The 57,671-nt window shown below is 66.0% G+C and carries 52 protein-coding genes (2 of these 52 only partly in view); 10 read left to right on the top strand and 42 right to left on the bottom strand.

The window, feature by feature from the left end; translation table 11 throughout:
* From BX604_RS27210 to BX604_RS27225, 4 genes are all read left to right on the top strand, one after another.
* Positions 1–424: the final stretch of a hybrid-cluster NAD(P)-dependent oxidoreductase gene (locus tag BX604_RS27210; RefSeq protein ID WP_098553868.1), read on the top strand. Its footprint begins 707 nt before the window's first position; the window shows 424 of its 1,131 coding nt (coding positions 708–1,131); the start codon falls outside the window, past its left edge; the stop codon is at positions 422–424.
* Between the two features lie 123 nt (positions 425–547).
* A complete protein-coding gene (locus BX604_RS27215) occupies positions 548–1,777 on the top strand; it encodes a M24 family metallopeptidase (protein ID WP_098553869.1) in 1,230 nt (409 codons plus the stop codon).
* Positions 1,778–1,828: 51 nt separating this feature from the next.
* Positions 1,829–3,031 (top strand): formaldehyde dehydrogenase, glutathione-independent, encoded by a 1,203-nt coding sequence (gene fdhA, locus BX604_RS27220; protein ID WP_098553870.1) that lies wholly within the window; start codon positions 1,829–1,831, stop codon positions 3,029–3,031.
* Between the two features lie 128 nt (positions 3,032–3,159).
* Complete coding sequence (locus tag BX604_RS27225) at positions 3,160–3,750, top strand: dimethylsulfoniopropionate lyase (protein WP_098553871.1); 591 nt, start codon at positions 3,160–3,162, stop codon at positions 3,748–3,750.
* Between the two features lie 103 nt (positions 3,751–3,853).
* Here the strand turns inward: BX604_RS27225 and BX604_RS27230 are convergent, their stop codons facing one another.
* A complete protein-coding gene (locus BX604_RS27230; protein WP_179894896.1) occupies positions 3,854–5,032 on the bottom strand; it encodes an AraC family transcriptional regulator in 1,179 nt (392 codons plus the stop codon).
* Positions 5,032–6,666 (bottom strand): AMP-binding protein, encoded by a 1,635-nt coding sequence (locus BX604_RS27235; protein WP_098553872.1) that lies wholly within the window; start codon positions 6,664–6,666, stop codon positions 5,032–5,034. Before BX604_RS27235 ends, BX604_RS27230 begins: the two co-directional genes overlap by 1 nt.
* Before the next feature lie 546 nt (positions 6,667–7,212).
* On the opposite strand from BX604_RS27235, the gene BX604_RS27240 reads away from it, so the two are divergent.
* The gene (locus BX604_RS27240; RefSeq protein ID WP_098553873.1) at positions 7,213–7,668 is read left to right on the top strand and encodes a carboxymuconolactone decarboxylase family protein; all 456 of its coding nucleotides are present in this window, start codon (positions 7,213–7,215) and stop codon (positions 7,666–7,668) included.
* A 130-nt stretch (positions 7,669–7,798) separates the two neighbouring features.
* Complete coding sequence (locus BX604_RS27245; RefSeq protein WP_098553874.1) at positions 7,799–8,899, top strand: AraC family transcriptional regulator; 1,101 nt, start codon at positions 7,799–7,801, stop codon at positions 8,897–8,899.
* 25 nt (positions 8,900–8,924) lie between these two features.
* Here BX604_RS27245 and BX604_RS27250 read toward each other — a convergent pair whose 3' ends face one another.
* The gene (locus BX604_RS27250) at positions 8,925–10,418 is read right to left on the bottom strand and encodes a HAMP domain-containing sensor histidine kinase (protein ID WP_098554078.1); all 1,494 of its coding nucleotides are present in this window, start codon (positions 10,416–10,418) and stop codon (positions 8,925–8,927) included.
* Positions 10,418–11,137, bottom strand: coding sequence for a response regulator transcription factor (locus BX604_RS27255; RefSeq protein ID WP_098553875.1), 720 nt, complete (start codon positions 11,135–11,137; stop codon positions 10,418–10,420). Before BX604_RS27255 ends, BX604_RS27250 begins: the two co-directional genes overlap by 1 nt.
* A 515-nt stretch (positions 11,138–11,652) precedes the next feature.
* On the opposite strand from BX604_RS27255, the gene BX604_RS27260 reads away from it, so the two are divergent.
* Positions 11,653–12,495, top strand: coding sequence for a helix-turn-helix domain-containing protein (locus BX604_RS27260; protein ID WP_098553876.1), 843 nt, complete (start codon positions 11,653–11,655; stop codon positions 12,493–12,495).
* A 12-nt stretch (positions 12,496–12,507) separates the two neighbouring features.
* Here BX604_RS27260 and BX604_RS27265 read toward each other — a convergent pair whose 3' ends face one another.
* From BX604_RS27265 to BX604_RS27380, 24 genes are all read right to left on the bottom strand, one after another.
* Entirely contained in the window at positions 12,508–14,313 is a 1,806-nt protein-coding gene (locus BX604_RS27265; protein WP_098553877.1) for an ATP-binding response regulator, read from the bottom strand.
* A complete protein-coding gene (locus BX604_RS27270) occupies positions 14,310–14,807 on the bottom strand; it encodes a molybdopterin-dependent oxidoreductase (RefSeq protein WP_098553878.1) in 498 nt (165 codons plus the stop codon). The genes BX604_RS27265 and BX604_RS27270 overlap by 4 nt, the downstream gene beginning before the upstream one ends.
* A gap of 227 nt (positions 14,808–15,034) precedes the next feature.
* Positions 15,035–15,793: a prepilin peptidase gene (locus BX604_RS27275; protein WP_179894897.1), complete on the bottom strand. Its 759-nt coding sequence runs from the start codon at positions 15,791–15,793 to the stop codon at positions 15,035–15,037.
* A gap of 25 nt (positions 15,794–15,818) precedes the next feature.
* Positions 15,819–16,178 carry a hypothetical protein gene (locus tag BX604_RS27280; RefSeq protein WP_143748133.1) on the bottom strand — a complete coding sequence of 120 codons (360 nt, stop codon included), beginning with the start codon at positions 16,176–16,178 and terminating at the stop codon, positions 15,819–15,821.
* 74 nt (positions 16,179–16,252) lie between these two features.
* Positions 16,253–17,056 carry a hypothetical protein gene (locus BX604_RS27285; RefSeq protein WP_143748134.1) on the bottom strand — a complete coding sequence of 268 codons (804 nt, stop codon included), beginning with the start codon at positions 17,054–17,056 and terminating at the stop codon, positions 16,253–16,255.
* A gap of 57 nt (positions 17,057–17,113) precedes the next feature.
* A complete protein-coding gene (locus tag BX604_RS27290) occupies positions 17,114–17,833 on the bottom strand; it encodes a lytic transglycosylase domain-containing protein (protein WP_244109080.1) in 720 nt (239 codons plus the stop codon).
* Positions 17,830–19,194 (bottom strand): OmpA family protein, encoded by a 1,365-nt coding sequence (locus BX604_RS27295; protein WP_179894898.1) that lies wholly within the window; start codon positions 19,192–19,194, stop codon positions 17,830–17,832. The genes BX604_RS27290 and BX604_RS27295 overlap by 4 nt, the downstream gene beginning before the upstream one ends.
* A 46-nt stretch (positions 19,195–19,240) precedes the next feature.
* A complete protein-coding gene (locus BX604_RS27300) occupies positions 19,241–19,885 on the bottom strand; it encodes a hypothetical protein (protein WP_143748135.1) in 645 nt (214 codons plus the stop codon).
* A 3-nt stretch (positions 19,886–19,888) separates the two neighbouring features.
* Entirely contained in the window at positions 19,889–20,605 is a 717-nt protein-coding gene (locus BX604_RS27305; protein ID WP_098553884.1) for a TadE/TadG family type IV pilus assembly protein, read from the bottom strand.
* On the bottom strand, positions 20,602–20,961 hold the full coding sequence (locus BX604_RS27310; protein ID WP_098553885.1) for a DUF192 domain-containing protein: 360 nt from the start codon (positions 20,959–20,961) through the stop codon (positions 20,602–20,604). Before BX604_RS27310 ends, BX604_RS27305 begins: the two co-directional genes overlap by 4 nt.
* A complete protein-coding gene (locus BX604_RS27315; protein ID WP_098553886.1) occupies positions 20,958–21,839 on the bottom strand; it encodes a type II secretion system F family protein in 882 nt (293 codons plus the stop codon). The genes BX604_RS27310 and BX604_RS27315 overlap by 4 nt, the downstream gene beginning before the upstream one ends.
* Positions 21,840–21,843: 4 nt before the next feature.
* Positions 21,844–22,692, bottom strand: a complete 849-nt coding sequence (locus tag BX604_RS27320) for a type II secretion system F family protein (protein WP_098553887.1) — start codon at positions 22,690–22,692, stop codon at positions 21,844–21,846.
* Positions 22,689–24,659, bottom strand: a complete 1,971-nt coding sequence (locus BX604_RS27325) for an ATPase, T2SS/T4P/T4SS family (protein WP_098553888.1) — start codon at positions 24,657–24,659, stop codon at positions 22,689–22,691. Before BX604_RS27325 ends, BX604_RS27320 begins: the two co-directional genes overlap by 4 nt.
* A gap of 32 nt (positions 24,660–24,691) precedes the next feature.
* Positions 24,692–26,386, bottom strand: coding sequence for a type II and III secretion system protein family protein (locus BX604_RS27330; protein WP_179894899.1), 1,695 nt, complete (start codon positions 26,384–26,386; stop codon positions 24,692–24,694).
* 61 nt (positions 26,387–26,447) lie between these two features.
* Positions 26,448–27,482 carry a Flp pilus assembly protein CpaB gene (gene cpaB / locus BX604_RS27335; protein WP_098553890.1) on the bottom strand — a complete coding sequence of 345 codons (1,035 nt, stop codon included), beginning with the start codon at positions 27,480–27,482 and terminating at the stop codon, positions 26,448–26,450.
* A gap of 24 nt (positions 27,483–27,506) precedes the next feature.
* Positions 27,507–27,695 (bottom strand): hypothetical protein, encoded by a 189-nt coding sequence (locus BX604_RS27340; RefSeq protein ID WP_098553891.1) that lies wholly within the window; start codon positions 27,693–27,695, stop codon positions 27,507–27,509.
* Positions 27,676–28,395, bottom strand: coding sequence for a hypothetical protein (locus tag BX604_RS27345; RefSeq protein WP_098553892.1), 720 nt, complete (start codon positions 28,393–28,395; stop codon positions 27,676–27,678). The genes BX604_RS27340 and BX604_RS27345 overlap by 20 nt, the downstream gene beginning before the upstream one ends.
* Positions 28,395–29,207 (bottom strand): hypothetical protein, encoded by an 813-nt coding sequence (locus BX604_RS27350; RefSeq protein ID WP_143748137.1) that lies wholly within the window; start codon positions 29,205–29,207, stop codon positions 28,395–28,397. The genes BX604_RS27345 and BX604_RS27350 overlap by 1 nt, the downstream gene beginning before the upstream one ends.
* Complete coding sequence (locus BX604_RS27355; RefSeq protein WP_098553894.1) at positions 29,204–30,694, bottom strand: Tad domain-containing protein; 1,491 nt, start codon at positions 30,692–30,694, stop codon at positions 29,204–29,206. The genes BX604_RS27350 and BX604_RS27355 overlap by 4 nt, the downstream gene beginning before the upstream one ends.
* Before the next feature lie 27 nt (positions 30,695–30,721).
* A complete protein-coding gene (locus BX604_RS27360; RefSeq protein ID WP_098553895.1) occupies positions 30,722–31,021 on the bottom strand; it encodes a pilus assembly protein in 300 nt (99 codons plus the stop codon).
* Between the two features lie 831 nt (positions 31,022–31,852).
* Positions 31,853–32,626: an ABC transporter substrate-binding protein gene (locus tag BX604_RS27365; RefSeq protein ID WP_098554080.1), complete on the bottom strand. Its 774-nt coding sequence runs from the start codon at positions 32,624–32,626 to the stop codon at positions 31,853–31,855.
* Between the two features lie 572 nt (positions 32,627–33,198).
* Positions 33,199–33,738, bottom strand: coding sequence for an HD domain-containing protein (locus BX604_RS27370; RefSeq protein WP_179894908.1), 540 nt, complete (start codon positions 33,736–33,738; stop codon positions 33,199–33,201).
* 136 nt (positions 33,739–33,874) lie between these two features.
* Positions 33,875–34,924 (bottom strand): patatin-like phospholipase family protein, encoded by a 1,050-nt coding sequence (locus BX604_RS27375; RefSeq protein ID WP_098553896.1) that lies wholly within the window; start codon positions 34,922–34,924, stop codon positions 33,875–33,877.
* Between the two features lie 92 nt (positions 34,925–35,016).
* Positions 35,017–38,472, bottom strand: a complete 3,456-nt coding sequence (locus tag BX604_RS27380; protein ID WP_098553897.1) for an adenylate/guanylate cyclase domain-containing protein — start codon at positions 38,470–38,472, stop codon at positions 35,017–35,019.
* A gap of 601 nt (positions 38,473–39,073) precedes the next feature.
* On the opposite strand from BX604_RS27380, the gene BX604_RS27385 reads away from it, so the two are divergent.
* A complete protein-coding gene (locus tag BX604_RS27385; RefSeq protein ID WP_098553898.1) occupies positions 39,074–39,820 on the top strand; it encodes an SIR2 family NAD-dependent protein deacylase in 747 nt (248 codons plus the stop codon).
* A gap of 217 nt (positions 39,821–40,037) precedes the next feature.
* Here the strand turns inward: BX604_RS27385 and BX604_RS27390 are convergent, their stop codons facing one another.
* Positions 40,038–42,032 carry a beta-glucosidase family protein gene (locus BX604_RS27390; RefSeq protein ID WP_257146437.1) on the bottom strand — a complete coding sequence of 665 codons (1,995 nt, stop codon included), beginning with the start codon at positions 42,030–42,032 and terminating at the stop codon, positions 40,038–40,040.
* A gap of 4 nt (positions 42,033–42,036) precedes the next feature.
* Between BX604_RS27390 and BX604_RS39780 the strand changes: the two genes are divergently transcribed.
* Positions 42,037–42,696, top strand: coding sequence for a hypothetical protein (locus tag BX604_RS39780; protein WP_257146438.1), 660 nt, complete (start codon positions 42,037–42,039; stop codon positions 42,694–42,696).
* A 290-nt stretch (positions 42,697–42,986) separates the two neighbouring features.
* Here BX604_RS39780 and BX604_RS27395 read toward each other — a convergent pair whose 3' ends face one another.
* The 8 genes from BX604_RS27395 to BX604_RS27430 form a co-directional block, all read right to left on the bottom strand.
* Positions 42,987–43,985: a LacI family DNA-binding transcriptional regulator gene (locus tag BX604_RS27395; RefSeq protein WP_098553900.1), complete on the bottom strand. Its 999-nt coding sequence runs from the start codon at positions 43,983–43,985 to the stop codon at positions 42,987–42,989.
* Between the two features lie 109 nt (positions 43,986–44,094).
* On the bottom strand, positions 44,095–44,901 hold the full coding sequence (gene hpaI / locus BX604_RS27400; RefSeq protein ID WP_098553901.1) for a 4-hydroxy-2-oxoheptanedioate aldolase: 807 nt from the start codon (positions 44,899–44,901) through the stop codon (positions 44,095–44,097).
* Between the two features lie 9 nt (positions 44,902–44,910).
* Positions 44,911–45,714, bottom strand: a complete 804-nt coding sequence (hpaH, locus tag BX604_RS27405; RefSeq protein WP_098553902.1) for a 2-oxo-hept-4-ene-1,7-dioate hydratase — start codon at positions 45,712–45,714, stop codon at positions 44,911–44,913.
* A gap of 20 nt (positions 45,715–45,734) precedes the next feature.
* Positions 45,735–46,136 (bottom strand): 5-carboxymethyl-2-hydroxymuconate Delta-isomerase, encoded by a 402-nt coding sequence (locus BX604_RS27410; protein WP_098553903.1) that lies wholly within the window; start codon positions 46,134–46,136, stop codon positions 45,735–45,737.
* 16 nt (positions 46,137–46,152) lie between these two features.
* Complete coding sequence (hpaD, locus tag BX604_RS27415; protein ID WP_098553904.1) at positions 46,153–47,016, bottom strand: 3,4-dihydroxyphenylacetate 2,3-dioxygenase; 864 nt, start codon at positions 47,014–47,016, stop codon at positions 46,153–46,155.
* Between the two features lie 48 nt (positions 47,017–47,064).
* The gene (hpaE, locus tag BX604_RS27420) at positions 47,065–48,522 is read right to left on the bottom strand and encodes a 5-carboxymethyl-2-hydroxymuconate semialdehyde dehydrogenase (RefSeq protein ID WP_098553905.1); all 1,458 of its coding nucleotides are present in this window, start codon (positions 48,520–48,522) and stop codon (positions 47,065–47,067) included.
* 16 nt (positions 48,523–48,538) lie between these two features.
* Complete coding sequence (locus BX604_RS27425; protein ID WP_098553906.1) at positions 48,539–49,297, bottom strand: fumarylacetoacetate hydrolase family protein; 759 nt, start codon at positions 49,295–49,297, stop codon at positions 48,539–48,541.
* A complete protein-coding gene (locus BX604_RS27430) occupies positions 49,294–50,061 on the bottom strand; it encodes a fumarylacetoacetate hydrolase family protein (protein WP_098553907.1) in 768 nt (255 codons plus the stop codon). The genes BX604_RS27425 and BX604_RS27430 overlap by 4 nt, the downstream gene beginning before the upstream one ends.
* 173 nt (positions 50,062–50,234) lie before the next feature.
* Between BX604_RS27430 and hpaR the strand changes: the two genes are divergently transcribed.
* Positions 50,235–50,636, top strand: coding sequence for a homoprotocatechuate degradation operon regulator HpaR (hpaR, locus tag BX604_RS27435; RefSeq protein ID WP_098554082.1), 402 nt, complete (start codon positions 50,235–50,237; stop codon positions 50,634–50,636).
* Between the two features lie 187 nt (positions 50,637–50,823).
* Here the strand turns inward: hpaR and pntB are convergent, their stop codons facing one another.
* The 5 genes from pntB to BX604_RS27460 form a co-directional block, all read right to left on the bottom strand.
* The gene (gene pntB, locus BX604_RS27440; RefSeq protein ID WP_098553908.1) at positions 50,824–52,236 is read right to left on the bottom strand and encodes a Re/Si-specific NAD(P)(+) transhydrogenase subunit beta; all 1,413 of its coding nucleotides are present in this window, start codon (positions 52,234–52,236) and stop codon (positions 50,824–50,826) included.
* Positions 52,237–52,249: 13 nt separating this feature from the next.
* Positions 52,250–53,845 carry a Re/Si-specific NAD(P)(+) transhydrogenase subunit alpha gene (locus tag BX604_RS27445; protein WP_098553909.1) on the bottom strand — a complete coding sequence of 532 codons (1,596 nt, stop codon included), beginning with the start codon at positions 53,843–53,845 and terminating at the stop codon, positions 52,250–52,252.
* A 525-nt stretch (positions 53,846–54,370) separates the two neighbouring features.
* On the bottom strand, positions 54,371–57,178 hold the full coding sequence (locus BX604_RS27450) for a GMC family oxidoreductase (protein ID WP_257146439.1): 2,808 nt from the start codon (positions 57,176–57,178) through the stop codon (positions 54,371–54,373).
* Positions 57,126–57,395, bottom strand: a complete 270-nt coding sequence (locus BX604_RS39140) for a hypothetical protein (RefSeq protein WP_098553911.1) — start codon at positions 57,393–57,395, stop codon at positions 57,126–57,128. Before BX604_RS39140 ends, BX604_RS27450 begins: the two co-directional genes overlap by 53 nt.
* A 74-nt stretch (positions 57,396–57,469) precedes the next feature.
* Positions 57,470–57,671 carry the 3' portion of a hypothetical protein gene (locus tag BX604_RS27460; RefSeq protein ID WP_098553912.1) on the bottom strand. 20 nt of this gene lie beyond the right edge of the window, so only the last 202 of its 222 coding nucleotides appear in the window; its start codon lies off the right edge, out of view; the stop codon is at positions 57,470–57,472.

Here is a 57,671-nt window from a genome sequence, read left to right on the forward strand (position 1 = left end):
GCGCGAAGCGTTCACCTGCGGCCCGGCCGGCTACATGAACGCGGTGCGCGACGTGTTGCGCACCGGCGGACACGACCCGGCGCGCTATCACCAGGAGAGCTTCGACATCAGCGCCGGCGTCGCGCCGGAACCTGCCGCACCCGCCGCCGAAGCGTCGTCGGAAACCTTCACGATCAAGCTGTCGCGCTCGTCGAAGACGTTCACGATGAACGCGACCGACACCGTGTTGTCCGCCGCGAGAAAGGCCGGCGTCGCGATCCCGTCGTCGTGCAGCCAGGGCATCTGCGGCACCTGCAAGACCAAGGTGCTCGAAGGCACGGTCGACATGCAGCACAACGGCGGAATTCGCGAGCGGGAAGTCCAGAAGGGTTTCCGGCTGCTGTGCTGCAGCCGCCCGACGTCTGACCTCGTGCTGGAACTGTAGTCATCCGTCGGCAATCGCGCGTGGCACGATATCAGGTCGTTTCGAAGGAGTCCCAATCACTGCTCGCGCTGACTTCGCAGTTTCCTGCAAACACATCACCAGAACAAATTTAGGAGAAACAGCATGGCGGGCGATCAGCTCCTCGACGCGAGCAGTGCCATTGACGTGAACGACAAGGAAGCCGTGTTGCGCGACGTACGCGCATACCGGCTTGCGCGGGTCAAGGAACAGCTGCTCGCGCACAAGGTTCCGGCGATCCTGCTCTACGACCCGGTCAATATCCGCTACGCGACCGATACGTCGAACATGCAGGTCTGGGCCGGACGCAACCCCGCGCGCTACGTGATGGTGTTCGCCAGCGGCCGCATCGTCGCGTGGGAGTTCCACAGCAGCGAGCACGTGTGGGACGGCCTCGATCTCGATGTGGAGCTGCGCGGCGCGCTCAGCTGGACCTACTTCAACGCCGGCCCCGATACGGAGCGCCGCGCGCAAACGTGGGGCGCCGAGATCGTCGACGTGTTCCGCAAGCATGCGCCGGGCGAGCGCTGCCTCGCCGTCGATCGCCTCGACCCGTTCGGCACGGCGTACCTGGAAAAGCACGGCCTCACGCTGACCGACGGCCAGGAATTGATGGAAACCGCCCGGCTCGTCAAGTCGTCCGGCGAACTCGTGTTGATCGGCGAATCGCTGCGCACCGCCGAGAAGGGCATCGAGCGGATGCGCCGCGAGCTGCGCCCGGGCCTGACCGAGAACGACATCTGGGCGAACCTGCATTACGAGAACATCCGCCATGGCGGCGAATGGATCGAGACGCGCCTGCTGGCCTCCGGCGACCGGACCAACCCGTGGATGCACGAGTGTTCGTCGCGGGTGCTGCAGGCGGGCGACCTGCTCGCGTTCGATACCGACATGGTCGGGCCGAACGGCTATTGCTCGGACATCTCCCGCACGTGGCTCGTCGGCGACGGCCGCCCGTCGGACGAGCAGCGCAGGCTGTATGCATACGCGTACGAACAGGTTCACTTCAACATGGATCTGCTGCGGCCCGGCATGACGTTCCGCGAGTTCTCCGAACAGGCGTGGAAGATCCCCGATCGATTCGTCAAGAACCGCTACTGCTGCCTGGCACACGGCATCGGCATGGTCGACGAGTATCCGGCGATCGCGCACCAGGTGGATTGGGCGAGTTCGGGTTACGACGGCCGGTTCGAAGTCGGCATGACCGTCTGCGTCGAAAGCTACATCGGCGCGGAAGGCGGCAGCCAGGGCGTCAAGCTCGAACAGCAGGTGGTGCTGACCGAGCACGGCTGCGTGTCGCTGACCGACTGCGGCTTCGAAACCGACTGGCTGTAAATCGTCGCGGAAAGCGCCGCTTTCCGCCGACTCATCACATCGGGAGACACTATGTCAGGCAATCGTGGCGTTGTTTATGTGGGACCGGGAAAGGTCGAGGTGCGCGGCATCGCCTTCCCTGAACTGGTCGATCCGTCCGGCCGGAAAGCGAATCACGGCGTGATTCTGCGCGTGGTCGCCACCAATATCTGCGGCTCGGACCAGCATATGGTGCGCGGCCGGACGACCGCACCATCGGGGCTCGTGCTCGGCCATGAAATTACCGGCGAAGTCGTCGAGGTCGGCGCCGACGTCACGACGCTGAAAAAGGGCGACCTGGTTTCCGTGCCGTTCAACGTCGCGTGCGGCCGCTGTCCGATGTGCAAGGCGCAGAACACCGGCGTGTGCCTGACCGTGAACCCGGCGCGCGCGGGCGGCGCGTACGGCTACGTCGACATGGGCGGCTGGATCGGCGGGCAGGCCGAATACGTGATGATCCCGTATGCGGACTTCAACCTGCTCAAGTTCCCTGACCGCGACCGCGCGATGGAGAAGATCCGCGATCTCACCTGCCTGTCCGACATCTTGCCGACCGGCTATCACGGCGCCGTGACCGCGGGCGTCGGGCCGGGCTCGACCGTCTATATCGCCGGTGCCGGCCCGGTCGGGCTGGCCGCGGCGGCGTCCGCGAAACTGCTGGGCGCTGCCGTCACCCTCATCGGCGACGTGAATCCGGCCCGGCTCGAACACGCGCGGCGCGTCGGCTTCGAAACCGTCGACCTGTCGGAAGATGCGTCGCTCGCCGACCAGATCGCCGGCCTGCTCGGCGAACCGGAAGTCGACTGCGCGATCGATTGCGTCGGCTTCGAAGCGCGCGGCCACGGTCATGCCGGCTCGCAGGCGGAAGCGCCGGCCACCGTGCTGAACTCGCTGATGGAAATCACCCGCGCCGCCGGCAGGATCGGCATCCCGGGCCTGTACGTGACCGACGATCCCGGCGCGACCGATGCCGCCGCGAAGCACGGCAGCCTGTCGGTGCGCTTCGGCCTCGGCTGGGCGAAGTCGCATTCGTTCTTTACCGGCCAGACGCCGGTGATGAAGTACAACCGCAACCTGATGCAGGCGATTCTGTGGGATCGGCTCAACATCGCCGAAATCGTCAACGTGACCGTCATCGATCTCGATCACGCACCGAGCGGCTATGCGGAATTCGATTCGGGCGTGCCGAAGAAATTCGTCATTGATCCGCACGGCAGCCTGAAGGCAGCGGCGTGATGCGTCGTCGATAGCGAAGCATGCGGCGGCCGGCCGCGATACCGGCCGCCGCTTTCGCTGCGCGGCGCCGTCCTTTTATGCGTAGACTTTCGTCTCGTCAGGTCACGATCTCGGGAGCACGGACAGCGATGAGCGGGCGTTCAAAGAACATCGAGGATTTCATCCGGGTCGCCGCCGACCTGTTCCGGTCGGAACGGCTGCCCGCATCCGCGCGCGCGTTCGCGCCGCAAGTGTTCGCGCGGCTGCAAACCGTGTCGGACAACGGCACGCGGCTCGCGACGCGATACCCCGCGTGCGAATGGCTCGACGCCGCGCTCGCGTCGGTCGCGCGCATCGACGCGCAGTGCGCCGAACTCGCACGGTTGATCAAGTTGCTCGAGCCGACAATCGGATGGGCACGGCGCACGTCCGGACGGGACGGCAGCCCGAACTACATCGACGGGCACGTGAACGGGATGATCTGCGGGCCGGGCGGCGCGGAAAGCCGCGACGACATCCAGCTCGGCTTTTCGCTGCTGATGCCCCACGTGCGGTATCCGGATCATGGCCATCCGCCGGAGGAAGCGTACGTGCTGCTGACCGCCGGCGAATTCCGGCAGCACAACGGCGCGTGGTTCGATCCGGGCATCGGCAGCGGCATCCATAACGCGCCGGGCGGGCTGCACGCGATGCGCTCCGGCGATGCGCCGTTCCTCGCGATATGGTGTCTGCTGAATTGATTCGGCGGCCGGTGCGACCCGCTATCGACACACCCGGCGGCATCGACGAAGGGATGCCGTCCATGGGATCCCGCAAAGGGAGCCGTTTGTGGGAGCGAATGCGCTACGCACGCCGCCGGTAAGTCCCCGGCGTACTGCCCGTCCAGTGTCGAAAGGCCCGATGAAACGCGCTCGGATCGTCGAAGCCGATATCGGCGCCGATCGCCGCGATCGTATCGAGCGTGTCGGTGAGCCGCTGGATCGCGATGTCGCGCCGCAATTCATCCTTCAACGCCTGGAACGTCGTGCCTTCGCCGGCCAGATGGCGGCTCAGCGTGCGCACCGAACAATGCAGATGCTCGGCCGCCTGGTCGATCACCGGCAGGTCGGGCAGCGCCGCCGACAGGTATTGCCGCACGCGATGGCACACGAGCTGTTCGCTGAACGATTCGAAGATCCAGTCGCCGGGCGCGCGTGCGAGGAACTTGCGCAGGTTGCGCTTGCTCTGCCGGATCGGCGCGTCGAGATAATCCGCGCTGAAGCGCATCAGCGTGCGCTCGCAGTCGAACTGCACGGAGCCGGTGAAGAAATACAGGTGCTCGACCGCATGACGCGGCCGCGGGCACGCGAACTCGATCTGCAGCAACGGAATCTTCTGCCCGATCAGCCAGGAGCACACGCCGTGCACGAGCTTGAGCATCAGTTCCTGGCCGAGCGCGCCGATCGGGCCCATCGCCGGGTTCGGCCGCAGCAGCACCTGCGCGACGAGGCCGTCGCGCTTCGATTCGACGAAGAAGTCGTCGAGCAGGATATGGAAGAACTGGCCGAAACGATGCAGCGCCGTTTCGAGGTTGCGCGCATCGAGCAGGCTCAGGCACAGGTACTTCAGCGTGCCGCCGCGCAGCGGGCGCGAGAAGATGCCGGGCATCTCGTCGTCGAGGTCGATCGCGAGCGTGCGGTACAGCGTCGAAAACTGCTCTTCCGTCACACGCGCATGCGGCTCGCCGAGCAGCTCGATCGGAATGCCGGCGCCGCGCAGGTAACGCTCCACCACGTCGCGCTGCGCGCCCGCGCTCGCGAGAAAACCGTTGACGAGCGAGATCGGCACCGTGGCGCTCGGAGATGGCAGCGCACGCCCGGGCTGGGCGGAAGGTGAATCTGAACCGGTCATCGCGTCCCCGTCGATCGAACCGCTCGCATTGTACTTGAGCGGCCCATGCCGGGCTTTCAGGGCCTTCGGGGCCTTCGAGACTTGTGGCACACCGGTCCGCGCGGCGCCGGCCGCGCGGCGTGTCGGCGTCATCAGTCGGCGCGGCTCAGTTCCCGGCGCAGGATCTTGCCGACCGTCGACTTCGGCAGCCGCTCGACCATTCGAACGAGCTTCGGCACCTTGTAGGCGGCGAGACTCGCGCGGCAATGCGCGACGACGTCCGCTTCGGTCAGCGCCGCGTCCGGCGCGAGCACCACGAACAGCTTGACGGCCTCGCCGGTGCGCTCGTCCGGCACGCCGATGCATGCGCATTCGGCGACACCCGGCAGCGCGGTGGCGACGGCCTCCACTTCGTTCGGATACACGTTGAAGCCGGACACGATGATCATGTCCTTCTTGCGATCGACGATCTTCAGGAAGCCCGCCGCGTCGAACACGCCGATGTCGCCGGTGCGGAAATAACCGTCCGCGGTGAACGCGACCGCGTTCGCTTCCGGCTTCTGCCAGTAGCCGCCCATCACCTGCGGCCCCTGCACGCAGATCTCGCCCGCTTCGCCGATCGCCACCTCGCGATCCTGGTCGTCGAGCAGCTTCACGTCGGTCGACGGCAGCGGCAGGCCGGTCGTGCCCGTGAAGGTGTCAATCGACTGCGGATTGAACGTGACCACCGGCGACGTTTCCGACAGCCCGTACCCTTCGCGGATGAAGTTGCCCGTCACCGCCTTCCAGCGCGCGGAGATCACATCGATCACCGCCGCGCCGCCGCCGGCCGACAGCTTCAGCCGCGACCAGTCGACTTCCTTCAGCCGCGGATGACCGGCGAGCCCCGCATACAGCGTGTTGACGCCGACGAACACCGTCGGCCGCGCGGCCTTCAGCACGTCGATGAAGCCGTCCATGTCGCGCGGATTCGCGACGAGCCAGTTCTCCGCGCCGATCGCGAAGTAGGACAGGAAGTTCACCGTCAGCGCGAAGATGTGATACAGCGGAATCGCGGTGACGACGACCTCTTCGCCCGGCTGCCGCGCGGCCGGCACGATCGCCGCGAACTGCTGGATGTTCGCGACGAGGTTGCGGTGCGACAGCGCGGCGCCCTTCGACAACCCGGTCGTGCCGCCCGTGTACTGCAGCAGCAACAGATCGGCGCCGCCGAGCGCGACGGGCTCGCACCCGAGCGATTCGCCTGCGGCGAGTGCGTCGCCCAGCGCGATCGATCCGGGCGGCAGCGCGTCGCACGCGCCGGCCGGCGCATCGACGACACCGAGATCGCCACGCCCCACGCTGAGCACCGTCCGCACGCGCGTCTTGCCGACCACGTCGGCGAACGTGCCCATCGACCCGCCGCACACCACCGCCACTTCGACGCCGGCGTCGTTCAACTGATGTTCGAGTTCATGCGCCGTGTAGTGCGGGTTCACGTTGACCTGGATCGCGCCGATCCGCGCCACCGCGACGAATACGACCGGGAACGCGAGCACGTTGGGCAGCATCACGGCCACGCGGTCGCCCTTGCGCACGCCGACCACCTGCTGCAGGTACGCGGCCAGCGCGGTCGACAGGCGGTCGACGTCGGCATAGGTGAGCGTGCGGCCATACGCATGGAACGCGGGCCGCTCGGCGAAGCGGTACATCGCGTCGTCCAGCAGCGCGGTTACGGAAGGATGGCGATCGGCGTCGATCTCGGCGGGGATCGAGCCATACGACCCGATCCAGTGTCTCTTCGTCATGTCCTGCTCCTCGGGGGACGGCGCCACACGGCGCCGTTCGCACGGCGGCCCGCGCGCCGGATCGGCGCAGGCCGTCGCCTGACCGGCGACTATCGCCCGCCAGATAGGCTTTGAAAATGATCCCGGCGGCCGAAAAGATGATCGAAACGGACACGCGGGCAGCGCGACTTGTCTAGGCAACCCCGCGGGACACGGCCGGCGCGACCCGGTTCGGCGGGTGCCGACTATCCGCCGCGCAGCATGAGCAACATACGGAATCGGGCCGTTCCTCGCGCCGTTCCGGCCTGATACGATCGCTTCGCTTTCCGGTCGCAACCACGCAACCGTGTCGTGCCCCCGTGCCCCGTCCGGCCCATGAAGCCGGCCCATCGCCTCCGCAAAACGGAGCGCGCCCGCATCTCGCTCGTGTCATCGTCCGCATCGCTGCCGTATGTCGCCGGTCGATCGAACCGCCCAACAATCAGGATACCTGCATAACTGCCTCCGGTCGCGGCAGTGCCCCGCGCCGGAAGCCGGGACCCTCCATTTTCCAAAGGTCATTTCCCCATGCAAGAACGCATCTCGTTTGGACAACTCCCCGCGCGACTGCTGGACGTCGTGCTCAACGTCGAGGAATACGCGAACCACACCGGCCACGACTTCCGGCTCGTCGAGCTGGTCCGTGTGCGTGTGTCGCAGCTGAACGGCTGCGCGTACTGTCTCGATCGCCACATCAAGGAAGGTGTCCACGGCGGCGAGGATCCGCTGCGCTACAACCTGTTGCCGGTGTGGCAGGAAGCGCGGCATCTGTACAGCCCGAAGGAGCAGGCCGCGCTGCGCTGGGCCGAGGCGCTGACGCTCATCAGCGAGCACGCGATCGACGACGGGCTCGTCGACGCGATGGGCGAGCATTTCGAGCGCGACGCACTCGCGACGCTCACGCTGATCGTCGCGCAGATCAACACGTGGAACCGGCTCGCGAAGCCGTTCGCGTGGCAGGCCGGCGTGTTCCAGGCAGGTTGATCGTGCCCGCGGGCCGGCCCGCGCCGGGTGGCGCCGGCCCGCGTATCAGGGTGAACCCTGTGGCGCATGGCACCGTTCCCGAGCAGAATTGCGAGCCGTAAACGATATCGAATCGGACGCAGAACCCGCCATGCCGCGCAGTACGCCCCTGAACCCGACGGCCGACGGCGCCGCCCCGCTGCCGGACACCCCGCCCGCCCACGCGTCGCGGGAAAAACGCTTCTCGCCGGCCAAGCTGGCCGTGCTCGTCGGCGTCACTGGGGAACTCGGCCTCGACCCGGAAGCCGTGCTCGACGGCACCGGCCTGTCGCCGGCCGCCATCGCCGATCCGTTCACGCTCACGTCGTCGCTGCAGTTCCTGACCGCCGCGCGCAACGCGATCGGCCGTTACGACGGTTCCGACCTCGGCGTGCGCGTCGGCCGCCGGCTGCATGCGTCGAGCTACGGGATGTACGGTTACGCGATGCTGTGTTCGGAATCGCTCGCGCACGCGTTCGACTCCGCCGTCAAATATCACCAGCTCGCGAACGGCATGCTCGCGATCCGCTGGGTCGAACAGGGCGACACCGCGTCGTGGCTGTTCCCGGATCTGCACGAAGCCGCGCTGCCCGAGCCGGCTCTGCCGCTCTACCGCTTCCTGATCGACATGCAGTTCGCGCTGCACGTGACGATCATCAAGGACGTGATGGGCGCGTGGTGCGTGCCTGCGCGCGCGCAGTTCGCGCAGCCGCAGCCGGCGCACGCGGCGCAGCTCGCCGATGCGCTCGAATGCCCGATCGCCTACGACCAGCCGCACCCCATGCTCAGCTACCCGGCCGCGTGGCTCACGCGTGCGCCGCAGCTCGCGAACCCGATCACCGCCGCGCAGGTGTCGTCGCACTGCGCGCGCCTGCTCGACGAATTGCGCAGCCAGGCCGGGCTCACGCGGCGCGTGTACCAGGAACTCACGCGCACGCCCGGCCAGTTCCCGGACATCGACGCGATCGCCGACACCCTGTGCATGACGTCGCGCACGCTGCGCCGCAAGCTCGACGCCGAAGGCACGTCGTACAGCGAGTTGCTGACGAGCGTGCGCAAGGCGCTCGCGATCGACTATCTGACGACCACCACGCTCGGCACCGAGGACATCGCGCTGACGCTCGGCTTCAGCGATGCGGTCGGGTTCCGCCACGCATTCAAGCGCTGGACCGGCACGACGCCGAGCGACGTGCGGCGCAAGCGCGGCGGATAAGCGCGCGAGTGCGCCACCGGCGGTTTCAACGCGCATCGCCCGCCGCCGGATACGCAATCGCCAGCGCGAACTCGAACACCGCACCGCGCCCGGCGCGATCCACCAGCCGGATCCCGCTGCCGTTGAGCACCAGCATCCGGTGCACGATCAGCAGCCCGAGCCCGCCGCTCGTCGCGGCGGCGCCGCTCATCGGCCGCTGCGGCCGCTGGAACAGCCCTTCGCGCCGCGCGAGCGGAATCCCCTCTCCCGTATCCGACACCGTCACCACCACGCGATCGTCGTGCGGCACCAGCGCGACTTCGACTTCGCCGTGCTGCGGCGTGTGACGCAACGCGTTGTCGAGCAAGTTGGTCAGCACGCGCTCGATCATGCCGAGATCGGCCGACACCGGCGGCACGCGCGGCGGAATGCGCGCATGCAGCGTGACGCCGCGCGCCTGCGCGGCCAGCTCGAATTTCTGGAACACGTCCTGCACCAGATCGACGAGCGAGAACGGCTCGCGCTCCGCCTGCACGCCGCCCGACTCGAGCCGCGCAAGCTCGAACAGCGCCTGTGCGAGCCGGCCCACCTTCGCGCTCTGCGCGAGCGCGATCGACAGGTAGCGGCGACGCTCCGGCTCGGCCAGCGTCTCGGCCTTCAGCGACAGCGTCTCCAGATAGCCGTGCAGCGACGTGAGCGGCGTGCGCAGGTCGTGCGAGATGTTCGCGATCAGCTCGCGCCGCTGCTGGTCCTGGCGCGTCAGCGCGCGCCACTGGTCGCCGATCCGGTCGGCCATCTGCGCGAACGCCGATTCGAGCACCGCGATGTCGTCGCCGCGCCGTCCGGGCGGCGAGCGCGGCACCGGGGGCTGCGTGTCGGGTGCGCCGTTCGCGTCGAAGCGGCGCATCGCGTCGGTCAGCCGGCGCAGCGGGCGCGTGATGAAGCTGAACGCCGTCAGGCCCGCGATCAGGCCCAGCAGCGCGACGACCGCCATCGACCACAGCGTCGTGCGCAGCACGTTGCCGGCATCGACGCGCGCGGCCAGCCGGTCGTGCGCCTCGCCGAGCAGCACCACGTAGATATAGCCGGACGGCGGCTGCCCCGCGCGCTGCAATGGCGCGGCGCTGAACACCTTGCGCGCGTCCGGGCTGCGCGGATCGTCGCCGAGGATCGGCAGCGGATCGCCCGCGATGAAGCGCTGCACCGGCGCGAGATCGACGCGTTCGCGCTTCACGTGGCCCGGCGGCGCGTCGTCGCCCTCGATGCGCCCCGCGTTGTCGAGCAGGTACACCTCGACGCTCGGGTTCACGCCCATCAGCTGGCCGAACAGCGTGCGCACGGCATCCGGGCGCAATCCGTTCGCGTCCATCAGCGGCGTGCTGTTCGCGATGTGCGCGGCGAGATCGCGCGACAGGCCCTGCACGACTTCCATCTCGCGCATGTCGTTCGCGCGGATCTGCAGCCACGCCGATGCGCCCGAGCAGGCGAGCAACAGCACCGAGAACACGAGCGACAGCCGCTGGGTGAGCGTGAGTTTCATCATGTGTCCCGCTGGTCCGGCGCGGCGAGCTTGTAGCCCCGTCCCCACACCGTGAGAATGCGCACGGGTTCGGCCGGATCGGCCTCGATCTTCGCGCGCAGCCGGTTGATGTGCGTGTTGACCGTGTGTTCGTAGCCTTCGTGCTGGTAGCCCCACACCGCATTGAGCAGGTCCATCCGCGAGAACACCTTGCCGGGATGCCGCGCGAAGAAATACAGCAGGTCGAACTCGCGCGGCGTGAGGTCGATGCGCGCGCCGTCGACGGTCGCTTCCCGCGCGATCGGGTCGATCGACAGCCCAGCGATGTCGAGCGTGCCCGCGTCGATCCGCGAATCGCGCGCCAGCGCGTCGACGCGGCGCAGCAGCGCCTTGACCCGCGCGACGAGTTCGAGGACCGAGAACGGCTTGGCCAGGTAGTCGTCGGCGCCGAGTTCGAGGCCGAGGATCCGGTGGACTTCGCTCGAACGCGCGCTCGTGATGATGATCGGCGTGTAGCGCGCCATCGCGCGGGCGCGGCGGCAGATTTCCAGGCCGTCGACGCCCGGCAGCATCAGGTCGAGGATCAGCGCGTCCCAGTTGCCCTGTTCGAGCAGGCGCAGGCCTTCCGCGCCGTCCGCGCTGTGCACGACCTCGTAGCGTTCGTCGCGCAGGTGCAGGCTCAACACGTCGGCGATGTCGGCGTCGTCTTCGACGATCAGGATGCGTTTGGGGTGGTCCATGGCGGTCGGGGGCGGGGCGTCGGTCGGGTCTCGGTAGCGCAAGGCGGTTCCAGGCGGCCGCGGTTCGGACGCGTCGCGCGCCGGCGTCGCATCGCGGCACAACGCCGCGCTGTCGCCATTGTGCGGACTTTTGCCGATGGAAGGGGTCACATTTCGTTTAAGTTTGGAGCGTGCCGGCACGGTGAGCCGGCAAGACTTCCCGCTCCGGCCCCTCAAACGCGCTTCCTCGCATCCCGGCGCGAACGCCGATCTTCGCGGGTTGATCGCCGCATGGCAGCGGCCCGCCCAACGCGCCTGCCTCCATCCGAAGCCGCCGGCCGGCTGCCCTGCCGGAAAAAACCATTTCTGGTAGCCTTCTCCGAAGCGCAGGCGAAAGCCGCTTCACCGCTGGCAACCCGGCCCGTCCGACGCGCGGCCGGGCGCCCGCCCGACAGCCTCCGCTCGCAGCGCCGCGCCAGTTGCTATAGTCGCTCTTCTCCCCTGCGCGCATCGCACCCCATCGCCATCTCGAGCACATGAACCCAGCGCAAGACAACCTGATCATCGCCCAGCACATCGGGCAAGCCATGGACCGACTCGGCATCCCCCGCTCGAAGCAGACGCGCACGCTCGCCGAGATGCTCGAGCTCAGCTTCGCGCAGGCGCACCGGAAGATGAAAGGCCAGAGCAACTGGACGATCGTCGAGTTGCACACGTTGTCGAATGCGCTGTCGGAACCGGTCACGTCGCTGATCGATCCGCGCCAGACACCCGCGCGGGCGCCGCATACCGCGCTGTTCGACATCGGCTCGAGGCTCGTACCGTGCCTCGCGTGGATCGGCGACGAAATCGCGCCAGACGACGCGCCGGAGTTCGTCGCGGTCCGCGCCGCGAACGTGTGGCAGATCCATCCGGCCGATCAGGCGCCGACGGGCCGGCAGCATGCGGTCGAGCAGGTCGAGATCCGGCCGCGCCATCATCGGCTCGACAAGCCGGCCGTCGCCGTCGTCGACGACGATGGCGGCATGCTCAAGACGGCCGACATGATCTGCCTGTACCTGAACGACCACGGCTTCGATGCGCAGCCGTACTACGACGCTGCGTCGTTCCGGCATGCGATCCGGCACATCGCATTCGACGCGTTCGTGCTCGACTGGCAACTCGACACCGAGACGGCGGAAGCCGCGATCAGCGAGATCCGGCTGTCGGGCAACGCGCAGGCACCGATCCTGCTGCTGACCGGACAGCTCGAGGCCGGCCACGCCGACGAGTCGGACATCGCGAACGTGATGACGTCGTTCGACGTCAGCGTGCTCGAAAAACCCGCGAGAATGCCGCTGCTGATGGCCGCGCTGAACAAGAAGCTCGTGCGCCCGTAACCGGCGCCGCTGTCACCCCGACAAGTCGGAGCGCGCCCACACGCTGTTCAGCGCAAGGCTCAACACGTCCGCGCGGACCGGCTTGATCAGGTAATGCTCGAACAGCGCGACGCTCTCCGGCGGCAACATGTCCGGCCCGAGCGCGCTGAACGCGAGCAGCGGCGCCGTGCGATTCCAGTCCGACCGCTCGCGCACCTCGCGCGCGAGCGTGACGCCGTCCTTGTCCGGCATGTTGATATCGAGCAGGATCGCGTCGAACGGGCGCTCGTCCATCGCCGCGAAGGCGCTGCCCGCGTCCTGCGCGGTCACGCAGTCGATCCCGCGCGACGCGAGCAGCGCCGCAATCGCGACGCGCACCGGCTCCTGATCGTCGACGACGAGCACGACGCGTTTTCTCGACCAGCGCACGTCGGATCCGCCGTCGGCCGTCGCGCGCTTCAGCGGAAAACGCACGACGAATGTCGAGCCCTTGCCCGGCGAGCTGTCGACGGTGAGCGATGCGCCGAGCAGGTCCACGAGCCGCTCGACGATCGCGAGCCCCATGCCGATCCCGCCGTAACGCCGCGTGCTCGACGCATCGAGCTGCACGAACGGCATGAAGATCTTCTCGATTTCAGCCGGGTCCATGCCCGCGCCGGTATCGCGCACCTCGACGACGAACGCGTCGTCGTCCGCGCCACGGTGAAGTTGCGTGCGCAGCGTGATCGTGCCCGCGTCCGTGTACTTGACCGCATTGACGAGCAGGTTCGTGATGATCTGCTGAATCCGGTACGGATCGGACACGTGCAGCGACGGCCGCTCGTCGAGATCCAGCTCGAGCCCGAGCCCCTTGCGGTCGACCTGTGGATCGACCGATTCGACGGCCGCCATCACGACCTCGCGGATGTCGAACGTCGTCGTGCGCAGCTTCAACTGCCCGGCTTCCATCTTCGAGAAGTCGGTCAGATCCTGCATCTGCGCGTCGAGCGATTCGGCCGCGCGCGCCAGCTGCTCGAGCAGCAGCTTGTCGGGGCCCCTGAGGTCGCGGCTGCTGAGCACGTCGATCGCGGTCATGATGCTCTGCAACGGCGTGCGCAGCTCATGGCCGATCATGCCGAGAAACGCGTTCTTCGCGTTCGCGGCGTTCGCGACCGCCAGCGCCGCCTCGGTCTCGCGCTGCAGCGCGGTGCGCTGCTGCATGCCGAGGCTGCGCAGCCGCCGCGCGTTCGACACGAACAGATACGCGAGCACCATCAGGATCACGGTCGCACCGATGCTCGAACCGATCAGCAGCGTGCGGCGCCAGCGATAATCCGCATACAGCGCGTCGCGCCAGCGGGCCTCCGCATCGCCGACGCTGACCTCCAGGTTCACGAGCGGCCCGCGCATCGACTCGTATTCGTCGCCGATCCGCGCCGGCGTGTCGCGATCGCCGGGCAACGCCTGCATCAGCAGCCCGATCCGCGCGACGATCGCCTGGAGCTGCTGCACGTTGCGCCGGTAGCTCGGCACCTCGGCGAGCAACTGCGTCGCATCCGACCGCGCCGACAACAGGCCGAGCTTCGACTGCAGCAGCTTGAACTGCAGCCGGACGTCGTCGAGTCCGGCCTCGCCGAGCCGGTAGCGCTGCACCATGATCTCGCCGCGCATCGACTCGTGCTCGAACTGCGAGATCATGAACGCGTGGTCCTCGACCGGCCGCGCCGCGGCATCCTCGCGGTCCGCGCGCGACACGACGAACAGGTAGCCGGACGCGACCCACAGCGCGACCAGCAGCGCGGCGAACACCGCACAGATGTACAGCGTCGTATCGCCGGCTTTCGACGCGTCGATTTTCATTGGACCTCGATGCTGCGCACTTCGAACACGAAGCGGCGCGTGTTGCTGATGCTGGTCAACGCCTCAGGGTCCGCGTCACGCGGGAAGATCAGGAACAGCGGCCCGAAATCCTCGAGCTTCAGCGGCTTGCCATCCGCTTCGTATGCCAGGACCGGCTGATGCTTTTCGATGAACGCCATCGGTATCACCTGCGAATAATCGTCGAATGCGATCACGCGAATACGCGTGCCGGACGCGCCGACCCGATTCAACACGTCGGTCAGCCGGGGGCCGACCCACTTGCGGACCGGCGTCCAGTTGGTCGATGTCGTGATCGCATACGCGCGCATCGCATGCAGTTCCCGGCTCGAAAACACGTAGTCGTGCCGACCGACGCTGTCGACCGATGCAATGTCCCCGGACACTTCGAGTGAAAGCGGCGCATCGTGCGCGTGCACCGCCGATCCGAGAAAGAGCGCCGCACAGGTAACGATGCACGTCCGATAGCTGGCCATGACGAACCCTCCGCTGTTTGCGCGAACGTTTCACGGCCTTCCGGTCCATCCCCGACCGCTGTTCTGCGACGCGTCCTGACGATTGGGCAGGCAGCGCTGCCGCGCATGTTTTGCTGTTGCATCGCGTCACCCGGAACGCGTATGCGTGTGCAGCGCCAGACTGCTGCCGGCCCGACGATACACGACTTGTATGACATATCCAACCTGCTCGCGGACGTGCGCCCGGCTCAGAAACCCAGCCATCCGTCGATCACGTGCCCGAAAAACAGCGTGACAAGGCCGCCGGCGGCGATGAACGGCCCGAATGCGATCGAGCGGTCGCGGTCGCGCCCAAATCGCACGATCTGCACCACGCCGAACGCGGCGGCCGTCACGAACGACACGAACAGCACCTGCGGCATGGCAGCCACCCCGAGCCACGCACCGAGCAGCCCGAACAGCTTCGCGTCGCCATAGCCGAATCCGTCCGCCCCGGTCAGCCTCCGCGTGATCGCGACGAGCGCCCACAGCGCGCCGTAGCCGACCACGCAGCCCGCGAACGCATCGGCGAACGGCACGAACATGCCGATCCCGTTCAGCGCCAGACCGCAGGCGGCCGACGGCAGCGTGATCACGTCGGGCAGCAGGCGCGTCTGCGCGTCGATGAAAGCCAGCGCCAGCAGCGCCGCGGCCAGCCCGTAGGCGGCCAGCGCCTGCGGGCCGGCGCCGAACCGCAGCACCGACGACAACGCGAGCGCCATGGACAGCGCAACGACGAGCAAGCGGAGCGCGATGGCCGCCACGCCGCGCAGCGGCGGCGGCATGCACCATTCGATGGCGTCGCCGGCCTCGCTCGCGTCTTCCTCGGCCCATGAGCGCAACATCGCACGCGGCAGCCGCTCGACGACCGCGGCAAGCCAGACGCCGATCGCGAGCCCCGCGACCACGGCCGCGCACAACGCCGGCCCGTGCTGCCCGGCCAGCGCGCCGAACGTCATCGCCGACATCGCACGCTGCACGCCCGCTGCGCCATCAGCCGAGCTTCTTTTCGAGATCCGAGCAGGTCGCCGCCTTCTGGCGCTCATACCCGGCCGGATCGCGGTTCTTCATCTGCGCATAGCCCGTGACCGTCACCTGCGCCTTCTGCCATCCGGCCGCCCAGTCGACGGCGAAATTCGCGTCGTTCGCGAACTGCTTGTGCGACGCCTCCTTGTATGCATCGATCCGCGCCTTGTCGATCTGGCACACGTCCGACGCGATCCGCGCATTCGAGCCGGCCAGGTTCACGCCGAGCGACGCGAGTTTCTGCATCTGATCCTGCGACTGCGCATCGGCGCCGGCGGCCAGCATGCCAAGCCCGATGCAAACGACGAATTTCCTGCAACCCTTCATCCTGCCCTCCTTCCTGTTGCGTGATACGAATTGATACGAATGGTCCTGCTTCGAAACCTGCCCGCCCGCCGCGCTCAATGCAGCGCGCTGACGGTGACCGAGCCATGCTTGCCGTTCGTCGTGAAGTCCGAGCGCATCACGAGGCCCGTACCCGAACAGAAATGATCGACGACGTGCGTCGTGGCCGTGCCGCCGCCCGCATGACCGAATGCGGTCATGTTGCCGACCTGCTGCGTGCGGTCGTAGCTGATCGGCACGCAGCGCAGCTTGCCGACCGCCGTGTCGAGTTGCTCCGCCTTGCCGACCTGCTTCGCGGTCGTCGTCAGCACGATCTTGGGCGCCTGGATCTGGCCGACCTTCGCGCCCATCGCCGCCACGCCGCCCGAAAACGACGATTCGGTGCGCGTGCCGGGCAGGCTCGCGCCCTCGTCGAGCGACTCGCCGACGTAGGTGAGCAGCCCCGAGGTCTGCGTCGATATCGACCCGGTCATCGTGCCCTGCCCCGCCGTACCGCTCATCGACCCGGCCGCCGCAGTCGATTCGAAGCGTGCGTGGTTGCCGGTCACGCGCAGCGTCATCCGGCTCTGGCTGTTCATCTTCTGACCGCCGATGCTCGCCTCCGTGCGGGCCTGCACGGTGCCGCTGCAATCGCCCTCGGCCGTCTTCCTGAAATCGAGCACGGTGACCTGGGTCGTCATGCCGGTCGGCGACGACGTCAGCGAAAAACCGCCGCCCGCGTGCATCCACGGCGCGTCGCATGCGGCCGCATGCGCGGCGGCACTCGCGCCCCAGCCCGCGCAGGCGAGCAGCAGCACGGCCGCCCGGCGGCGCAGCGCCACGGCAGGAGATCGGATCGGGTCAACGTCATTGACATGCATGTTCGCTTCCTCGTGTAACGGTGTATATCGACTGCTCGTGGCATGGCATCCCGGCGATCAGCGCGGCGCCACATAGGCGGTGTCCTGGACGCCGCGCGCCCGGAAATACGTATAGCGTGCGAGCACCTGCGGCACGTATGCCTGCGTTTCGGCATACGGCGGCACCCCGCCGTATGTCGTCACCGCTTTCTCGCCCGCGTTGTAGGCGGCAAGCGCATACGGCACGTTGCCGGAAAACCGGCGAATCAGGCTGCCCAGGTAACGCGTGCCCGCGACGACGTTCTGCACCGGATCGGTCGCATCCGACACGCCGAAGCGGAGCGCCGTCGACGGCATCAGCTGCATCAGGCCGCGCGCGCCCTTCGGCGAAAGCGCGCGGTCGTTGAACCCCGACTCGACCGCGATCACCGCCGCGACGAGCGCCGGGTCGACCTGCGCGTCGGCCGCCGCGACGCCGATCAGCGGCGCAAACGCATCGTAACCGCACCCCGCACAGACAGCCGGCACGGCACGGCGATGCACGGCGAGCCCCGCACCGCTCAGCACGACGCCGCGCGCGGCGCCCGGCGTCGCGTCGGCAGCGACGTCGTCCGGCATCCGCGCGGGCCATGCCGCGCGCGATGCCGGATGCGCATACCCGACCGTATAGGCCACGCCGCGCGACGCCCAGCTGGTCCGGCCGCCAACGACGTACGCGACCCCGTCCGCATACGCCGGCGCGACGCCGGCGCACCAGCCGATCGCATACAGCCCGACGGCGGCCCATGCGCGCGTCACTGCTTCACCAGTTCGACGCGGCGGTTCTGCGCGCGGCCGATCTCGGTGTCGTTCGGCATCAACGGCCGCGTCGCGCCGTACCCCTTCGCACCCAGATCGCCTGCCGGCACGCCGGCCGCGACGAGATACTGCTCGACCGCCTTCGCGCGCGCCTCCGACAGCGTCGCGTTGTGATCGGCGGCGCCGCTCGAATCCGTGTGCCCGCCAACCTCGATTTTCCAGCCCGGATGTGCCTTCAGGATCGCGGCCGCCTTGTCGAGCATCGGTTTCGCGTCCGCGCGCAACGTCGCCTGATCGAGATCGAAGTTCACGCCGTACAACTGCACGCGCCCCGTCTGCTGCAATTGCTCCGCAAGCGGATCCGGCTGCCCCGACGCTTCGCACGTCAGCGTGCTGGCGCCGATGCGCGTGCCCGGCGACTCGTCGACCTGGCCGAACGTATGGGCATCGCCCTTGAACAGCATCGCAAATGCGTCGTGCGCGTCCGGGCTGAACACCATCACGCCGGGCGTGCCCGTGCCGGATTGCCCGTCGTTGCGGGTGAAGCGCAGGTAGCCGCCGGACTCGATCCCGCCGACGATCGTGCCGAGCACCTGCCCGACCTTCACGTCGTCGCCGCCCGTGTGCGCGGCCTCGAAATAGCAGCCGCTGACGGACGCGCCGCTCTGCTGCAGCAGCACGTAGCCGCTGGAGCCGAACTGCAGCGGGAAATGATAGAGACCACCGATCTGCCGCACCGCCTGCGGCGCGCCGTCGAACGTGCCGAGCGCGGCGAACCGCGCAAGACCGATGCCGTACGGCGCGGCGTCCTGCGGCGACGACAAGGTGAGCCGCAACCACTTCGCCGACACCGGCGACGCAAGCCGCGCGCGCTGCGTCACGCCGGGGCCGACCGTCGCCGCATTCGCGAATTCGGCGTCGTACGCGGTGCTCCACGGGCCGTTCGCGCCCTGCGTCGACGCCTCCACCTTCACGTGATGCGCGGTGATCTTCTGCAGCGCGTTGCTCGTCATCGCGAACGACGTGATCGTCGCGGTCGCCGGCAGCGCGATCGTCAGCGTGTACGGATTGTCGTTGACCTGGATGCCGGGCGAATCCGGCACACCGTCGAGCAGCCGGAACCAGCTCGTGTCTTTCGCGCCGACCGCGAACGCGCCCGCGGTCAGCCCCGCCACGTCGATCTCGGCCGGTGTCGCGGCAACGGGCGCCGCCTGCTGCGCCGACGCAGGCGCCGCTGCGGGTGCTGATGCAGGTGCCGATGCCGCGTTGTCGCCCTGGGTCGAGCCGGTTTCCTGCTGCTTGCGATGACAGCCCGACACCGTCAGTGCGGTCAGCATTGCGAGCGCGGCCACACCGGCCATGCGGCGCATCCTCCTGTTGTTCGACTCCGTCACGTCCATCCCTTCCTTAGTTTTGCTGGCTCCGCGCGAGCATCTCGAGCATGTCGAGATCCCCGCGAATCCGTTGTTGTAGCTGGTCGAGCCGATAGCGGCCCGCGCCATTCCGCTTCGCGTCGTCGAACGATTTCAGCGCGTCCTTCAAGTCCGCCTGAACCGTCCGCTCGCGCGCCTGCACCATCCGGCGCGCCGGGTTGTCGGCTTCCTCGTTCGGCGTCGCGTTGCCGGTCAGCCGGTCCGCCCGCAGCCGATGATCGCCGCGAATGGAATCGGCAAGCGGATCGACACCCGACGACGCGGCATCGCGCGACACGTGCGGCGCAGCGACCGCCGGCTCCGTCGGGCTGGCGGCCGTGGCGTTCTCGGCAGACGCGTGCCGGGCCGTTGTGTCCGGGGTCGTCGCGCCGGTCGCCGTCGCATCGCCGCGACGCACGGCGCCGCCCGGGTTGCCCGCATTTCCCGCCGCCGCGCCGCCGCCCGCCCGCGGCAGCGCGGGCAACGGTGCCGGAACGGTCTTCGACGTGATGATCTCGACACCGGCTTCCCGGCTCACGGTCACCGTGGATCCGGCCCACGCACCGGTACCGGTCCCCGCCGTCAGCACGGCCGCGAGCCCGCCCGCCACCGCACGTCGCATCGTCGACACCCGTTGCAAGCGCTACCCTCCCCGATAAGGTGACTGCATCCGCACGATCGCTTCCGACACGAGCGGAATCCGGAACCCGCCGGTTACCGACGAATAGCCATAACAGCCGTTCGCGCTCGCGGCAAGCCCGGTCCCGCCGGTCTGCCCGGTCGAGTAGATGTTGCTGACTCCATTGACCAGCGCGAAGATCACATGATTCACGAACGGCACGTAAAGATCGTAACAATACGTCATGCTGATCTTGAGCAGGTTCGCATCCTGAATCGACAACCCCGACGACGCGCCGGGACGCGAGTCCCGATACATCAGCGTGTCGTTCGGTATTTCCTTCACGGTCTTGCCCGCGTAATAATTACTGCGTCCGAAATCCGCGAGCGCCGAGGGCGGCGGATTCAGCACCGTCAGCGTCGTCACGCCGGGGTTCAGCGCCTCCGCGCGCGCCGACAGCGCCGCCGTCTGCTGCTGCGCGAGGCCGATCGAGTGCGCGAACAGCGGTGCAAGCCCGTGCGCGAAGCCATCGAGCATCGCGCTGCGCTGCCCGTTGTTCACCGCCCCCGCGCGCGCGGCCATCAGCGTGGCGTAATTGACGGTGCTCTTCGCCTGGTACAGCAACCCGAACTGCACGATGCCGAGGCACAGCAGCAGCAGCACCGGCAACCCGATCGCGAATTCGACCGCCGACTGCCCACGTTGCAATGCGCGCGACGGCGCGCGCCCTCTCCGGTTCATGGTTCCTCCCCGCGGTTCACGATGTCGAGCGCGAGCCCCGGCACGATCCGGAGCTGTGCACCCCGCCCCGCGCACAGCTCGAGCGTCGCCGCCGCGCGCCAATGCGCGCGCACGCGGCGCGGCGGCACGGCCGGATGCACGGCGAGCACGACGTCATGGGCATCGAGAAACACGACGTCGATCGGCTGCGCCATGAAGAACGTATGCACCGAACTGCACGGCCGGATCAGCAGCGCGTCGCGCGCGCCGATCCCGCGACGCCCCATCCATCCCTTCAGCCGCTCGCCCATGCGCGTCGCGACCTGCAGATCCAGCGCGAGCGTCCCCCACGGCGCATCGACGCGCGCGCTTCTCACAGCAACCCCTGCTGAACAAACTTCATCACGATCGGAAAACCCAGCACGATGAACGTGACCGGGAAGATGAACACCACGAGCGGAAAGATCAGCTTCACCGGCGCTTCCATCGCCTGCTTCTCCGCGCGCTGGAAACGCTCGCTGCGCCGCTGTTCGGCCTGGAAGCGCAGCGTCGACGCGAGCCCGCCGCCCATTCGTTCGGCCTGCACGACCGCGCTGACGAAGTTCGTCACCTCCTTGATCTGCAGCCGGTTATCCATCCGGCGCATTGCCTCCGCGCGCGTGAGCCCGGATTTCAGATCGCGCAGCACGTGCTCGAACTCGCGCTTCAGCGGCCCGGCCGGCCCTTTCGCGACCGCCTGCTCGAGCGCGCCGTTCAGGTTCAGGCCGGCTTCGATACTGAGCGTCAGGAAGTCGAGATACACCGGCAGGTGCTTGGTCGCCTGCTTGACCGTGCGCGCACGGATGTCGCGCAGCCAGATGCGCGGCAGGAAAAAACCGATCGCGGCCACCCCGAGCGCGATGCCGACATCCTGGAACCCGAGCAGATGCATGACGACCAGCGCGATGACGAAGGCGATCGTCATCCCGACCAGCGACAGCGAAATGAACTGCGTGGCCGACAGCATGAAGCTGCGCCCGGTCAGCTGCAGCTGCAGCTCGATGCGCGTGACGAGCGCCTTCGGATAGAAGCGCCCCAGGTAAAACTCGACGAAGCGCACGGCGGGCCACAGCACGCGCAACGGCGTGCTCAACGGATCGAGGAACTCGCGATCCTCGCCGGGCACGCGCTGCCCGAGCGTGCCGAGCGAGCGCAGGATCAGCCCGAGGAACACGACCAGGCCGAGCGACAGAATGAAAGCGAGTATCAGTGTCATGGGTTCATACGTCGATGTTGGTGATCTTGCCGATCGCCTTGTAGCCGAGGAACTCCATCACGGCGATCACCGCGAGCGTGGCCCAGCCGACCGGCTTGTCGAACAGCGGCGCCATCGCGACGGGCTCCATCCGGTCGAGCACCGCGATCAGGAAGATCGGCAGCCCCGTCATCACCCAGCCCTGCGCCTTGCCCTGCGCGGTCAGCGCGCGAATCTTGCCCTCCATCTGCTGCTTCTCGCGCAACGTGCGCGCGACCGTCTCGAGCGTCTCCGCGAGGTTGCCGCCCACCTCGCGCGAGATCGAGATCGCCGCGGTCGCCATCAGGAAATCCTGGACCGGGATGCGCTTCTCCATGTGTTCGAGCGCGTCGCCCATGTCGACGCCGAGACGGATCTCGCGGATCAGCAGCGCGAACTCCTGCGAGATCGGCGGGCTCGATTCCTGCACCGCGCTCTCCAGCGCGATCGGAAAGCTCGCGCCGGCGCGCAGCGCGCTCGCGACCATCAGCAGCGTGTCGGGCAACTGCCGCTCGATGTTGAACAGCCGCTTGGTCTGCATCCGGCGCACGATCAGGCGCGGCGCGAGCAGGCTGAGCGGCACGGCAATCACCGCGAACACGAGATTCTCGCTGACCGCGTAGACGAGCGCCGGCAGCGCGAGCATCACGATCACGCTCAGCATCGTGATCTGCCGCGAGTTGATGAAGATGAACAGATCCGCCAGGTTCGCGCCGACTTCGTCCGCCACGTGGGCGGAGCGCCGCATGAACCATGCTTTCCCGTACACGAACACGGCCCACATCAGCAGCGTGATCAGCAGGAACGACGGCACGAGCAGGATCGCGGCGCTCATCGGTAGCTCCCGGACGGCGTTTCCGCGAAGATCGACGTATCGACCGCGACGCCGCGTCGCAGCAGGTCCTGATAGAAGTCGGGCACGTAGCCGGTCGAATGAAACGTGCCCTGGACGCGGCCGTTTTCGTCGTAGCCGTTCTGCCTGAACACGAACACGTCCTGCATCTGCACGGTGCCGGACTCCATGCCGCTCACCTCGGTGACGTGCGTGACGCGCCGCGTGCCGCAGGAAAAGCGCGTCTGCTGCACGATCAGATCGACCGCGGACACCACCTGCTCGCGGATCGCCGTGACCGGCAGGTCGAGCCCGGCCATCAGCGTCATCACTTCGAGACGGGACAGGCAATCGCGCGGCGAATTCGCGTGCGCGGTCGTGAGCGATCCGTCGTGGCCGGTATTCATCGCCTGCAGCATGTCGAGCGCTTCGCCGCCGCGGCATTCGCCGACGACGATCCGGTCCGGCCGCATCCGCAGCGTGTTCCTCACCAGCTCGCGGATGCTGACCGCGCCCTTGCCCTCCATGTTCGCCGGCCGCGCCTCGAGCGACACCAGGTTGCTTTGCGACAGCTGAAGTTCGGCTGCGTCCTCGACGGTCACGATGCGTTCGTTATCCGGAATGAAGTTCGACAGGATATTGAGCAAGGTCGTCTTGCCCGAGCCGGTGCCGCCCGAAATCACGATGTTCGCGCGACGCTCGACGGCGACCTGCAGGAAGGCCAGCATGTTGTCCGACAGCGAGCCGAAGCGCACCAGGTCGACGCCCTGCAGCTTGCGCTTCGAGAATTTCCGGATCGTGATGTTCGGCCCTTTCAGCGCGAGCGGCGGAATCACCGCATTCACGCGCGAGCCGTCCTTCAGCCGTGCGTCGACCATCGGCGAGCTTTCGTCGATGCGCCGGCCGAGCGGCGCGACGATCCGCTCGATCGCGCCGAGCACCGCCTGGTCGTCGGTGAAGATCGTCGACGAACGGCTCAGGCGGCCCTCCCGCTCGATGAAGATCTCGTTGTAGCGGTTGACCATGATTTCGGTGATCGTCTCGTCGGCCAGCAACGATTCCAGCGGGCCGAGACCGATCACTTCGTCGAAAATGCTCTTGTACAGGTCGTCCTGCGAGATGTGCGGCGACCGGAAGATCGGATCGCCCGCCAGCACCGAGCGCAGCAGGCCGCCGACCGTCTCCGACAACTCCGCCTCGTCCATCCTCGCGACGTTGATGCGCCGCAGGTCCATCGCCGCGATCAAGCGCGCATGGGCCGTCTTGCGCAGCTCGATCCCCTCCGGCGTATTCAGCGCGGAAGGCGGCTCCGTGCCGACGGCCGGCATCGACTCCGCGTGCACGTGCGTATGCGCGGACGACGGCGGCTTGCCCGGTATCGTTGCAGACGCAACCGGCGCGGCAGGCACCCGGTCCGCCCGCGTCGCGACGACACCCGGCACGACGCGCCCGTCGGTGCCGTTGCGCCTCGTCTCGGCAATCTCGTGCGCGTCGCTCGCCGCAACCGGCGACGCAACGGCCGGCTGCGGCGCGACCGCGGGCATAGCCGCCGCCGGCTCCAGCTCCGGCGCCGGCGCGCGCTGCGCCGGCGGCGCAAGCGCTGCCGCGCCCGCCGTGTCGCGCGCATCCGGCGCCTCGCGCTCGACGAGCCGCAACCCGCGATCGCTCCGCTCGAACTCGAAGCTCAATCGATACGAACCGATCTCGATCCGGTCGGCCGGCGTCAGCGGGCCGTACGACACGATCGGATCGCCATTGACCAGCATCGACGCGATACCGCCGCAGTCGTCGATATACCAGTGTCCGCTGCGCGGCTCGAGACGCGCCTGGGTCTTGCCGATCAGCAATCCCTTCAGGACGATGGCGCAGGCCGGATCCTTGCCGATCGTCGCGGCAGCGGTGAAAGTGTACTCGTTCGTGCGGCCGTCGCGGCCGCGCACCAGCACGCGAACGGGTTGAAGATTGTCCATGATCGTACTCACTGTCGCGTCGCCGCCGCGCGTCAGCGCAAGCTACCCTGCGCCGTTCCGTTCGGCTGCGGTTCGTCGTTGCGATGCTTCCGCTCTTCCTCGCGCAGTGCTTCGCTGCGCCGCTCGTTCGCCTCCGGCAGCGGGCTGGGGTTACCGTATTCCTGACCGTAATCGGCACGCATGTCGGACCCGCGCGTCAGCAGGTCGGTATTGGTATCGCTCGCGATATCGACCACGTACGGCGTGACCAGCACGACCAGGTCGCTCTTGTTGTTGCGGAAATCGGTCGACTTGAACAGATGACCCAGGATCGGGATATCGCCGAGCGCCGGCAGCTTGTCGATCGCCGTCGACGCCTCGGCATTGATCAGCCCCGCGATCGCCAGCGTTTCGCCGGGCCGCAGCGACAGTTGCGACGTCGTGCGCCGCGTCAGGAACGCCGGATAACCCTGCACCTGCACCGTCGGATCGATCTGGCTGATCTCGGTCAACAGATCCGCGGACACGATGTTGCGTGTATCGACGGTCGGCGCGATCTCGAGCCGGATCCCATACTCCTTGTAGATCACGTCCTGCGCACCGAAACCGGCCGACACCGGAATCGGCACCTCGCCGCCCGACAGGAACGTCGCCTTGCCGCCGCTGCGCGAATTCAGCTCGGGCTCGGCGAGCAGATACGCGTCGCCGTTGTTCATCAGCAGGTTGATCTTCGAAAAGATCGAGGTCGCGATGCCGAGGAACACGCCACCCACCGCGCCGCCGTTCGCACTCGGCGCCGAATCGAAGCTCGCCCCCTGCGTGCTCGGGAACACGTGATAGCGGCCGCTGCGCACCGCATTGCCGGCGACCGACGCCTGCGGGCCGTTGATCTGCTGATCCCACGCAATGCCCAGATTGCGCTCCGCGGATTTCGAAATTTCGAGGATGCTCATCTTGAAGTGGACGGTCTTCTTCAGCGCCGAGCCATCTTCCGTCTCGATCAGGTTGACGACGTCCGGCAACCCGCCCAACGCCTGCTTCACGAGATCGGCCTGCTCCGGATGCACGTTGCCGCGCACGATGAAGCGCCCGCCGTCCGGATCGATCCGCAGCCCCTCGACGAAGCCGAGCGAACGCTGCAGGCGCAGCAACGTCGCCGCACGGTCCTGTGCGGAGATCGACACCTTGGTCTTCAGCGCGATGCCCGAATCGCGCCACACGACGAGCGAGGTATCGCCCGGCGCCTGGGCGAGCAGCAGCAACTGATGATCGACGACGGATACGTTCAGCAGATCGCCGTTGCCGACCGCGACGCGCTTCACCCGGCCCTCGATCGGGATCACCTTCACCTGCCCCTTGTACATGTAGAGCGTCGACGGCACCTGCGAGTCGACGACCGCTTCGTCGCCGTCCGGCGTGTCGCCGCGCACCGACGCGGCCCCGCGCCGCAGCGCCTGCGTGCGGCGCGATGCAAGCGGCGCGGACACCGGCGGCGGCACGCTCGCGGCAGGCTGCGGTTCGAGCGCGACAGGCGCGGGCGACGGCGCCGCGCCCGCCGGCGCGACGGCGGATGCACCAACCGCCGCGGACGCCGCAACCGGCGGCGCGACGCCCGATGCCGCAGACGGCTGCGCGGCACCCGGATCCGGGGCCGGCTGGGCCGAAGCCGATTCGTCAATAGTTGCGTACGCAACGACGATGAGCACGCTGAAGACGACGCTCGACAACCTGCTAAGACGTGTTTTCATTATCGAAACCATTCGTTTCGTGTTTTCTCGATTTGTAATCATGCGGAAGCCCCGGCGGCGACTACTGGCGCTGTCCTGCCCCGGACATCATCGACTGGATCTGCGACATCACGCGCGTTTGCGCGTCGGTCATCTTCGCGACCTTCTGCACGGCGGACGCCTGTGCCTGATTCGCGCCGGCGACCGCATCCTGCAGCCCATGCAGATCGAGACCGGGGCGCGTCGACACGCTCGTCTCGTTCGATCCGCCGACGATGTACTGAATGCCGTCCGCGCCCGCGCCGTCGCCGAACAACGACGCCTGCATCACGTTCACCGGGGGCGTGACGTTCTTGTCCTCGCGGTTGCGCAGCACTGCGCGCAAGCTGCCGATCTTCTGCGCGAGCGCGACCTTGCCGGCCTGCTCCGGCGTGACCTGCAGCGTCACGCTCGCGTAGCCCGACGGCTGCTGTGCGCCGTCGCCCTGCGACATTTCCTCGCCGTAGTCGCGCGGCCGCACGTCCTGGCCGGTCGCGAGCACGACCAGATCGCTCAGGAACAGGCGCGCCGACTCGGCATCGGCGCCGGGCATCTGGCCTTTCATCTTGTTCGGCGACGGTTTGCCGATCAGGAACAGGTCGATGTGGTTGCCCGGCTTCAGCATGTTGTCCGCCGAATTGGTCGCATCGATGTCGATCGTCAACGCGCGCATGCCCGGCTTCAGCATGTCGCTGAAATCACGCGCCTGCAGCGCGGACACATCCGCGCGACGCACCGGCGTGCCGTGCCGAACCGGACGCACGAGGGTCTGGTTCGCGATCGTGTCGAACTCGCTCGCGCGGATCGTGTCGTCGTACACGTAGTCGATCGGTACTTCGCGCGCGGCAAAGCCGGCCGACGTGATCGCCGCGCCCGCCTTCATGTCGGTCACGGGCACCAGCACCGCCACGTGCCGCTGCGCGTTCATCGACGCCATCATCGATTCGCGCATCGCGGCTTCCCGTCCGGACAGAAACCAGTAGATCCACAACGTCAGCAGACCCGCGGCAACGACCGCGACGCCGAGCAGCACCCACGGATTGTTGAGCAGCGTCTGAATCTTGATTCGCTTGAGCATTATCTGGAATGAGTCATTGATGGATCAGGGAAGCGACAGCGCAAACGAGAAGGCCGAGTAGAACGACTTGAATGCGTGCAGCAGCATCGTGATGACCGAGCCGTCGCCGGCGAGCAGCACGACCACGACCAGCAACACGATCACCACGTACTCCGTGTAAGCCTGCCCGCGCTGCCGGCCGCGGCGCTTCGGGTCAGTCGTGCGTCGCGACATTGATCACCGCCTTGGTCGTCGTGCCGCCCGAGATGAACGACGCGTCGAGCTGGATATCGTTTTTCTGCATCGCGAATGCATGCCCCGCCGCACTCGCGCCACCGCGCTGCGGCGCCGGCCCCTGCGCGAGCCTCCGCCAGCCGGCCTCGGCAAGCCGGGCCGCATATGCTTCGGCCGCATGCGATTCGGACGCGTCGGGCAGCGTCATCTGCAGCGTGCGCGCCTGGCTGTTCGCGTCGTGACTCGTCACGTCGAGATCGACGCGGCCCGGCGGCAGCGGATAACGATCGGTGCCGAGCACGCGCGGCGCGGACACCTTCGTGTCGACGCGCATCGCGCTGAACAGGCCGGTCGTCGGCACGCGATCGCCGGTCGGGATCTGCAGCGTGTAGCTGCAGTCCTGCGTCACCGCGCTCAGCAGCGTCCGGGTCCGACCGACGAATGCGTGGGTCGGCGCGCTGCGACTTGCCCAATAGGCGTTGAATTCGTCGACGATGCGCGAGGTCGGCGCATCGAACGTCAGCATGGCGGCCCGGGTCGGCACGCCGTTGATGATCAGGTCCTGGCCGGCCCACGCGACCTTGCTCGCATGCACCGGCATGTCGTCGCAATCGTCGGCCCGCGCGGACGCAGCCCACGCCGCGCCGATCACGAAGGCCGCCGCCAGTACGCCGGCGCGCAGGATGTCGTCACGCGCCATCATCGCCCTCCCAGTCGATCCTGCGGCACGACGTCCGGTTCGATCTTGCCGAGCTTCAGCCCCAGGATGTCCGAGCCGAGCGGCGCGAACGCGTCGAGCCCGACGCCGATCAGGTCGCCCTTCGCCGTCGGCACCGCACCGGCGATCAACGTCTTCGCGTGATCGCTGCCGTCGGCGGTCCAGCCATTGGTCAGGATCGCCGTGTTGTCGCTGAACGTGAGCCCCTGCCACGACGGCCACAGCGACGACAGCGTCGGGTTGTCGTATGCGAGGCGCACCGACACGCGCGCGTTTTCCTGGTTCTTGACCGGCAGATCGAAGCCGGCGCCGATGTCGCTCAGCGTGTCCAGCATGCTCATCGACTTGTCGACCGCCGTACCGGTCGTGCCCGCCACATGGGACACCGCGATGTCGTCATAGCTGCGCAACATGTCGCGGCCGGCGACATCGCGCCACATCGGTTCCGGCGTCGAGCTCAGCGCGCCGCGCGCACCGTCCGCACCGGTCAGCCGCGTGCCGTGGCCCAGCACGCGCTGCGCCATTTCACTGCGGATCTGCGTGTCGGTCTTGGTCGCGGCGCCGCCGGGCGCGTGCCACCCCGAATCGTCCAGATACACGGTGCGTTCCCACGCCGCGTAGCGCGAACCCATCAGCGCGCGGTCGCGCGCGTCGCTCAGATGCCCGAGCATGCTCAGCGCGAGAAACGCGGCCAGCAGCACGCCGCCGCCGATCACGAGAATCTCGACCATCGCCTGTCCCGCCTGCGCGGTGCCGGCCCGGCCGGCCCACGGGCATGCGTGCCTGATCCTCATGGCGCCCCCGTTGCTTGCGCGGCGTCGGCAGCCACCACGGCCGCGGTGTTGGTCGCAACGAGCGACGATTGCCAGTACGGATTGAACAGGCTCGGATATTCCCAGCGCTTGTCGCTGCGCCGCCAATGCGCGAGATTCAGCAACCCGCCCGCCGTCGCGCCGCCCGGATCGTCGGGTCGAATGAAATACGCGCTCGCACTCGCGATCGCGCGCATCTGCCCCTGCGCGGTCGCATCGTCCACCGCGAGTTCGCCCTTCGCGATGCCGAGCTGGTTCGTCGTCCCGATCGATGTCGAATTGCGCTGCACTTCGACGGCGATCGCGGGCGCACGGTTGAAGTCCGGGCCGTCTCCGGGTGTCGGCAACCGGTTCAGCTCGAGATACGGCTGCAACCCGCCCGGCGTCGACAGCGACGCCCCCGGGCCGGCGCCGCGTTGCGCCCGCGCCGCGAACATCGTCCCCGGGTCGGTCATCGCACCGCCGAAATCCTTGTAGCCGCCATAGCCGACCGTGCCCGAATACGTGCCGCCGGGCCCCGTCGCCGCGCCGCCGCTCCCCGCCTCGCCGACGATCGGGCCGCCAGCGACGGCGACCTCGAAGTAACAGAACCAGCCGCCATTCACGTCGGTCGCGTCGAGCCCTTCCCACCCTTGCTTGTCGGGACGCAGTTGCGTGCCGCCCGCATGCGTGTGATACGCGATCAGCATGCTCGCGCCCGGACATTCGAGCACCGTGCTGAACGGCAGTACCGACGGCAATCGCGTGCCGCTGCGCGACGGCACGAAATCGTCGAGCGTCGTCTTGTTCGTCACCACGTCGGCAAACCGGTCCGAGCCGGTCTTGCCGGCCGGCGTCTGCTCCGACGCGAACTTCATCATCGACGCGAGGCTCACCGCGCCGCGCGTCAGGAAATAGGATTTGGTCGCATGCGTATGCGGCTCGTTCGCCTGCGCGATCTCGTCCGCGACCATCGGCATCTGGACCAGCATCGACGCGTGATACGCGCGCTGCTCCGTGCTGAGAATCCGGATCAATCCGTCGATGCCGGACGCCGCGACACCCGCCATCGAGTCGATCACGGACTTCGCCCCGTCCATGATCGGGCCGCCGGTGGCCTTCGGGCCGGTCCAGCCGACCGAATTCGCCGCGGTCACCTCGATGAATTCGTCGAACCAGTGGTCACCCATCTGATAGGTGCCCTGCATCTCGTCGACCCACGACTTGAGGCTCACCATTTGCGCGACCGCGACCTGATTGGCGATCATCGCCCGGTTCGTATACGCGGCGAAATTGAGATCGCGCGCCTGCAGCACGCCGACACTGTAGGCCGCCGCGTCGGCGGTGTCCTGCAGCTTGGTCTTCGCATGCGTGAGTTGCGCCGCGTTGAATGCGAGATACAACGCGGCGGCGCCGACTGCAAGGAAGATCAGCGCGAACGGTAGCGCCTGGCCGCGCTGCCGTTCGCGTAGCGTGATACCGACGCGCATGTTCCGTCCCGGTCCGGATCAGTCGGCTTAATTGCCGTCGCTCGTATTGCCGTCGTTGTAATTCTTCAGGGTCTTGCCCGTGTTGGCCTTGCTGCTGGCCGTTTGCGCGGCGGTGTCTGCGTTCTGGATCGCATTCTTCGAGTTCGAATCGCCCGCCATTTCGAGCGCGAGGCCCGCGGTCTGATTGCGGATCGTCTTGCCGAACGCCGCATAGACACCAATCGCCGCGACCGCGATCAACGCAACGATGATGATGTATTCGGTCATCCCCTGGCCGAGCTGGCGACGCAGTTGACGACGACGAGTGGCAAATTTTGCTTTAATCATGTCGGACTCCTAAGTCAGTATTCCAAATTCCAGAATGGGATGCACACGCCCACGACAGCGTCTGGCGCACTTCGGCAGCAATCCACCGTGCGCAATTCAGCGTTCGACGCGGCTTACCGGTAAACGCGCACTTCAAGCGTCGATATGCGAAATATTGACCGACCACTCCCGGACAATCGTTCCTGAATCGGGAATATTTGCATATTAGGCAATTGCAATTGCGCGAAAGGATAGTATCTGCGAATTCGTCTGACAGTCAACGCGATTACCAATGGTTACGAATACTTCCTCTACAACTTTCAGTCATTTCATCGAAATGGCATAAACACGATCAGAACAGGTAATTTTTGCCAAAATCGCTTCAGCGAATAGAAAAAAGTGCCGCTTCCGATCCGCGCGCAATGAATAGGCGATTCGTTCGATCCCGACAACGCAAGCGGAGCGAACTGAACAATCCTGGAATTTCCAGGCATTCGGAGACATTTCCGTGAGTGAATCGGAAAGGGTTCAGTCGGGAGAGGGGCGGCAGATCGGCGTCGCTAACAAGACCACGCAAGAAGACCGCAAGGACTGGAGAAATCGGGCACGTCCGGCGTGTCGCCATGATGGATCTTCTCCATCACACAATTCGCATTCCATAATTTTATAATTCACGGCGCGATCAATCGAACCGGTTTCGACAGCATGCGCGACTGAACTTCAACCCGGTCATACATAACGACTGATCGAAGACCCGGAACCGCTGTTTATATCTCGGGCACCGCTGCGTTCCACCGCGCCGGATATATCACGCGCCCATCACCCCATGCAGCAGGCAGGGCGCGCACGCACTCAATTGCCGTAGATGTCGAAATTGAAATAACGACCGGCGATTTTTTCATACGTCCCGTCGGCGCGAATCGCGGCAAGCGCCGTGTTGATCTTGTCCTTCAGGTCCGTGTCTTCCTTGCGAATGCCGATGCCCTGGCCCGGCCCGAAAATCTTCGGATCACTCAGCTCGCCGCCCGCAAACGCGTAGTCCTTGCCTTGCGGCGTATTCAGGAAGCCGCGCGATGCTTGCACGCCGTTTTGCAACGCGGCGTCGAGCCGGCCGTTGACCAGGTCGGCATACACCTGATCCTGGTTCTGATACGACTGGATGCGCGCGCCGGTACCTTCCCAATGCGCCTTCGCATACGTCTCCTGCATCGAGCCTTGCAGCACGCCCACGGTTTTACCGTTGAGCGATGCCGGTGTCGGCTGGATACCCGAGCCCTTTTTCGCGACAAGAAACGTCGGGGCGTGTGCCGTCTTGTTCGAAAAATCGATTTGCTTCAAGCGCGCGGGCGTCATCGACATCGACGACAGGATCGCGTCGAACTTCCGCGCCTTCAGGCCGGGAATCATGCCGTCGAACGCATTTTCGACCCACACGCATTTCGCATTGAGGCGCTTGCACACTTCATTGCCGAGGTCCACGCCGAAGCCGGTCAATTCACCGGACGGTTTCTTGTATTCGAACGGAGGATAGGACGGGTCGACGCCAATGCGAATCGTTGTCCATTCCTTGGCAAACCCGGTGGCGGACATGGCAAGCGCAACCAGTCCGATCAAGATCCTCTTCATTCTTTTCTCCATGTAATTGAAATAACCGCGGTGGCATTTACCCTTCGAACAGGTCAATTCGAAACGGGTGACGATGCCTGATTCGTCGAAACCGGACATCTGCATGACGGCTGTCGAACCCCGCCGCCGGTCGCCGCGCCCCGTCAACCCGGCACGCCTCCACCTCGTCGATGCAACAGCAGCGGCAATCCTTCCGTATCTCGTGCGGATTGCATCGTTGAAACGACCGGGGCGAATAAATATCGGATAACGCGACGACCAGACAGACGATTTTCCGTCCTCTGTTTCGAGGAATAGCGGGCTCTCCCGCCGTGCTTGATTCGGCACACGCGAGCGTGCGCCTTTTTCAGACCACCGATTCCGTCTCTATTGTGCCTGATCCGGATACGTATCCGGAATGTCGATGCGCCAGTTTCATTTGATTACGATGCGACGCATCGAAAATAATCGACGACATTTCGTCCAGTTCCACATGGATGCGTCGAACCGCTTCGCCACCGGGGAAGCGCGCTAATTGGCAATCGTCACCGCCGTGCGGCATGTCCGAAGCGTGGCGCAGCCACTTGCCGTCGCTACGCCGGAACCGCCAAACCCAGCCGCCAGTTCAAATTCCTGCGCGCCTGCCTTTCGCAGCGCGTGTAGAAGAAATCCGTCAGATAGATGCGCGGGCGCAGGACCAGCCCGCGCAAAATCGTCCGTTCATGCAGGTCGTAAGCCCGGTCGTCGAGATCGGGGCGCTCTGCCCGCAGACGCCGGCCGTCCTCGCGAAATCGGCTGCGCGCAGCGCCCAGCACCGCCAGATCGATATCGCACACGAAGCGGGTGTCCGGTTCCTCGGCGATACCCACGTGGGTCGTCGCGAGAATCATCGCGCAAATGCGCTCGCACGCGCGGATTCGCCCGTCTGCCTGACGCCGGAACCAGTCCGCACTACGCTGTTCGTTGTCTTTCGCACCGGGAACGAAAATCACGTCGTGGAACCAGAGTGCGAGTTCGACGGCATCCGGTTCCGGAATCACGTCGCGCGCCAGGTCGAGCTGACGCAGACAGCGCCGGACATGCACGAGCGTATGGTAATGGCGCGCCGGCGCCGTATAGGAACGCGCCAGCATGCGATAAACCTCCTCGGCATGGGTCCCGCCGCTGCACGACCACAACGCAACGAACCGCGCCTGCGTCCGGTTCACGTTCGCTCCTTCGCCCGGGGCGCCCGTACATGAGCCCCGTGCCGACATGACTGCGATGCGCTCAGAGAAACTCCCTGCGAACGTCGATACTCGAGCGCTGTCCGATGTTGCCGTAATGATGCGCGAGCCATGCATCCGCTTCGCGTCGTCCGTGGTCGCGCAGCTCGCTCAGAAATCCCCAATCCGCGTTGTACTTGCTCGATACGCTCAACGCGCTCAGCGCGTCGTCGGCGCGAATCGAATGGATCAGCATTTCCTTCATGTCGCCGCGCTGGATCTTGCCCTGCTGGATCAGGTCGGTGACGAACGCGATGGCGCGCATCTCGCGCATCAGCGACGAGTTGAAGCTGATCTCGCTGATCCGGTTGAGGATTTCCGCGGCCGTGATCGGCAAACCGCGGCGCACGAGCGGATTGATGTGCACGATCACGACGTCGCGCGTCGCGCAGTTGTAGATCAGCGGATAGATGGCCGGATTACCCATGTAGCCGCCATCCCAGTAGTACTCGCCGTCGATCGTGACCGCCTGGAACAGTGTCGGCACGCAGGCCGACGCAAGTACCGCGTCGGCGCTGACGTCCTCTCCCGTGAAGAGCCGTATTTTCCCCGTCTCGACGTTGGTGGCGCACAGGTACAACCGGATCGGACAGTGCTTGCGCAACGCATCGAAATCAACCTGGCTTTCGAGCACTTCGCGCAACGGATTCAGGTTGTTCGGATTGAACTGATAGGGCGAAAAGACGCGCAGCATCATGTCGGTGAACGCGTAAAGCGGCGAATGATCGAGGCCGAAGCTGTGCGTGCCCTTCAGCCACGGCACCCAGCGCAACGGGTTGTAGCGCTCCGCCGAGCGCGCGACCGCCTGCCAGAAGTCGTGCAGCGCCTGACGCGCACCGTCCTCGCCGCCCTTCTCCAGCCCGTATGCGAGTACCGCGGCGTTCATCGCGCCGGCGCTGGTCGCGCTGACGCCTTCGATCGTGAGCCTGCCGTCCTCGAGCAACCGGTCGAGCACGCCCCAGGTGAAGGCGCCATGCATCCCGCCCCCCTGCAACGCGAGTGCGATCGGTTTGCGCGGGACATCGTTGCGGCGCCTTGCGTGCGTGGTTGCCATGCCCGTCTCCTCGACGCTCCGTCACGCGGAGCAGCAACAGGTCATCGAACGCACGTCGTCACGCGATCCGGCGCCGTGCGTCGTCGTTCCGTTCATCCTGCGCGTGCGTCCCAGGCATCCAGCAACGCTTGCGCCGCTCGCAGATCGCTCGTCGCGAAGCCTTCCGTGAAAGAGGCGAGCACCCCGGACAGCGCCTGCTTCGCGTCCACGGCCTTCCCCTGCCGCTGCAATAGCCGAGCGAGGTCCGACACCGCCCGCAATTCCAGCGCTCTGGCGCCCTGCCTGCGCGCGCGTGCGATCGCCCGGTGAAAACAGTCGACGGCTTCGTCATCGCATGCAACCGGCGCCCCCGCCTCGCTCACCCGTGCGGCCAGACAGTTGCCCGTGAGCCGGTACAGCTCGGCCTCGTAGCAATGCTCGCCCGATTGCTCGACGATCGCCATGGCCTCGTCCAGCATGCCGCGTGCGGCCTTCTCGTCGCCCGCGCGCCAGTAGCTGTCGGCGATCAACGCGAGGAAATAAGGCCGCTGGTCTTCGCCGCCGGCTGCCCGATGTGCGTCGAGCCCCTGCCGCATCTGCGCGATGCCGTCCTCGAGGTTGCCTTGCGCGCTCATCGCCCAACCGCGAAACAGCGTTCCGCACGCGAGCCAGTACGGCAAGCCGTGCTCGGTCGATACCGCGATGACCGCTTCCGCGCGCTCAGCGGCCAGCGTCGGCTCCCCCCGCAGTTGATGCAGGTGCGCGGTGTAGGTCAGACCGAACGCCAGAGACGGCCCATAGGCGAGCGCCTGTGCCAGGGCGAGCACGTCGACGCTCCGTTTGAGCGCCTGGTCGGCATAGCCCTGGAACCACAGGGTCAACACCAGGAAACTGAGCGCCCGAATGCCGGGATCTACGCCATGTGCGAAGACGTGCGCCTGGTGCTGCTCCGGATCGTAGATCGCAAGCGCCTGCTCCAGATGCGTACGCGCCGCGTCGAAATCGCCCTGCAAAAAGAAGCACGATCCCAGCGCGCTATGGGCCTCGATGAGGAAGCCCGGATCGTTCGCATCGCGGGCCGTGCCGAGCATCTGCTTGCCCAGGTCGGTCGCGAGCGCATACTCGCCGCGCACCACGTGGTGCATCCGCAAGCCCAGCTGCGTCGCAAAGCGCTGCGATGCTTCTCCCGTGCGCTCGCACAACGCGAGCGCGCGCGTGTAGGTCGCGCCCACCTCCGTCGCGCCATACCCGCGCACATCCATCAGGACCGGCCCGAGGGACAGCAACAGCGTCAGTTCCCACTGCGCACGCATCGGGGTGTCGGGCAAGCCCTTCAGCAACGCAAGCGCCGCGCCGAGGTGATTCATTGCATCGTGATGGGCGGCATGGCGCAGCGCCTGCTGCGCCGCGCGATGCAGGTATTCGACGGCCTTCGGCACGTTGCCGCTCTGACTGTAGTGGTGCGCAAGTTCGCTGCAGTAATCGGCGATGCGCGTCGGGAACAGCACCTCGATCGCCTGCGCGGCACGCTCGTGCAGCGCGGTACGCCGCTCCGTGAGCAACGAGCGCCCGGCCACCTCCTGCGTCAGTGCGTGTTTGAACGAATAATTGACCTCGGGAAAGGCCGGCCGCTCGTAGATGAACTCCGCGGCTTCCAGATGGGCGAGCAGCCGACGCAGTGCGTCGTCCCGCGCCGGCTCCTCACCGCAAATGCGCCGGATCAGGCTGAACGGGAACTCGTGGCCGATCACCGCGAGGGCCTGCAGCAGTTCCTTCTCCTCGACGGGAAGCCGGTCGATCCGGGCAGCCAGCACGCCCTGCACGGTAGTGGGAATGTGCAGCGTCGCCGGGGTCTCCACGATGCGATAACGCCCGGCCTCGCCGAGCAGCGACTTCTCCTCGACCAGCGTCTGGACCACTTCCTCCATGAAAAACGGATTGCCTTCCGTCTTCTCCAGAATGAGCTGCTTCAGCGGCACGAGCGTGCGATCGTCGCCGAGCAGCGCCGCGAGCAGTCCGCGCGCATCGGCGGGACCGAGCGGTTCGAGCCGGATCTTGCTCCAGTGCGCCGCGCGCGTCCACGCAGGCCGATACTCGGGCCGGTAGTTCACCAGAAGCAGGATGCGTGCGCCCGGCACGTGGTCGATCAGATAGGTGAGGAACGCCTCTGTCTCGTGGTCCAGCCATTGCAGATCCTCGAACAGCAGATGGACCGGCTGGTTGTGGCTCTCGCGCACGAGCAGTTGCCGGATCGCATCGAAGGTACGGTCGCGCCGGATCTGCGGATCCATCTCGACGAGTACCGGTCCGCCTTCGCCGATACCAAGCAGATAGAGGACATACGGCACGAGATCCTCGAAACTGCGCTCGAGCGCGAGCGCCTTGCCGATGACCTTTTCCCGGCAGCGCCGCTCGTCGTCCTGCGTCGTGATCTGAAAATAATTCTTCAGGAGTTCGATGAGCGGCAAATTGGAAAACGCCTTGCCGTGCGATACCGAAAACGTCTCCAGCACCAGCGCACCGCGCCGTGAGCGCTCTTTGAACTCATGGAAAAGGCGCGATTTTCCGACCCCGGCCTCGCCCACCACGCCGACCACGCGACCCTGCCCGGTCCTCATGGTTTCCAGCGCCCGGTTCAGATGCTCCATTTCGGTTTCGCGACCGACAAACCGCGCGAGACCGCGGTGCGCCGCCAGCTGCAAGCGCGTGCGCAGCGCACCCAGCCCAAGCACCTCGTACACGCATAGCGGCGCGGGAATGCCCTTGAGTTGCGTGGCGCCCAGCGCGTTGAACTCGAAATAGCCTTCGGCCAGCTTGTGGGTGGACTCGCTGACGAGAATCGACGTGGGCGTGGCGATACCCTCGATCCGCGACGCGATGTGGATCGTATGTCCGAGCGGATCGTAATCGGTGTGCAAGTCGTCGGTGCGGATCGAACGGACGACGACCTCGCCGGTATGCACGCCGACGCGAATCTGCAGCGGAATGCCTTCCTGCAGACGAATGCGGTCGCCATGCTGTCGCATCGCCTGCTGCATGCGCAATGCAGCGAAAAGCGCGCGCTGCGCATGGTCTTCGTGAGCGATCGGTGCGCCGAACAGCGCGAGAATGCCATCGCCGAGCGATTTGGCGACGTACCCCTCGTAGTAGTGGACCGCTTCCATCATCAGCTCGATCACCGGCACGATCAGGCGATGCGCCACTTCGGGATCGAGATCGTGGATCAACGCGGTCGAACCGGCCATGTCGGCGAACAGCGCGGTAACCGTCTTGCGCTCGCCGGCCGGCTCGCCGCGCGCTTCCATCGCCGCGTGTTCGGCACGGATGCGCTCGGCAAGATGATCGGGCGTGTAATGAACGGGGGTGGGCGACGGCGACGGCGCCGATGGCCGGGACCCTGGCTGCGCGGCGGCAGGGGTGGCGAGCGGCGCGCCGCAATTGCTGCAGAAGCGGGCTGCGGGCGCCGTCTCGTGTCCACACTGCGGGCACGTGCGGGACAGCACGGCCTGGCATTCCTGGCACACTTTCGCACCGGGAGGATTCTCGGACCCGCAGAGTGTGCAGTGCATAGAACCCTCTTCCTGCCAAGGGTCGACATCCGAATATTATGCGCCGCCGTGCGCGGAAATTCAGGTTGGCGAGCGACGGAATCGACGGCTCGACGATGGCAAATCCCGTGATCGGGAAACGTCCGATGCCCCGCCCTCAAGCCCCGTTGTCCGGAGCCGACACCGCGGCCCGGCTCGCCAGATAGTCGACCATCCGTTGCGCGGCCGGCTGCAGCGTGCGGGCGTCGAGCTTGTCGAGCCGTGCTACGGCGCGTGCGTGAACGCAGGCCCCGACGTGTCGGCGCGGCCGCGCGCGACGGCACCGAATCGACGTGACACGCGAAATGGGCGTCGGGCCCCATGCCTCTGCGCGCTCACGTCGGGGCACGAACGAGCGAGGCAGTCAGCGTGCTACGCTGCGGCACCACGAACGCTCACGCAAAGACCGTCGGGCGCCATTCGACGACAGTCGTGGAACGACGCCCCCGCCCCCACCATGGACCGCATACCCGTGACGAAAATGACCTGCACATCCCGGCGCCGTCGCAATGGCGTTGCAGACGGACTCGCAACGTCCGCGCCTGACTCAGCGCCCGAATCCTTTCCCGCCGGAGACTGAACGATGTCGTCCGCACCTCATGACCGTCTGCCTCGCCTGTACGTCTTTTCCGGCGCTGGGCTATCCGCGGAAAGCGGGATTTCGACGTTCCGTACCGGAAACGGCGTCTGGACCCAGGAAAGCCTCGACGAGGTCTGCAACTTTCTGACCTGGCGGAAAAACCGCGAGGCAGTCTTTCGTTTCTATAACGAGCGCATCGCCGAGAAACACGATGCACGCCCGAACGAAGCGCACACGATCCTCGCGGAATGGCAGAACACCTGGGGCAAGGAGCGCGTCCGGCTCGTCACGCAAAACATCGACGACATGCTCGAACGCGCCGGTGCACTGCACGTCACCCACCTGCACGGCGACATGCATTCCCTGCTTTGCACCTGCTGCGACTTCCGCTTTCCCAAGGAAGGGGCGGACTACCGTCTCGATACGGCCTGCCCGCAATGCGGCGCGATCGAGGCCGTCAAACCGGGCGTCGTGTTTTTCAACGAGGCCGCCCCCGAATACATGAAGCTGCACCGCATGCAGCTCGAAATGTCCGATGACGACCTGTATATCGCGATCGGCACGACGTTCGAGGTCGTATCGCCGGAAAGCATGCTGCCCCGGTCGCGATGGTCCACTCACGAACGAAACTTTCTGATCGATCCCGAGCCGCGAAGGACCGGGTTCTTCGGGCATGTCGATCCATCGTTCGCCACCATCGGCCTGCGCAATCTGGCGCATCGTGTCAATGCGCTGATGACGGAGGGATAGAACGCGAGGTGCGGTCGTCCGCTCGGTTCGTCGTGTTTGGACGGGATCACGGTTTCCCCATCCGCGATCCCGACCGGCTTTCCATCCTGGCCCCCGTCGAATGTCTGGCCGCCAAGCGCAATGCCGGCCTTCGAACTGAACGACGGCTCCGAGATAAGCGCATCGCACCGGCCGGCGTGTTTTTTCAAACAGCGCCCCGCCGGTGCCAGGGCAGTCGCTATTGCGCGATGGTGCCGGCAGTGCTCAAGCTCCGCGACGAATTGCCGACGTACACGGTTGTCGTCCCGCTGGCGGGCGACCACTGCTGCGCATCCTTGTCCCAGGTGCTCAACGGATGATTATTCGCACCCGGATCGACGTTGATCGTCACGGACTGCGACGCGCCCGGATTCAACGCCACCTTCCGGAATCCGACGAGACGCTTCGGCGGCTCGCCCGATGAAGCCGGCAAGCCAACGTAGACCTGCACGACTTCCGCCCCTGCAACCTTCCCCGTATTGGTAACCGACGCGGTGACGTTGTACGTCCCGTTGCTTCCCGACGAAACCGCTGCGTTCTGGATCCTGAACGTCGTATAGGAAAGCCCGAACCCGAATTCGAACGCCGGGCTCTTGCTCATCGCGTCGTACCAGCGATAGCCCATGTTGAGCCCTTCGGTATACGTCACCGTCGGCACCCCGTTGACCGAGACACCCGGGTACTGCGTTGCGCTGATCGAATCCATGAAACCCTGACCGACCTGCGGGAACGTCACCGGCAATTTGCCGGACGGATTCGTCACGCCAAACAACAGGTCCGCGACGATGTGCCCGTCCTCCTGCCCCGGGAACCATGCTTCGAGTATGGCGGCCGGCGCGGACGCGCCCCCTTTGAGCAGCGTCGGATCGATGGCCTCGACCGCACTGTCCTTGAGCACGAGCACGGTCTTCCTGTTCGCGGCAACGACGCTCTGGATCATCGCAAGCGTATTGCTGCTCTTGACGGTGCTGGTCGTCGTCAGCGAGCTGGCCTTCGGCCCGTACCAGTCCAGCGTGTTGAGATATTTTCCGGCGTCGAGAGCCAGGCCGGACGCATCGGTAAACGTCGTCTGATCCGCGCCCTCTTCGGAAATCGAGCCGGCCATCACCACCACGGCGTCGGCGCTGCCCATCAAGGTCTGCGCAGCCGCGAACGTCGAAGCCGCACCGTCGATCGTCGCGTTGGTGTTCGTATCGTCGACGAGAACCAGATGGACCTTCGCCGTCGTATTGCCGAGACTCTGCAGCACGTCGCGCATCCCTTGCAGCGGCGAAACGGTATAGAGCGCCACGACGTCCGAACTTCCGCCGCCGGAACCCATCGGGTTGCCCACGCTGCTCCCGCCCGCAACCGCTTGCTGCGCGTACACCTGCGACGCCTTGCCGACGATCACGACATTCTGCACACCCTTGCTCAACGGCAGCGTTCCGTCGTTCTGCAAAAGCACCGCGGACTGCTCACCGATCGCCTTCGCCGCGGCACCGTCGGCAACGGTATCGATCGGCGTCTGGACGAGGGGACGATCGAAGATACCGGCCTTGAACATCTGCGTATATCGGCGCGCCAGCGCCGTATCGATATCCGACGTCTTGATGGCGCCCGAGGCAAGCGCGGCATTCAGCTTGTCCGGTGTCCACCAGGTCGCGACACCGGGGATGATCACGCCCGGCATTTCGTTGTCCAGCCCCGCGAGCATCGTTGCCGCCGTGCTGTGCGCGGCGAAGAAGTCGGACTGCACGTAGCCGTTGAAACCCCATTGCCCGCGCAGGACGTCGGTCAGGATATGCTTGTTCTCGCACATCGAGAATCCGTTGACGGAGTTGTACGAACACATGACGGCGCCGACCTGCCCGTCCTTGACCGCCATTTCGAACGGCAGCATGTAGAGCTCGTGCAACGTCCGGTCGTCGACGTTTTCCGAGATGGTCATGCGGTTCGTTTCCTGCTCGTTGGCCACGAGATGCTTCGCCATCGCGATAATCCCGTGCGACTGCACCGCCTGGATTTCGGCGACGCCCATCGTGCCGGTGAGATACGGATCCTCGCCCATGTACTCGAAGTTTCGGCCGCCGACCGGCAGGCGCGCGAGGTTCATGCCCGGCGCTTCGAACACGTGAAGCGCGAGGTTCGCCCCTTCCTTGCCGATCACGTCGCCGAACTGCGTCGCGACGGCGTGATCGAACGATGCCGCCACCGCGATGGCCGACGGCAGCGCGGTCGCCTTCGCCGATTCGGCGCTCGTCAGCGCCGCGGCCCCGCTCGATGCAGATCCTGTGGGAACGCAGTCGTTCTGTCCGATCCCGACCGGTCCGTTAGTGATGCGAAGCGTGGGAATGTGGTACTTCGAAATCCCGGGAATATGGCGCGCACCAAAGCACTGCGGAAGCTCGGCAACCACGCCCGGTCCGCCGACCAACTGCTCCTCCTTGTCGGGCAATGCCATCGCCGCCACCAGCAACGCAGCACGCTGCTCGGGCCGCAATGACGTATCCATCCACGGCGATGCGTTGCCGGATGGCGTCGGAGACGATGCCGTGGGGCTGCTATCGCTGCTCCCGCCACATCCGCTCAACAGCACGGTCAATCCCGCCGCCAGACAAACGCCTGATCTCTTGATCGAAGTTCCCATGTCCCGCTCCTTTTTTCTCTATGGACGATTTCGCACGCCCGTTCTTGTCAATATTTTGCAGTGCTTATTCATATCATCGCTTCGACGTCAGACCGGCATTCCCAACGGCTACGGATGGGCGCACGCGTCCGCCGTCAATCAACGCGGAGGTTGTTTGACGTCGCCAAAACGAATCAATGAAAGCGCTTCGAGGAGCGAAGACATCTTGCCGGCGCAACGCGTCCGATAGCGCGTGCACCGCAAGCCAATGCGACGACGTCGCCTGACGCGCCGCCCTTGCGGCCCCACCCCTTGCTGACTATCGGTCCCGTGCTTCGCTCATGGCTTGCCGGTCGATTGGGAAAACGTTTATCCAAGAGTAGATGGGCAATCTTTCTTTGGCTAGTTCGTGTTAACGCCTAGAAATTAATCTATCGTTGTGAAGTGAAATTCCCACTACGCCCGTAATGGGTAATCGTTTATCCGCTACGTGCCCACGCGCTGTACGCGTGCCGGGCCGGCACAACGCTCCCGTAGCAATCAGGGCAGCAGACGGTTCGACGTGGAGTCCCGGACGACCAGGCGCGGTTCGAGCATCAGGCGCACCGCATCGTTCTGTCCGGACAGCGCTTCGAACACCTTGCGCGTCGCCAGCTCGCCCATCTTTTCGCTCTGAGTGTCCACCGTTGTCAGAGCGGGCTCCGAATATTCGCCATAGGGTGCGTTGTCGATGCCGGTCACGGCAAGGTCTCGCGGCAACTGAAATCCCAGCGCCTTCGCGCCTTTCATGAATCCCAGCGCAATCAGGTCGTTGTAGCAGATCACCGCCTGCGGGCGCCGCGGGCCCAGCAGAATCCGCGAGCAGGCCTGCTCGCCGGCGACGGACGTCGGAGCGTGCGCGTCGTACACGTCGAGCGTCAACCCTGCCTCCGCCAGGCATTCGCTCGCGCCGCGCACGCGCTCGGGATCGATCGATGCCTGCCCGAACCCGAGGTAGGCGATTTTCCGATGCCCGAGGTCGAGAAGATGCCGGGCCAGCATGTAGGTTGCCAGGCGGTTGTCGATACCGACCGTCGGGATCGCCAGCTCGTCGAGATGACGCAACATCACGACCGGCTTCTTCAAGTCCAGCATCCAGCCGGCGTCCTGCTCGGAAAGACGCGAACTGATGATCAATCCGTCGACGCGCTGTGCGAGCGCCTCGATCAGCAGGCGCTCGCGAGCCGGATCCTCTTCGGTATCGACGAGCAGCAGCGTGTAGTCGTGCGCGAGTGCGACCCGGTTGGCCCCTTTCACGACACTCGCGAAGTGCGGGTTGCTGATATCCAGAACCGCGAGGCCGATCGTGCGCGTGCGCCCCGTAATCATCGACCGTGCAAGGGGACTCGTCTGGTAGCCCAGCTTTTCGATCGTCGTCTTCAAGCGGGACTCCACTTCCGGCGAGAAGCGCTTGGTCCCGTTGACGTATTTCGATACGGTCGCGACGGATACACCGGCTGCCGTTGCCACATCGCGGATCGTCGGGGTCGCGTTTTTCATAAAGGGGGAGCGGGTTCGGGAATTCGGCAATTGTCGCAGAACCCCCATGACCATCCCAGAAGATTGTCGCGCGGACGCGGGGCCGATCTCCCGGCGGCTTACCCCGACATCAGTACCCGCCGCGCTCCCCGCCCGGTCGCGCTGCGTGTTCGCCTTTGTAGCGCGCCGCAAGCTGCGCAGCCGCGTGACTCAACAATCCCGTATCCGTGCCGACCGCAACGAAGGTTGCCCCGGCGTCCAGATACTCGCTTGCAAACGCGTGGTCCGGCGCGAGCACGCCCGCCGCCTTCCCGGCCTGACGCACCGTGCGAATGCCCTCGCGAATGGCCGCGCGCACCGATGCTTCCCCCGGCTTGCCAAGGAAACCCATCGAAGCACTCAGATCCGCCGGCCCGAAGAACACGCCATCGACCCCGTCGACGTTCGCGATCGCATCGAGATTGGCGAGCCCCGTGACGGTTTCGACCTGCACCAGCACGCACAGCTCGTCGCTGGCGCTGCTCAGATAGTCCGGCACCCGGTTCCATCGCGATGCCCGCGCCAGCGCACTGCCGACACCACGCACGCCGTTGGGCGGATAGCGGGTCGCCGCGACGGCTTCACGCGCCTGCTCGACGGTGTCGATCATCGGCAACAGCAAGGTCTGCGCGCCGATATCGAGAAACTGCTTGATCAGCGCCGTATCACTCCTGACCGGGCGCACGATCGGATGCGTCGGGTACGCGGCCATCGCCTGCAATTGCGCGAGCGTACTGCGCACGTCGTTGGGCGCGTGCTCGTTGTCGATCAGCAGCCAGTCGAAGCCGGCGGTTGCCAGCAACTCCACCACGTACGGATCCGCGAGCGCGGCCCACAAGCCGAACTGCAGCTTGCCTTCGGCCAGCGCGTGCTTGAACGGGTTCCTGATTCGGTCCATGCCTGCTCCTTATACGAACTTGAACGCGATACCGCCGAGCGGACCGTAGTCGACGTGGAACGTGTCGCCCGCTCGCGCCGGAATCGGGCTCGTGAACGAGCCGCTGAGAATCACGTCGCCCACGTTCAGGCTCTCGTCGTACGGCGCGATCTTGTTCGCGAGCCACGCAACGCCCGTCGCCGGATGGTTGAGCACCGCTGCGGCGAGCCCGCTCTCCTCCACGGCGCCGTTCTTGTACAGCAGCGCCCCGACCCACCGAAGGTCGACGTCCATGGGACGCACCGGCCGGCCGCCCAGCACGATCCCGGCATTGGCCGCAAAGTCGGAGATCGTGTCGAACACCTTGCGCGGCGCCTTGGTGTCGCGATCGAACTGCTCGATACGCGCGTCGATGATCTCGACGGCGGGCGTCACATAGGCGGTCGCGTCCAGCACGTCGAACAGCGTCACGTTCGGCCCCTTCAGCGGCTTGCTGAGAATGAACGCGAGCTCCACCTCGACGCGCGGCGCGATGAACCGGTCCGCGGGAATATCCTGGCCGCTTTCGATGAACATGCTGTCGAGCAGCGGTGCGTAATCCGGCTCGGTGATCTGGGACGAACGCTGCATCGCGCGCGAGGTCAGGCCGATCTTGCGGCCCTTGATCACGTGCCCGGCGTCCAGCTTCATCTGCACCCACTCCCGCTGGATCGCGTAGCCGTCCTCGATCGTCATCTCGGGATAGGCCGCGGAGAAGTGGCGTAATTGCGTGCGCGTCTTTTCGGCGTGTTCGAGCTTCGCCGCGAGTTCGCGGATTGTCGTTTGGTCCAGCATGATGAACTTACCCTTCGCGCTCAGGCCTTCAGCCGCGCATGCAGATTGTTGTGCTTCCAGGTGCCGGCTTCGCTGAATTCGTTGAGCTCCAGCGACAACGCGAGCCCCTGCCGGTCGAACGCGTCGGCGAAGTGCTGCTTGATGATGTCGAACAGCGCATCGCCGGCGGCCTGCTTCGCGGCCTCCGAACGTCCGGCGCCGATCTTCAGGTTCCCGTGCAGGAACGCGGCGTTCTCGATCCGGCCGTCGGCGATGCAGAATGCGTCGCAGCGCAGCGCCCGGACGCGGATCCCGCCCAGCGGAAATACCCGTTGTTCGCCCTCGCGCTGCGCGTCGAGGCTGCACGCCAGCTTGCGGCACAGCAGCGCGATGCTGTCCTCGTCCGCCAGGTTGCTGCTGTATTCGAGTGTGAGATGTGGCATCTGCGGCTCCCAATGATCAGACGGGCAACGGCGTGACCGGCAGGATCGCGTTGATCTGGCCGGTGCCCGAGCTGCCGAAGTACGGCGTCACCACCTCGGCCTTGCCTTCGTAGCGGTCCCAGCCGAGCGCGCCGAGCAGCATCGCCGTGTCGTGCATCCCGCCCTCGCCCCAGCACTTTTCGTTATAGAGCGGCAGCATCCCGCAGAACGTCTTCCAGTCGCCCTTTTCCCACAGCGACACCACGTGCCGGTCGGTTTCCTCGAGGAACGGATCCCACACCTTGTGCATGAACTGCTCGGCCGTGCCGTTGCTCGCGAAGCGATGGCTGAGCGAGCCGCTGGCGAGAATGGCGACGGTGCCGTCGTAGCGCTCCTCGATGGCCTTGCGCACCGCCAGGCCGAAACGGGCGCTCGTCGGCAGGTCGTGCCACATGCACCAGCCGGAAATCGAGACGGTCTTGAAGTGCTGGTCCGCATTCATGTATCGCATCGGAACCAGCGTGCCGTATTCGAGATCCAGCGACGTTTCGCTATGCGCGCGCGTCTTCACGCCCATCTCGTTCGCCACGTCGGCGATCGCCTTCCCGAGCGCCGTGTTGCCCGGGTACGCATAACTCATGTTGTTGATGAAGTGCGGCAGTTCGTTACTCGTGTAAATGCCTTCGAACTTCGACGCACAGTTGATGTGGTATTCGCTGTTGACGAGCCAGTGCACGTCGAACACCACGATCGTGTCGACGCCGAGTTCGCGGCAGCGTCGACCGATTTCATGATGGCCGTCGATCGCGGCCTGGCGACAGCCCTTGTGCGGGCCGTCGAGCTCCGACAAATACAGCGACGGCACGTGCGTGACTTTCGCGGCGAGGGCGAGCTTTCCCAATTTCTGTCTCCTGATGACGCAGTTCGCGAATGGAGCCGGCGACTCTGCTTACGCGCCCCAGCGCGGAATGTGATGCGAACCGAGCGACACGCAGATGTTCTTCGGCTCCAGGAACACTTCGTAGCTCCACGTGCCGCCTTCGCGGCCGACGCCCGACGCCTTCGTCCCGCCGAACGGCTGACGCAGGTCGCGAACGTTCTGGCTGTTCACGAAGCACATGCCCGCTTCGATCGACGCCGCCACGCGATGCGCACGGCCGGTGTTCTCGGTCCACACGTAGCTCGACAGCCCGTACGCGATGTCGTTCGAGAGGCGGATCGCGTCCGCTTCGTCGTCGAACGGAATCAGGCAGGCCACCGGGCCGAAGATCTCTTCCTGCGCGATGCGCATGCGGTTGTCGACGTCGACGAACACGGTTGGCGTGACGAAGTTGCCGTTCTTCATCGCGTCCGGCAGCGTCGGCGCATCGAGGCCGCCGCAGGCGAGCGTCGCGCCTTCCTTCGCGCCCAGCTCGATGTAGCTGCGGACTTTCGCGAGGTGCCCCTGGCTGATCATCGGCCCGACGATGGTGCTTTCGCTGAGCGGGTCGCCCACGGTCAGCCGCTTCGCGCGCTCGATGAAGCGCTCGGCGAACTTCGCGTAGATCGACTTCTGCACGAGAATGCGCGAGCCGGCCGTGCAACGCTCGCCGTTGTTCGAGAAGATCATGAACACGGCAGCGTCCAGCGCGCGTTCGAAGTCGGCATCCTCGAAGATCACGAACGGCGATTTGCCGCCGAGCTCCATCGAGAACTTCTTCAGGCCCGCGGCCTGGACGATGCGGTTGCCCGTCGCCGTGGAGCCCGTGAACGAAATCGCATGCACGTCGCGATGCGCGACGAGCGGCTCGCCGGTTTCCTTCCCGTAGCCGTGCACGACGTTCAGCACGCCGGCCGGAATGCCCGCTTCAAGCGCGAGATCGCCCAGCATCGACGCGGTGAGCGGCGACAGCTCGCTCATCTTCAGCACCGCCGTGTTGCCGAACGCGAGACACGGCGCGACTTTCCACGTCGCCGTCATGAACGGCACGTTCCACGGCGAGATCAGCGCGCAGACGCCGACCGGGTGGAACAGCGTGTAGTTCAGGTGCGTGCCGGTCGGGTAGGTGTGCCCGTCGACGCGCGTGCACATTTCCGCGAAATACGTGAAGTTGTCCGCCGCCCGCGGCACGAGCTGCTTGCCCGTCTGCGAGATCGTCTGCCCCGTGTCGCGCGTCTCGGTGTTGGCGAGTTCCGGCACGTGCTTCGTGATCAGCTCGCCCAGCTTGCGCAGCAGCTTGGCGCGCTCGGTGGCCGGCGTGCCGGCCCAGGCGGGGAACGCGTCCTTCGCCGCGCGCACGGCGGCATCGACGTCCTGCGCGGTGCCGCTCGCGACTTCGGCGAGCACTTCCTGCGTGGCCGGGTTGACGGTCTCGAAGTAGCTGCTGCCGGCCGCAGACTTCCCGTTGATCAGATGGTCGATTCGCATAGGTAATCCTAATCAGTCAGTCGCGGCCAAATTCCGCGTCGGATGCAATTACGTTGACAAGGCGGCCGAGACCGTCGATTTCGCAAACGACTTCGTCGCCTGCCTTGACATCGACGATCCCTTCCGGCGTGCCCGTCAGGATGATGTCGCCGGGAGCGAGCGACATGAAGCCGCTCAAATACTCGATCAGCGCGGGAATGTCGGTCACGAGATCCCGCGTATTGCCCTTCTGCTCGAGCTTGCCGTTCACGAACGTGCGCAATTCGAGGTTCGTGACGTCGGCAACGTCCGCTGCATCGACGAACCACGGGCCCAGAACGGTGCCGCCATCGCGGTTCTTCACGCGCAGGTTCGGGCGGTAGTAGTTCTCGAGATAGTCGCGGATCGCGTAGTCGTTGGCGATCATGTAACCCGCGACGTACTGCATCGCGTCTGCGCGCCTGACCTCTTTGGCCGGCTTGCCGATCACGACCGCCAGTTCGCACTCGTAGTGCATGAAGGTCACGTCGGACGGACGGCGCGTCACACCGCGATGGCCGATGACGGACCCCGGCCCCTTCAGGAACACGAGCGGTTCGTCCTGCTTCGAGAACTGCAGTTCCTTCGCGTGCTCCGCGTAGTTCAGTCCCAGCGCGAAGATCGTCCCCGGCTCGATGGGCGCCAGCCACACGACCTCGCTCTCGCGACACACCCGCCCGTCGGCGAGCCGGACGCCCGCTTCGTGCGGGTATGCCTCGTGAATGGCGCCCGAATAGGCAACACGGCCCCGCATCATTGCTGACCTCCTGCTGCTTCGCTCGTCATCGAAAACGTGAGGGCCGGCCATTCGCCGATCGATACCGTCACGACGTCGCCGGCCTGGGCCACGGGCGCACCGTGCGGAACGCCCAGCGTAAGCACGTCTCCGGCCGTGAGCGTCATGAAGTCGGTGACGTCGGCGATCAGTTGCGCCACATGCCGGATCGACGTCGCCGTGCTGGCGTTGAACGTCGCCTTGCCGCCGATGCCGACCGAGATCGGCAGCGTGTCGGGGTCCGCGACCAGGCGACGCGCGACGACGGTCGGCCCCATCACGCAGAAGCCGTCCCGCGCCCGGAACCGGACCGACGGGCGATACACGCTTTCGTGCGGCACGCACAGGTCGGCCACGATCGTGTATCCGGCGACATGGTCGAGCGCGTCGGCAACGCTCACCCGCGACGCGGTGCGCCCGATCACGATCCCGAGCGAGCCGCCGATCTGAACGCCGCTCGTGCCGCCCGGCACGACGACCTTCGCACCGTGTCCCGCCCGCGTATTCCGCGGCTTGACGTACAACACCGGGGCCTTGGGCGGCGCCTTGTAGGGGGCGGCATTGACCGCGTCTCCCAGCGCATCGAGCGCCGCGCGGTCGTTCAGCAACGTCCCATAAACGGCGCCCTCGACGGGAGGCCGGCATTTGGCGCCGCCGGACAGGAGCGACGCCGCCGCGCGCGCATCGACATCGCGCGCAAGCGGCTCTCCCTCCAGGCAAAGCACATGGTCGACAGGTGCAAACATCACGGTTCGATCCTCTGAAGTTCACTCACATGTTAGTATTATTTCGCCTGATATCATCGGGCGTCAAGAGAGAACATGCAGGCCAAGGGAATTCCCCGCTGCAACGAAGCTGAAGCGCAATCAACGGTATGGATGTCAAAGACAAGCACGACGCACCTCATCGCAACCTTCCGATGATGCTGCTGCGCGCGCGGGAAAAGATCATGGAGCGCTTCCGGCCGCTCCTGACCGCACACGGGCTCACCGAGCAGCAATGGCGGATCATCCGCGCGGTGCACGAGCAGGGGCCGATGGAGCCGCGGCAGCTTTCGGATCTCTGCACGATCTCGAGCCCGAGCATGGTGGGCGTGCTGGCGCGGATGGAGGCGCTGGAACTGATTACGAAGGAGCGGTTCGCGGAGGATCAGCGTCGGATCCTGGTTTCCCTGACGCCGACGAGCATCGACCTGGTTCGCGCACTGACGAAGGATCTGGAGCAGCGATACGCCGACCTGGAGCAAGAAGTCGGCAAGGATGTCGTGGCTCGGGTCTACCAGGCCGTCGACGATCTGCTCGCGGGGCTGGAAGAGGATTGATCCGATGGCCTGCCTGCTATCGGAGCGGCCGGCGAACCGGCGGCCGGCGAACCGGGCGGCCGCCCGCTGTGGCGGCCCCTGACGGACATCGGCCCGCAACGCACTGACGATGCGTTGCGGGCCGACCTGTCTCGAAGCCGCGCGGCGCCGACCGGGACCCGCGGTCCAGCCGGCCGCGCGGCCATCCTCAGGCTTTCAGCGCACCGAAGATCTCGTTCAACATCGACTTCGCGTCGCCGAACAACATGCGGTTGTTGTCCTTGTAGAACAGCGGATTGTCGACGCCCGCGTAACCCGAAGCCATGCTGCGCTTCATCACGATCGACGTCTTCGCCTTCCACACTTCCAGCACCGGCATCCCCGCGATCGGGCTCGTCGGGTCGTCCTGCGCGGCCGGGTTCACGATGTCGTTCGCGCCGATCACCATCGACACGTCGGCCTCCGGGAAGTCCTCGTTGATCTCGTCCATCTCCATCACGATGTCGTACGGCACCTTCGCTTCGGCCAGCAGCACGTTCATGTGGCCCGGCATGCGGCCCGCGACCGGGTGAATCGCGAAGCGCACGTCGACGCCCTTCTCGCGCAGCAGCTTCGTGAGCTCGTACACCGTGTGCTGTGCCTGCGCCACGGCCATCCCGTAGCCCGGCACGATGATCACGCGCTTCGCTTCGCGCAGCAGCTCGGCCGTTTCCATCGCGCTCACCGCGACCGCCTCGCCGGCCGGTTGCGCGCCGGCACCGCCGCCCGCTGCCGCAGGCGCGCCGCCGCCGAAGCCGCCGGCAATCACGCTGATGAAGTTGCGGTTCATCGCGCGGCACATGATGTACGACAGGATCGCACCCGACGAGCCGACCAGCGCGCCGATCACGATCAGCAGGTCGTTGCCGAGCATGAAGCCGGTGGCCGCCGCCGCCCACCCCGAGTAGCTGTTGAGCATCGACACCACGACCGGCATGTCCGCGCCGCCGATCGCCATCACCATGTGCACGCCGAACAGCAGCGAGATCACCGTCATCACGATCAACGGCAGCATCCCGTCCTGGATGGTTTCCGCATGCAGGAACGCGCGACCGAAGTAGAGCACGATCAGCAGCCCGGCCAGGTTCAGCCAGTGCCGCGCCGGCAGCGTCAGCGGCTTGCCGCCGATCTTGCCCGACAGCTTGCCGAACGCGATGATCGAACCCGCGAAGGTGACGGCACCGATCAGGATGCCGACATAAATCTCCACTTCATGAATCGCCTTTTCGGCACCCGTGAACTGCACCGACGTGTCGATATAGCTCGCGAAGCCCACCAGGCAGGCCGCGAGGCCGACCAGGCTGTGCATCAGCGCGACCAGTTCCGGCATCTGCGTCATCTGCACTTTCTTCGCGGCGTACAGGCCGACCGCGCCGCCGACGACGAGCGCGGCGATCACGTACGGAATGCCCGCGGCCGACACGCGCGGGCCGAGCACGGTGGCCAGCACCGCGATCAGCATGCCGATCATCCCGAGCAGGTTGCCGCGGCGCGCGGTCTCGGGATTGGCCAGCCCGCCAAGGCTGAGAATGAACAGGATGGCAGCGCCGATATAGGAGACGGTGGTCAGGTTTGAAGTCATTATTGTCGTCCCCTTATTTGCGGAACATCGCCAGCATGCGTCGCGTCACCGCGAAGCCGCCGAACATGTTGACGGCCGTGAGTGTCAGCGCGCCCACCGCCAGGCCCAGGATCAGCCCGGACGGACGGTCACCGGCATTGGCCAGCTCATCCAGCGGCGGCGCGACCTGCACGAGCGCGCCGATCGCGATGATCGACGAGATCGCGTTGGTCACGCTCATCAGCGGCGTGTGCAGCGACGGCGTGACGTTCCAGATCACCATGTAGCCGACGAAGCACGCGAGCACGAACACCGTGAAGTGCGACAGGAAGCTGGCCGGCGCGAACTGGCCGACCAGCAGGAACGCCACGGCGCCGACCGCGAACACGATCGCGAGCGCCTTGGCCGACATCGGCTCGCCGGCATGGCCATGGCCCTTCGACTTCGCCGGTGCGGCGGCGGGTGCGGCCGCCGGCTTCGGCGCGACGACCGCCTGCTTGATCGGCGGCGGCGGCCACGTGACGTTGCCTTCCTTGATCACGGTGAGCCCGCGGATCGCGTCGTCGTCGAAGTCGACGTTGATCGTGCCGTCCTTGCCCTTGCACAGCTCCTCGACCACGCGCAGCAGGTTCGTCGCATACAGCGTCGACGACTGCCGCGACAGGCGCGATGCGAGATCGGTATAGCCGACGATCGTCACGCCGTGGCGCACCACCGCCTCGCCGGGCACCGTCAATTCGCAGTTGCCGCCCTGTTCGGCGGCCATGTCGACGATCACGCTGCCGGGCTTCATCGACTGCACCATCTCGGCCGTGATGAGCTTCGGCGCCGGCTTGCCGGGGATCAGCGCGGTGGTGATGATGATGTCGGCATCCTTGGCCTGCTGCGCATACATCGCGCGCTGCGCCTGCTGGAAGCCTTCGCTCATGACCTTCGCGTAACCGCCGCCGCCCGAGCCTTCCTCTTCGTAGTCGACTTTGACGAACTCGCCGCCCAGCGACTTGACCTGATCGGCCACTTCCGCGCGCGTGTCGTTGGCGCGCACGATCGCGCCGAGGCTGGCGGCCGTGCCGATCGCGGCGAGGCCCGCCACGCCGGCACCGGCAATGAAGACCTTGGCCGGCGGAATCTTGCCGGCCGCCGTGACCTGGCCGTTCAGGAAGCGGCCGAATGCGTGCGCGGCCTCGATCACCGCACGGTAGCCGCTGATGCTGGCCATCGACGTGAGCGCGTCCATCTTCTGCGCGCGCGACAGCGTACGCGGCAGGGAATCGATCGCCAGCACGGTGGCGCGCTTCGCGGCCAGTTGCTGCATCAGTTCGGGATGCTGGGCGGGCCACACGAAACCGATCAGCGTACCGCCCTCGCGCATCAGCGCGACTTCGTCGGCGCTCGGCTGGCGCACCTTCAAAACGATATCGCTGCCCGCCCAGAGCTCGGCCGCCGTGGCGGCAACACTCGCGCCGGCCGCGCGATACGCGTCGTCGTCGAAATTCGCACCGGCACCGGCACCGCTTTGCACGGCCACCGAGAACCCCAGCTTGATCAGTTTCTCAACCACCTCGGGCACGGTCGCAACGCGCCGTTCGCCGGTGGCTATCTCCAGAGGAATCCCAATCTGTAGTGTCATATTATGAAAGTTGGGTGATGGCCATCGCGAAGCGCTTGGGCCGGTGCATCAAGTTACCAGAATCGTGTGAATTAGCGACCATGATCGAACGACCGTTCGCTAAACACGATAACGCCCGCCGGACCGCGATGCCCGCGTCAGTGCAGGCGAAGCGCGTGCGCGCGTCGCGTACGAATTCGATCGTACTGTTGTGTTTTATCCACGTACACGAAAGATTGCGTCGGCCGAACGGATGTTGACGATGCGGCCATCCTGCCGCTCCCGCATCGCAATGTTCGCGACCTGCGCGCGAGGCTTCGATCCTCGAGCAGGTGAATCACGCCGGAACCGATGAAGAACGCAACGCCGCCGGGACCGGGCTCGGCGAGCCGGAAGCGCGCGGACGATCCGGCCGGCAAGCTACGCGAGAATCCGGCTCGTTTCGCCGACCGACCGGTCGATATGCGAAACGCCATGGCGGATCTGCGGCGGCCCGGCCGCTGCGCGAAACCACCGGACCATGTTACGCACAGTCGAACGGCGCACTCAGTCCTGGCGATCGAGCACGAAGCCCGTTGCTCGCAGCTTTCTGTCGTCGAGACGATAAAAGCCCATCGGATAGCGCTTTTTCACGGTCTTGCCGACGGCCAGGCCTTTCGCGACATCCGCGAGCAAGGGGACGTGGACGATCGGCTTGCGTCCCGCGCGCCGATAGACTTCTTCGTAGGTCGGCGAATGCGTGTCGGCGATATTGAACGCTTCGATCCCGTCACGCTTCGCGCCGTCGATCGAGCGTCGAAGCAGATGAACGATCGCCCTGGCGACGTTGTGCGGCGAAATATAGTGGCTGTTGCGGTACAACGCGAAAAGCCGCTTGGACCGGTTCCAGCGCAGCGCTTCCTCGAGATAGCCCGGCTGCTGCGCGAGTGCGATCCGATACAGATCGACGTGCATGCTCGCCGAGCATCGGGACAGGATGTCCTCTCCGATGCGTTTGCTTCGCGCGTAGTCGCGCATCTCCGGCGCCTCGAAATACTGCTTTTCGATCGGGCGGTTCACGTCGAGCAACGGTGCCGTTTCATCGACGAGCCGATTCCGCGGCGAGCCGTAAACCACCATCGAACTCGCGTGTCCGAAATAGCCGACGCCGCGACGCATGCACGCCTGCGCGAAGCGCTCCAGATTGGTGACGTTGATCGTTTCCAGATCCGGCTTGCCGGGCAAACCTGCCGCCAGATGGACGACGGCCGTCACGCCGTCGACCAGTTCGTCCAGGGCGGTATCCGCGAGATCGCGATCGGAGAAATCGACCGCGACCCATTCAACCCGCGCATCGGCCGGCACCCTGCTGTGAAACTGCCCCCGCACCCGATAGCCTTGCAGAATCAACTGATCGACGACATGCGCGCCCAGGTTGCCGGTGGCCCCCGTCACCAGGACGAGCGGCCTCGTGTCGTTTGCCGCGGCAGGCCGCGTCAACGCCGCAATCCGTCGCGCGACCAGCTTCGATTTCAGATGGTCGGCAAGCCGGATCGCGAGCGCCATGATCACCATGGTCGGATTGGCATGCCCGCTCGTCGGAAAAACCGACGCGCCCGCGATGTAGAGGCCGCGCACGTCGTGCACGCGGCAGTCAGCGTCGACGACGCTCGTCGCCGGATCCTGTCCCATTCGCGTCGTGCCGGCGGTGTGCGCCATGTCGTGCAGCGCGATGGCCGACAAGTCGCCCCCCGCGATTTCCGGCCGCAATGCGAAACCGTGGATGCCAGCGTCGCGCAGGTCGCTGTCGAGCAGACGCGCGAACGTGACGACGGCCTGCTTCATCACGCGCCCAGACTCCCACGTGACGCTGGCCACCGGCAATCCGAGCCGGTCGCATCGGCTCGACAGGGTCACGCGGTTCTCGCGCATCGGCGGCTGCTCGCAAATGACGTCGAGCGTCACCTTCTCGATTTTTCTGCCGGTGCCTTTTGCCACATAATCCCGTGCGACGAAATTCGCATTGAGCCGGATGACCGTGTCGACGATGAGACGGCGCACGCGCCGCGGCAGTATCGAGCTACCCAGGATCCGCCGTCCGACGAAACTCACGACCACCCCGGACCGCTGCAACACGAGGATCAGATCGGCCAGCGGGCGTTGGCTTTGCCGCTTTGCCAGCCGCTTCAACGCGATAACCGGATCGTCGTTCGAGATGCGGGCGTTCGCATACGCGGCCATATTCGGCAAACGCTGCGCCTGCTGCACGTCGGGGCGGATCGCCAGCCCATGCGAATACATGAATGCGCGATAGTCCTGCTGCAACGAGAAGAATCCGAGCAATGCGGCAGCCGACGCCTGACTATCCGGCGAAAACACGCCGATCGACATGCACGGGTGGTCCGTCAGATAACGGCCGACGGCGTCGTGCGCATTCCCCAGCGCATGGCCGGCCTGATCCCGCGACAGGAGCAGCAGTCTGGCGTTTTCGATCGCGCCGGCCGCGAGCACCACATGACTCGACGGCAACGTGCGGCGTCGCTTGCCCGACAGCGAGGACACGATCTCGACCCCGGTCACGCCGGTGCCATCCGCGTGAATCGCGCGCACCGTCGCGTTGAGCATGATCGTCACGTCTCGATGCGATTCGCTTCTGAAGTCAGGCCCGAAACGCATCACGTCCGTCAGGTTGCGATGAGAACGCGCGAGCTGCCAGAGGAACGACGACACATGCTTCATGCGCGCCATTTCGGCAGGCTCGCGCAATTTCGCCGCCGGCCAGAATGCGGGGCCGCTGAGGATCGGGCCGACATCGAGGCGCCGTGCGGCACGCTGAATGTACGGTGCGATATCCGCGGCGGTGATCGGCCATCCCGAGTCCGCGATCCACTCGCGCGACGTGAAATCCAGCGCATCGAATGGCGCGACCTTGCCGGCCCATCCTGCCGTCGAGCCGCCCAGCACGCGACACCGAACGCCGAACCTCTGGGTTTGCGTGGACCAGAATTTCAATTGAAACGCGTGCGACGCATGGCGGGACTGCTGCAGTTCGGCGTCTTGCAGCGACCCTTCGACGTCGACGTCGTTGAGCGCTTCATGGTCGGCGGATTCTTCGAGCCCACCGCTTTCCAGAAGCAGTATGTTCAGGCCCAGGCCAGACAGCTCGCGAACGATCGTCAGGCCCGCGGCGCCCCCGCCCACGACGACGAGGTCGAAGGATCCCGACAACGGATCGCCGGCAAGCTCGTCTGCTTCGAAATCAATATATTGCGTCATCTCTCGATATCCCTGACTCGCCTCCACATCGGCAGAGACGGCTTCACTACGGCGGCATCGCGAACGTGCGGATCTCGGATAACAGCCGCGCCGACGCACCGGTCATGCCGAACGCTCCCGAAGCGATCGCTTGACGCAGCGGCACGGGCGGGAGGGTGCGGTTCAACAGGTTGGCGCCGTCGACAGTCGCGAGAGGAAGGCCGGCGTGTTGCAACAATGCGGCCGGTATTCCCGGTGCAGGAAGGTTGGCGAGTGCATGGCCCGGGGTCGCACCGGGTTCGATCAATCCGGCGCCGGGCTCGATGCCGTCTTGCAATGTCGCATTGCCCCGATAGCCATTCTGAAATTCTGCAAATTCGACACTGCTTCAGCCGAAACAACAAAATACCGTCACCGTCGGAAAGCAGTGTGCTCCATCTCACATAAATGGAATCCGTCGGAATTTCCGACATCGCGGCCTTTGGTCAGCAGCGGGATGCCGCGGTCGAGAGGCCACGCCTTTTGCGAACCCCGGTCGGCCCCTGACGCCTGACGAACCACGTCGTCCGCCCATCCCCGTATCCCCTTCGAGACATTCAAATTCGTCGCCGCC

This window comes from Burkholderia sp. JKS000303 (assembly GCF_002563755.1).
In the GTDB taxonomy this organism is placed as follows: Bacteria; Pseudomonadota; Gammaproteobacteria; order Burkholderiales; family Burkholderiaceae; genus Burkholderia; species Burkholderia anthina_B.

Bases quoted from the DNA above. Each gene is read 5' to 3' on its own strand.
- BX604_RS27215 (WP_098553869.1), top strand. From the start codon at position 548: ATGGCGGGCGATCAGCTCCTCGACGCGAGCAGTGCCATTGACGTGAAC.
- hpaI (WP_098553901.1), bottom strand. From the start codon at position 44,901: ATGGACCGAATCAGGAACCCGTTCAAGCACGCGCTGGCCGAAGGCAAG.
- BX604_RS27445 (WP_098553909.1), bottom strand. From the start codon at position 53,845: ATGACACTACAGATTGGGATTCCTCTGGAGATAGCCACCGGCGAACGG.
- BX604_RS27285 (WP_143748134.1), bottom strand. From the start codon at position 17,056: ATGCATGTCAATGACGTTGACCCGATCCGATCTCCTGCCGTGGCGCTG.
- BX604_RS27365 (WP_098554080.1), bottom strand. From the start codon at position 32,626: ATGAAGAGGATCTTGATCGGACTGGTTGCGCTTGCCATGTCCGCCACC.
- BX604_RS27275 (WP_179894897.1), bottom strand. From the start codon at position 15,793: ATGTCGGCGATGACGTTCGGCGCGCTGGCCGGGCAGCACGGGCCGGCG.
- BX604_RS27315 (WP_098553886.1), bottom strand. From the start codon at position 21,839: ATGACACTGATACTCGCTTTCATTCTGTCGCTCGGCCTGGTCGTGTTC.
- hpaR (WP_098554082.1), top strand. From the start codon at position 50,235: ATGATGCTGCTGCGCGCGCGGGAAAAGATCATGGAGCGCTTCCGGCCG.
- BX604_RS27380 (WP_098553897.1), bottom strand. From the start codon at position 38,472: ATGCACTGCACACTCTGCGGGTCCGAGAATCCTCCCGGTGCGAAAGTG.
- BX604_RS27325 (WP_098553888.1), bottom strand. From the start codon at position 24,659: ATGGACAATCTTCAACCCGTTCGCGTGCTGGTGCGCGGCCGCGACGGC.
- fdhA (WP_098553870.1), top strand. From the start codon at position 1,829: ATGTCAGGCAATCGTGGCGTTGTTTATGTGGGACCGGGAAAGGTCGAG.
- BX604_RS27340 (WP_098553891.1), bottom strand. From the start codon at position 27,695: ATGTCGCGACGCACGACTGACCCGAAGCGCCGCGGCCGGCAGCGCGGG.
- BX604_RS27350 (WP_143748137.1), bottom strand. From the start codon at position 29,207: ATGAGGATCAGGCACGCATGCCCGTGGGCCGGCCGGGCCGGCACCGCG.
- BX604_RS27255 (WP_098553875.1), bottom strand. From the start codon at position 11,137: ATGGACCACCCCAAACGCATCCTGATCGTCGAAGACGACGCCGACATC.
- BX604_RS27395 (WP_098553900.1), bottom strand. From the start codon at position 43,985: ATGAAAAACGCGACCCCGACGATCCGCGATGTGGCAACGGCAGCCGGT.
- BX604_RS27235 (WP_098553872.1), bottom strand. From the start codon at position 6,666: ATGACGAAGAGACACTGGATCGGGTCGTATGGCTCGATCCCCGCCGAG.
- BX604_RS27270 (WP_098553878.1), bottom strand. From the start codon at position 14,807: ATGGCCAGCTATCGGACGTGCATCGTTACCTGTGCGGCGCTCTTTCTC.
- BX604_RS27305 (WP_098553884.1), bottom strand. From the start codon at position 20,605: ATGAACCGGAGAGGGCGCGCGCCGTCGCGCGCATTGCAACGTGGGCAG.
- pntB (WP_098553908.1), bottom strand. From the start codon at position 52,236: ATGACTTCAAACCTGACCACCGTCTCCTATATCGGCGCTGCCATCCTG.
- BX604_RS27430 (WP_098553907.1), bottom strand. From the start codon at position 50,061: ATGTTTGCACCTGTCGACCATGTGCTTTGCCTGGAGGGAGAGCCGCTT.
- BX604_RS27250 (WP_098554078.1), bottom strand. From the start codon at position 10,418: ATGAAACTCACGCTCACCCAGCGGCTGTCGCTCGTGTTCTCGGTGCTG.
- BX604_RS27330 (WP_179894899.1), bottom strand. From the start codon at position 26,386: ATGAAAACACGTCTTAGCAGGTTGTCGAGCGTCGTCTTCAGCGTGCTC.
- BX604_RS27295 (WP_179894898.1), bottom strand. From the start codon at position 19,194: ATGGCCGGTGTGGCCGCGCTCGCAATGCTGACCGCACTGACGGTGTCG.
- BX604_RS27265 (WP_098553877.1), bottom strand. From the start codon at position 14,313: ATGAAAATCGACGCGTCGAAAGCCGGCGATACGACGCTGTACATCTGT.
- BX604_RS27385 (WP_098553898.1), top strand. From the start codon at position 39,074: ATGTCGTCCGCACCTCATGACCGTCTGCCTCGCCTGTACGTCTTTTCC.
- BX604_RS27360 (WP_098553895.1), bottom strand. From the start codon at position 31,021: ATGATTAAAGCAAAATTTGCCACTCGTCGTCGTCAACTGCGTCGCCAG.
- BX604_RS27375 (WP_098553896.1), bottom strand. From the start codon at position 34,924: ATGGCAACCACGCACGCAAGGCGCCGCAACGATGTCCCGCGCAAACCG.
- BX604_RS27225 (WP_098553871.1), top strand. From the start codon at position 3,160: ATGAGCGGGCGTTCAAAGAACATCGAGGATTTCATCCGGGTCGCCGCC.
- BX604_RS27260 (WP_098553876.1), top strand. From the start codon at position 11,653: ATGAACCCAGCGCAAGACAACCTGATCATCGCCCAGCACATCGGGCAA.
- BX604_RS27355 (WP_098553894.1), bottom strand. From the start codon at position 30,694: ATGCGCGTCGGTATCACGCTACGCGAACGGCAGCGCGGCCAGGCGCTA.
- BX604_RS39780 (WP_257146438.1), top strand. From the start codon at position 42,037: ATGGCCGACGGCAGCGCGGTCGCCTTCGCCGATTCGGCGCTCGTCAGC.
- BX604_RS27425 (WP_098553906.1), bottom strand. From the start codon at position 49,297: ATGATGCGGGGCCGTGTTGCCTATTCGGGCGCCATTCACGAGGCATAC.
- BX604_RS27345 (WP_098553892.1), bottom strand. From the start codon at position 28,395: ATGGCGCGTGACGACATCCTGCGCGCCGGCGTACTGGCGGCGGCCTTC.
- hpaE (WP_098553905.1), bottom strand. From the start codon at position 48,522: ATGCGAATCGACCATCTGATCAACGGGAAGTCTGCGGCCGGCAGCAGC.
- BX604_RS27370 (WP_179894908.1), bottom strand. From the start codon at position 33,738: ATGCTGGCGCGTTCCTATACGGCGCCGGCGCGCCATTACCATACGCTC.
- cpaB (WP_098553890.1), bottom strand. From the start codon at position 27,482: ATGCTCAAGCGAATCAAGATTCAGACGCTGCTCAACAATCCGTGGGTG.
- BX604_RS27320 (WP_098553887.1), bottom strand. From the start codon at position 22,692: ATGAGCGCCGCGATCCTGCTCGTGCCGTCGTTCCTGCTGATCACGCTG.
- hpaH (WP_098553902.1), bottom strand. From the start codon at position 45,714: ATGCTGGACCAAACGACAATCCGCGAACTCGCGGCGAAGCTCGAACAC.
- BX604_RS27410 (WP_098553903.1), bottom strand. From the start codon at position 46,136: ATGCCACATCTCACACTCGAATACAGCAGCAACCTGGCGGACGAGGAC.
- BX604_RS27240 (WP_098553873.1), top strand. From the start codon at position 7,213: ATGCAAGAACGCATCTCGTTTGGACAACTCCCCGCGCGACTGCTGGAC.
- BX604_RS27280 (WP_143748133.1), bottom strand. From the start codon at position 16,178: ATGAAGGGTTGCAGGAAATTCGTCGTTTGCATCGGGCTTGGCATGCTG.
- BX604_RS27230 (WP_179894896.1), bottom strand. From the start codon at position 5,032: ATGACGCCGACACGCCGCGCGGCCGGCGCCGCGCGGACCGGTGTGCCA.
- BX604_RS27245 (WP_098553874.1), top strand. From the start codon at position 7,799: ATGCCGCGCAGTACGCCCCTGAACCCGACGGCCGACGGCGCCGCCCCG.